The sequence below is a fragment of the Mycobacterium sp. SP-6446 genome, from assembly GCF_001954045.1.
Classification (GTDB): domain Bacteria; phylum Actinomycetota; class Actinomycetes; order Mycobacteriales; family Mycobacteriaceae; genus Mycobacterium.
Genome location: NZ_MBEM01000114.1, coordinates 1 through 45,885, shown reverse-complemented (window position 1 = coordinate 45,885; position 45,885 = coordinate 1). Strand labels below are relative to the sequence as shown.

The 45,885-nt window shown below is 66.5% G+C and carries 30 protein-coding genes and 2 pseudogenes; 13 read left to right on the top strand and 19 right to left on the bottom strand.

Annotation, left to right across the window (positions count from 1 at the left end; all coding sequences use genetic code 11):
- Positions 1–78, top strand: a pseudogene (locus A5736_RS26755) (hypothetical protein); the annotation flags it as partial.
- Positions 79–113: 35 nt separating this feature from the next.
- On the opposite strand, the gene A5736_RS10025 reads toward A5736_RS26755, so the two are convergent.
- The 4 genes from A5736_RS10025 to A5736_RS10010 form a co-directional block, all read right to left on the bottom strand.
- Complete coding sequence (locus A5736_RS10025; protein WP_076245944.1) at positions 114–1,412, bottom strand: hemolysin family protein; 1,299 nt, start codon at positions 1,410–1,412, stop codon at positions 114–116.
- Entirely contained in the window at positions 1,409–1,942 is a 534-nt protein-coding gene (ybeY, locus tag A5736_RS10020; RefSeq protein WP_076064668.1) for an rRNA maturation RNase YbeY, read from the bottom strand. Before ybeY ends, A5736_RS10025 begins: the two co-directional genes overlap by 4 nt.
- Positions 1,943–1,949: 7 nt before the next feature.
- On the bottom strand, positions 1,950–2,996 hold the full coding sequence (locus A5736_RS10015; protein WP_076245942.1) for a PhoH family protein: 1,047 nt from the start codon (positions 2,994–2,996) through the stop codon (positions 1,950–1,952).
- A 106-nt stretch (positions 2,997–3,102) separates the two neighbouring features.
- A complete protein-coding gene (locus A5736_RS10010; RefSeq protein ID WP_371328372.1) occupies positions 3,103–3,717 on the bottom strand; it encodes a TetR/AcrR family transcriptional regulator in 615 nt (204 codons plus the stop codon).
- Between the two features lie 114 nt (positions 3,718–3,831).
- Between A5736_RS10010 and A5736_RS10005 the strand changes: the two genes are divergently transcribed.
- Positions 3,832–4,575 (top strand): maleylpyruvate isomerase family mycothiol-dependent enzyme, encoded by a 744-nt coding sequence (locus tag A5736_RS10005; protein WP_076245938.1) that lies wholly within the window; start codon positions 3,832–3,834, stop codon positions 4,573–4,575.
- A 57-nt stretch (positions 4,576–4,632) separates the two neighbouring features.
- Here the strand turns inward: A5736_RS10005 and A5736_RS10000 are convergent, their stop codons facing one another.
- From A5736_RS10000 to hrcA, 3 genes are read right to left on the bottom strand one after another with little or no spacing between them, the layout of a single operon-like run.
- Entirely contained in the window at positions 4,633–5,394 is a 762-nt protein-coding gene (locus A5736_RS10000; RefSeq protein WP_076245936.1) for a 16S rRNA (uracil(1498)-N(3))-methyltransferase, read from the bottom strand.
- Between the two features lie 23 nt (positions 5,395–5,417).
- Positions 5,418–6,566 carry a molecular chaperone DnaJ gene (gene dnaJ, locus A5736_RS09995; protein ID WP_076124395.1) on the bottom strand — a complete coding sequence of 383 codons (1,149 nt, stop codon included), beginning with the start codon at positions 6,564–6,566 and terminating at the stop codon, positions 5,418–5,420.
- A 58-nt stretch (positions 6,567–6,624) separates the two neighbouring features.
- Complete coding sequence (gene hrcA, locus A5736_RS09990; protein WP_076124397.1) at positions 6,625–7,656, bottom strand: heat-inducible transcriptional repressor HrcA; 1,032 nt, start codon at positions 7,654–7,656, stop codon at positions 6,625–6,627.
- Between the two features lie 153 nt (positions 7,657–7,809).
- Between hrcA and A5736_RS09985 the strand changes: the two genes are divergently transcribed.
- From A5736_RS09985 to A5736_RS09975, 3 genes are all read left to right on the top strand, one after another.
- Entirely contained in the window at positions 7,810–8,124 is a 315-nt protein-coding gene (locus A5736_RS09985) for a type II toxin-antitoxin system VapB family antitoxin (protein WP_076064663.1), read from the top strand.
- Positions 8,125–8,200: 76 nt separating this feature from the next.
- On the top strand, positions 8,201–8,809 hold the full coding sequence (locus tag A5736_RS09980) for a carboxymuconolactone decarboxylase family protein (protein ID WP_076245934.1): 609 nt from the start codon (positions 8,201–8,203) through the stop codon (positions 8,807–8,809).
- The gene (locus tag A5736_RS09975) at positions 8,806–9,690 is read left to right on the top strand and encodes a sigma-70 family RNA polymerase sigma factor (RefSeq protein WP_076245932.1); all 885 of its coding nucleotides are present in this window, start codon (positions 8,806–8,808) and stop codon (positions 9,688–9,690) included. The genes A5736_RS09980 and A5736_RS09975 overlap by 4 nt, the downstream gene beginning before the upstream one ends.
- Here A5736_RS09975 and A5736_RS09970 read toward each other — a convergent pair.
- The 9 genes from A5736_RS09970 to A5736_RS09930 all read right to left on the bottom strand — a co-directional run bounded on the left by A5736_RS09970 (position 9,684) and on the right by A5736_RS09930 (position 32,102).
- Positions 9,684–10,205, bottom strand: coding sequence for a hypothetical protein (locus A5736_RS09970; protein WP_076245930.1), 522 nt, complete (start codon positions 10,203–10,205; stop codon positions 9,684–9,686). The genes A5736_RS09975 and A5736_RS09970 overlap by 7 nt on opposite strands.
- Positions 10,206–10,295: 90 nt before the next feature.
- Entirely contained in the window at positions 10,296–10,838 is a 543-nt protein-coding gene (locus A5736_RS09965; protein WP_076124408.1) for a hypothetical protein, read from the bottom strand.
- A 96-nt stretch (positions 10,839–10,934) separates the two neighbouring features.
- Positions 10,935–12,236, bottom strand: a complete 1,302-nt coding sequence (gene mbtG, locus A5736_RS09960; protein WP_076245929.1) for an NADPH-dependent L-lysine N(6)-monooxygenase MbtG — start codon at positions 12,234–12,236, stop codon at positions 10,935–10,937.
- Positions 12,237–12,255: 19 nt separating this feature from the next.
- Positions 12,256–16,827: a non-ribosomal peptide synthetase gene (locus A5736_RS09955; protein ID WP_076245928.1), complete on the bottom strand. Its 4,572-nt coding sequence runs from the start codon at positions 16,825–16,827 to the stop codon at positions 12,256–12,258.
- The gene (locus tag A5736_RS09950) at positions 16,827–23,417 is read right to left on the bottom strand and encodes a non-ribosomal peptide synthetase (protein WP_076245926.1); all 6,591 of its coding nucleotides are present in this window, start codon (positions 23,415–23,417) and stop codon (positions 16,827–16,829) included. Before A5736_RS09950 ends, A5736_RS09955 begins: the two co-directional genes overlap by 1 nt.
- Positions 23,410–26,523 (bottom strand): mycobactin polyketide synthase MbtD, encoded by a 3,114-nt coding sequence (gene mbtD, locus A5736_RS09945; RefSeq protein ID WP_076245924.1) that lies wholly within the window; start codon positions 26,521–26,523, stop codon positions 23,410–23,412. The genes A5736_RS09950 and mbtD overlap by 8 nt, the downstream gene beginning before the upstream one ends.
- Complete coding sequence (locus A5736_RS09940; RefSeq protein WP_076245946.1) at positions 26,523–27,839, bottom strand: polyketide synthase; 1,317 nt, start codon at positions 27,837–27,839, stop codon at positions 26,523–26,525. Before A5736_RS09940 ends, mbtD begins: the two co-directional genes overlap by 1 nt.
- The gene (locus tag A5736_RS09935) at positions 27,832–28,596 is read right to left on the bottom strand and encodes a thioesterase II family protein (RefSeq protein WP_076245922.1); all 765 of its coding nucleotides are present in this window, start codon (positions 28,594–28,596) and stop codon (positions 27,832–27,834) included. The genes A5736_RS09940 and A5736_RS09935 overlap by 8 nt, the downstream gene beginning before the upstream one ends.
- Positions 28,593–32,102, bottom strand: coding sequence for a non-ribosomal peptide synthetase (locus A5736_RS09930; RefSeq protein ID WP_076245920.1), 3,510 nt, complete (start codon positions 32,100–32,102; stop codon positions 28,593–28,595). The genes A5736_RS09935 and A5736_RS09930 overlap by 4 nt, the downstream gene beginning before the upstream one ends.
- Before the next feature lie 98 nt (positions 32,103–32,200).
- On the opposite strand from A5736_RS09930, the gene A5736_RS09925 reads away from it, so the two are divergent.
- The 4 genes from A5736_RS09925 (at position 32,201) to A5736_RS09910 (ending at position 37,750) form a co-directional block, all read left to right on the top strand.
- Positions 32,201–33,850: a (2,3-dihydroxybenzoyl)adenylate synthase gene (locus A5736_RS09925; protein ID WP_076245918.1), complete on the top strand. Its 1,650-nt coding sequence runs from the start codon at positions 32,201–32,203 to the stop codon at positions 33,848–33,850.
- A 61-nt stretch (positions 33,851–33,911) separates the two neighbouring features.
- A complete protein-coding gene (locus tag A5736_RS09920) occupies positions 33,912–34,337 on the top strand; it encodes a hypothetical protein (protein ID WP_076124428.1) in 426 nt (141 codons plus the stop codon).
- A 186-nt stretch (positions 34,338–34,523) separates the two neighbouring features.
- A complete protein-coding gene (locus A5736_RS09915; protein ID WP_076245916.1) occupies positions 34,524–34,922 on the top strand; it encodes an MmpS family transport accessory protein in 399 nt (132 codons plus the stop codon).
- 47 nt (positions 34,923–34,969) lie between these two features.
- Positions 34,970–37,750 carry an RND family transporter gene (locus A5736_RS09910; protein ID WP_371328373.1) on the top strand — a complete coding sequence of 927 codons (2,781 nt, stop codon included), beginning with the start codon at positions 34,970–34,972 and terminating at the stop codon, positions 37,748–37,750.
- Here A5736_RS09910 and A5736_RS09905 read toward each other — a convergent pair.
- Both A5736_RS09905 and A5736_RS09900 read right to left on the bottom strand, forming a co-directional pair.
- Positions 37,747–39,195, bottom strand: a complete 1,449-nt coding sequence (locus tag A5736_RS09905) for an FAD-binding oxidoreductase (RefSeq protein ID WP_076245912.1) — start codon at positions 39,193–39,195, stop codon at positions 37,747–37,749. The two genes, A5736_RS09910 and A5736_RS09905, sit on opposite strands and share 4 nt — an antisense overlap.
- A gap of 115 nt (positions 39,196–39,310) precedes the next feature.
- Positions 39,311–40,660 carry a salicylate synthase gene (locus tag A5736_RS09900; protein ID WP_076245910.1) on the bottom strand — a complete coding sequence of 450 codons (1,350 nt, stop codon included), beginning with the start codon at positions 40,658–40,660 and terminating at the stop codon, positions 39,311–39,313.
- A 359-nt stretch (positions 40,661–41,019) separates the two neighbouring features.
- Between A5736_RS09900 and A5736_RS09895 the strand changes: the two genes are divergently transcribed.
- Together A5736_RS09895 and A5736_RS09890 are read left to right on the top strand one after the other, a co-directional pair.
- Positions 41,020–42,261 carry a sodium-dependent bicarbonate transport family permease gene (locus tag A5736_RS09895; RefSeq protein ID WP_076245908.1) on the top strand — a complete coding sequence of 414 codons (1,242 nt, stop codon included), beginning with the start codon at positions 41,020–41,022 and terminating at the stop codon, positions 42,259–42,261.
- Positions 42,262–42,490: 229 nt separating this feature from the next.
- A complete protein-coding gene (locus A5736_RS09890) occupies positions 42,491–43,708 on the top strand; it encodes a sodium-dependent bicarbonate transport family permease (RefSeq protein ID WP_076245906.1) in 1,218 nt (405 codons plus the stop codon).
- 3 nt (positions 43,709–43,711) lie between these two features.
- Here A5736_RS09890 and hemW read toward each other — a convergent pair whose 3' ends face one another.
- Positions 43,712–44,884, bottom strand: a complete 1,173-nt coding sequence (gene hemW / locus A5736_RS09885) for a radical SAM family heme chaperone HemW (RefSeq protein WP_076245904.1) — start codon at positions 44,882–44,884, stop codon at positions 43,712–43,714.
- A 167-nt stretch (positions 44,885–45,051) separates the two neighbouring features.
- On the opposite strand from hemW, the gene A5736_RS27200 reads away from it, so the two are divergent.
- Together A5736_RS27200 and A5736_RS09875 are read left to right on the top strand one after the other, a co-directional pair.
- Positions 45,052–45,144 carry an Ms4527A family Cys-rich leader peptide gene (locus A5736_RS27200; RefSeq protein ID WP_371328371.1) on the top strand — a complete coding sequence of 31 codons (93 nt, stop codon included), beginning with the start codon at positions 45,052–45,054 and terminating at the stop codon, positions 45,142–45,144.
- 115 nt (positions 45,145–45,259) lie between these two features.
- Positions 45,260–45,885 (top strand): annotated as a pseudogene (locus tag A5736_RS09875) (nitrite/sulfite reductase); the annotation flags it as partial.

The window sequence follows — 45,885 nt, the reverse complement described above, 5'->3', positions numbered from 1 at the left end:
GGGCTGTGCATCCCGGCCGACGAGGGGATCGGCCCGGGAGACCGCTGGATCGTCGAGCAGATTCGTCCGCCCGCGCCAACACCACCAGCTTCGCATCCTCGTCGTCCAGCCGTTCAGCCATCCAGTTCGCCTTCCTGCTCGACGGGTTCGGCCGGGCTCAGCAGAACGGTGCCGATCCGGACCCGTCCGCGATGATCGGGTCCGCCCTCGGCACGCAGCCGCAGGCCATGTGTGACGACCTCGGCGCCCGGCAGCGGAACCCGGCCCAATTCCAGCGCCAGCAGGCCGCCCACGGTATCGACGTCGAGATCGTCGTCGAATTCCAGATCGTAGAGTTCGCCGACGTCTTCGATCGGCAACCGCGCGGAGACCCGAAACCGCTTGTCCCCCAGGTCTTCTATCGGCGCGGTCTCTTCCTGGTCGTACTCGTCGGCGATCTCCCCGACGATTTCTTCCAGCACGTCTTCGATGCTGACCAAGCCGGCGATGGCGCCGTACTCGTCGACGAGCAGCGCCATGTGGTTGCGGTCGCGCTGCATTTCCCGCAGCAGCGCATCCAGCGGCTTGGAGTCCGGCACGAATACCGCGGGGCGCATCACCTGCGAGACTTTGGTGTCCCGTCCGCCGTCGGCCGACAAGAACGTCTGTTGGACAAGATCTTTCAGGTACACGACGCCGACGATGTCGTCGACGTTCTCACCGATCACCGGTATGCGGGAATGCCCGCTACGGACCGCCAGGTTCGTAGCTTGGCTGGCGAATTTGTCACTTTCGATCCAGATCATTTCGGTCCGCGGCACCATCACCTCACGCGCCGGGGTGTCACCGAGTTCGAAGACCGACTGGATCATCCGGCGTTCGTCGGCGGCCACCACACCGCGCTGCTGGGCGAGGTCGACGACCTCCCGCAGTTCGATCTCGGATGCGAACGGACCGTTGCGCAGCCCGCGGCCCGGGGTCAGCGCGTTACCCAAGACCACCAGCAGCCGGCTGAGCGGCATCAGCAGCCACGAGAGTGCTTGCAGCGGAAGGGCCGTCGCCAACGAAATGGAATACGCGTTCTGGCGGCCGAGGGTGCGCGGACCCACCCCGATGACGACGAAACTGGTCACCACCATGGTGGTAGCCGCTCCGAAAAGCGCCCACTTGATGCCGAAGTTGTCGTAGAGGAATACCACCAGAAGTACGGTCGCGGTGATCTCACAGATGATCCGCAGCAGCACCACCAGATTGATGTAGCGCGGCCGCTCGGACATCACCCTGAAAAGCGCGACCGCGCCTGGCCGCTCGTCGCGCACCAGCTCCTGCACCCGGGCCAGCGATACCGTGCTGATCGCAGCGTCGATCGCGGCGAAAAGGCCCCCCAGCGCGATCAGCGCGATCGCGCCGAACAGCTGAGACAAACCGGTCAATTGTCGAAATACCTTGACTTGTCCAGCAACCGGCGGTCACGCTCCTCCTGGCGGTCCTGCTGGTAGGCCTCGACCTGTTCGGCGACCCACTCTTCGAGTAGCCGCTCCTGCAAGGCGAACATCTCTTTTTCTTCGTCATGTTCGGCGTGGTCGTAGCCGAGTAGGTGCAGCACACCATGGATGGTCAGCAGCGCCAACTCGTGTCCGAGGCTGTGTCCCGCCGCGGCCGCCTGCTCGGCGGCGAACTCCGGGCACAGCACGATGTCGCCCAGCATCGACGGCCCCGGCTCGGGCGCATCGGGCCGGCCGCCGGGCTCGAGCTCGTCCATCGGGAAGCTCATCACGTCGGTCGGACCGGGCAGGTCCATCCAGCGCATGTGCAGGTCGGCCATCGCCGCGGTGTCCAACAGCACCATCGACAGCTCGGCGCTGGGGTTGACGTCCATCTTGGCGATGACGAATCGTGCGACGCTGACCAATTCCGCTTCGGAGACGTCGATGCCCGACTCGTTGGATACCTCGATGCTCATGGCACCATCATCGACGACTGCGGACGCCGGAGGCCCGCCGAGCCGCCCGGTTCAGCCCCGAGCCGGGCTCCTCGTACCTGGCGTAGGCGTCGACGATTTCGGAGACCAGCCGGTGACGCACCACGTCCGCGCTGGTCAACTCGGCGATATGGATGTCGTCGACGCTTTGGAGGATGTCGACCGCCGATCGCAGGCCCGACCTGGCGCCCCCGGGCAGGTCGATTTGCGTCATGTCCCCGGTGACGACGACCTTCGATCCGAAGCCCAGCCGGGTGAGGAACATCTTCATCTGCTCGGCCGTGGTGTTCTGCGCCTCGTCGAGCACGATGAACGCGTCATTAAGGGTGCGACCGCGCATGTACCCGAGCGGCGCGACCTCAATCACCCCGGCGGACATCAGCTTTGGGATCAGCTCGGCGTCCATCATGTCGTAGAGCGCGTCATACAGCGGCCGCAGATACGGATCGATCTTCTCGCTCAGCGTGCCGGGCAAAAAGCCAAGGCGCTCACCGGCTTCCACGGCCGGCCGGGTCAGGATGATCCGGCTGACCTGTTTGGTCTGCAGCGCGTGGACGGCCTTGGCCATCGCAAGATACGTCTTCCCGGTGCCCGCCGGGCCCACCCCGAAGACGATGGTGTTGGCGTCGATGGCGTCGACGTAACGCTTTTGGTTCAGCGTCTTGGGCCGGATCGTTTTGCCGCGGCGCGACAGGATGTCCAGCGTGAGCACTTCGGCCGGTGACGCGTTGCCGGTCCCGACGAGCATGGCGACGCCGTGGCGCACCACCTCCGGCGTCAATGGTTGTCCGCTGGCCACGACCGCAATCAGCTCGGAAATCGCGCGCTCCGCGAGCGCGACATCGGCGGGTTCTCCCGACAGGGTGATGGTGTTGCCACGCACGTGCAGGTCGGCGTTGAGCATCCGTTCCAATGCCCGCAGGTTCTCGTCGGCCGAACCCAACAAGCCCACGACGAGATCGGGCGGAACATCGATGCTGCTGCGAACCTGAGCAGAGGCCGATGCGTCAGCGGCGCTGGTCTCGCGTGGCGTCACGTGGTTTCCGATACCTGCTTCCTCGGCTTGTCAGGGGTTTGCTCAGCTGACTCAGTCTACGCCCGGCGTCCCGGATGGTCAGCTCTCAGAGTCTCGGCGTCCTGCCCTAGCGATCGTCGCTTGCGGCAAGGGCCCGGATCAACCGTTCTATGACGGCGCCGGCTTCCCGGCGCGCTTGAGCAGGATCGCTTGCGCGCGCAACGAAGAGCGTCGCCTCGCGCATGGCGCCCAGCATCGTCAGCGCGGTCGCCTCGATGGGTTGCGGTGGGATGCGGCCGGTCTCGACGGCGTTAGCGAGCAGCGCGCGCATCATCCCGGCGTTGTAGCGATTGCCGATCTCGGTCCACCGCGTCCAACCGAGCACCGCCGGGGCGTCCACCAGCACAATGCGCTGGATTTCGGGATCGGAGCAGGCGTCCAACCAGAATGCGGCGCCCAGGCGCAGGACCTCTACCGGGTCGGTTTCGCCGGCCGCGGCGATCGCTTCACCCATGCGGGCGGCGACTTCGCCCTCGACTTGCTCAAATACGGTCGCGAACAACTCGGTCTTGTCGGCGAAATGGTGATACAGGGCACCGCGCGTAACGCCCGCGGCGCGCACGATCGCCTCCAAAGCCACCTCGGCGAAACCCTGCGCGGCGAACAACGGCCGCGCCGCGGCGACCAGCGCCTCCCGCGTTTCCGCGGAACGCGCGGCGTGAGTTCGGCGGTCGTCATTCAATTCATCTTGCCTTTCATACATACCGTATGTAGGTTCGTACATACGGTATGAATCTTGGTCCCAAAGATAGCAGTTGGATGCGCGAGATCGAGTCAAGGAAAGGAACGCGGTGAGATGAGTTCCGCGATACAAGCCGTCGAGGCGGACCGCACGGCGCTGCTCGCAATTTTCCCGCTGATAACGGACTCGGCCTGGGCGCAGCCCAGCGGCTGTCCGGGGTGGTCGGTGCAGGACGTGGTGTCCCACATGGCATGCAGTTTCTGGCTGGCTGTGGACCCGTCGCGGTTGCCCGATCCCGCAGGCCGGCCCGCGGAGCGCGCTGCAGACCTGTATGTCGAGTCGCGTCGCTCCATGACTACCCAAGAAATCGTGGCCGACTACGAATCGGTCAGCGCGAAGGGCCTCGAGGTCCTCGCCGCGGCGGAGGGCCAGGACTTCGAGGTACCGCTCGGCGACGTCGGAACCTATCCCGCGTCGGTCATTCCAACGGCTTTCGCCTTCGAGCACTACGTGCACATCAGATACGACCTGTTCGAGCCGCACGGCCCGCTGCACGCACAACCCCCCGCCTCCGACGGATTGCGGCTTGAACCAACTCTGGACTGGATCGAGGCATCGTTGCCCCAGCAGAATGCGGCCCTGCTCGAACGCATCGATGACGCGATGGAGATCCACGTCACCGGCGCGTGTAACCGCACGCTTCGCCTCGGCGATGGCGACGTGACGGCTCAGATCACTTCGGACTCAGACGCATTCGTGCAGTGGGTCACCCAACGCGGCACCTGGGAAGCCCTCGGCGTGCAGGCCGAAGGGAGCAAGTCCAACCTGGAACTCGCGCGTCAGCTGAGAGTGTTCTGACCCCGCTATCGCGAGGCTGTAATTTTGCAGGGAAAGTGCGAGTAAGGGCCTGCAAAATTACAGGCTCGCGGGATCGTCCCATCGCCCGGTCAGCACGCCCAGCGCCCCCAGCGCCACCGCGGCCGCGCTCGACGTCCGCAGCACCTGCGGACCGAGTCGGACCGCTAGCGCGCCCGCGTCCGTCAACGCCGCAAGCTCGTCGGGCGCGATACCGCCCTCCGGGCCGACCACAAGCAACACCGAATCAGCCTGTCCCACAACGACATCCGCGAGCCCAGCGGTCGCCGACTCGTGTAACACCAACGCCGTTGCACCGGCCGCCACCTCGTCGCGGATCAGTTGCGTCAAAGCCGCGGTGGACAGTACGCCGTCGACCGCCGGGATGCGCGGCCGACGGGATTGGCGGGCCGCTGATCGGGCGACGGCGCGCCAGCGGCGCAGACCCTTGTCGACCTTCGCGCCTTGCCAGGTGGCCACACACCGAGCCGCCTGCCAGGCCAGGAACGCGTCGGCGCCCGCCTCGGTGGCCAATTCGATCGCCAACTCCGAGCGCTCGGACTTGGGCAAGGCCTGCACCACCGTCACGGTGGGCCGCGCGGGCGCGACGCACCAGCGCTCCTGCACCCGGGCACGCAGCCCTTCGCGCCCGGCGTGCTCGACCACGCAGCGGGCCAGGCCGCCGGCTCCGTCGCCGAGCACCAGCTGCTCGCCGGGACGGATCCGGCGCACGGTGGCGGCGTGAAATCCTTCCTCGCCGTCGACGACGGCCAGCGCCCCGGCGTCGGGCAGTGCGTCGATGTAGAACAGGGTCGCCACCATGTGCGCGGTCTGTGGGACTGTGGCTAGCGCCCGGTGAAGGTCTCGCGGAGCCGGCTGAACAGCCCACCGCCGCTGTGCGTCGAGCGGACTTCGGCCACCTCGCGGCTGCGGCGGTTCTTCAGCTCGCGCAGCAGTTCGCTGTCCTGGTGGTCCAGCCTTGTCGGGACCACCACCTCGATGTGAACGTGCAGATTGCCCCGGGCGCTGGAGCGCAGGTGCGGCATCCCGTGCCCACGCAGCGTGATGACCGAACCCGGTTGTGTGCCAGGCGGAATGGTGATCTCGCTCATGCCGTCGAGGATGGCGTCAACGGTGACTGTGGTGCCCAGCGCCGCGTCGACCATCGGCACCGAGATCGTGCAGTGCAGGTCGTCGCCGTCGCGAACGAAGATGTCATGGGCCTGCTCGTGCACCTCGACATACAGGTCGCCCGCCGGCCCTCCCCCGGGCCCGACCTCCCCTTGGGAGGCGAGCCGCACGCGCATGCCGTCGCCGACGCCGGCGGGGATCTTGACGCTGATTTCCCGACGGGCGCGCACCCGGCCGTCGCCCATGCACTGGTGGCACGGATCGGGGATGACCACGCCGACACCGCGGCAGGTCGGACAGGGCCGTGACGTCACCATCTGGCCCAGCAGCGAACGCTGCACCGTCTGGACTTCTCCGCGGCCGCCGCAGGTGTCGCAGGGAATCGGCGCGGAATCGCCGTTGGTGCCCTTGCCCTGGCAGCGGTCGCACAACACCGCGGTGTCGACGGTGACCTGCTTGGTCACGCCGGTGGCGCACTCCTCGAGGTCCAGCCGCATCCGCAGCAGCGAGTCCGACCCGGGCCGCACCCGGCCGATGGGTCCGCGCGATGTGGCGCCCCCGCTAAAGCCGCCGCCGAAGAAGGCCTCGAAGACATCGCCCAAACCACCGAAACCGCCGCCGAACCCTCCGGCCGAGGCGGCGGCGTTCTCCAGCGGATCCCCACCCAGGTCGACGATCCGGCGTTTCTCCGGGTCGCTGAGCACTTCGTAGGCGACGCTGATCTCCTTGAATTTCGCCTGCGCGGCCTCATCGGGGTTGACGTCGGGATGCAGTTCGCGCGCCAGCTTGCGATACGCGCGCTTGATGTCCGCATCGCTGGCGTTTCTGCTCACGCCGAGCAGCCCGTAGTAGTCGCGTGCCACGCCTGACCTTTCTTACGCCGCGCCTATGCGGCTATCCACAAATTGTTTGGGTGCGCAGTCATCGAGCACCCAGGACCTCACCGATATAGAGAGCAACCGCGGCCACGCTGGCGATAGTTCCCGGATAATCCATCCTGGTGGGTCCCAGCACACCCATCCCGCCATACACCGTGTCGGTGGTGCCGTAGGCGGTGGACACCATCGAGGTGCCCGCCATCTGCTCGACCGCGGTCTCGTGACCGATGCGCACCGTCACCTTGCCGGCTTCCTGCTGCGCCGCCAGCAACCGCAGCACCACCACCTGCTCCTCGAGGGCCTCCAGGATCGACCGCAGCGAACCGCCGAAGTCCGCGGCGTTGCGGGTCAGGTTGGCGGTGCCGCCCATCACCAGACGTTCCTCGGTGTGTTCCACCAGGGACTCCAACAACACGGTCGCCGAACGGCCCACCGCGTCGCCCAAGCCTCCGGAACCCTCGAGATGGCTGGCAAGATCGGCCACCGCCGTCGACGCCGCCGCCAGCCGTTTGCCTTCCAACGCCTGGCCGAGCATTTCACGCAGTTGCGAAAGCTGGTGATCGTCGATCACGTCGCCGAGTTCGACGATTCGCTGATCGACCCGGCCGGAGTCGGTGATGACCACCATCAACAGCCGCGCGGGCGTCAGGGCGATCACCTCGAGGTGGCGCACGGTCGAGGTGGACAGCATCGGGTACTGGACCACGGCCACCTGCCGGGTCAGCTGAGCCAGCAGGCGCACCGCACGGCGCAACACGTCGTCGAGGTCGACGCCGGACTCGAGGAAGCTTTGGATCGCGCGCCGCTCGGCCGACGACAGCGGCTTGACGTCGTCGAGCCGGTCGACGAACTCGCGGTATCCCTTCTCGGTGGGCACCCGTCCGGAGCTGGTGTGGGGCTGGGCGATGTAGCCCTCGGCCTCCAGCACCGCCATGTCGTTGCGGACCGTCGCGCTGGACACGCCCAAGTTATGGCGTTCCACCAATGATTTAGAGCCAATCGGTTCCTTGGTGGCGACGAAGTCGGCGACGATGGCACGCAGCACCTCGAAGCGACGCTCGTCCGCGCTTCCCATCGACGTCCACCTCCTTGATCGCGTCCATTTTACGGTCTCGAGAGGCGCGACCTGCCAAGAGCGGGCCTCGGCGCCAGCCGCCGACGATTTTCCGGCTAGCCTGTCCAACATGCATTCGTCGGGCCGGGGCGACGCGTCGCGGAAGATCCACCAATGATTTTCAAGGGCGTGCGGGACGGTAAGCCCTATCCCGAGCACGGGCTTTCGTACCGGGAGTGGTCCCAGATTCCCCCGCAGCAGATCAGGCTCGACGAGTTGGTCACCACGACCACGGTGCTCGCACTGGACCGGCTGCTGTCGGAGGACTCCACCTTTTATGGCGACCTTTTCCCGCACGCGGTGCGGTGGAAAGGCATCACCTATCTCGAGGACGGCCTGCATCGAGCGGTGCGCGCCGCGCTGCGGAATCGCACCGTGCTGCATGCCCGGGTGTTCGACATGGATTTGCCGCTGAGCCAGCAGACCTAGCCGTTAAGGGGGCCCGGTCACGTTCGAGTGCCGCCAGGTGTCGACCTAGTAAGGACGACATTCAAGGAGGACCGCCATGCCCCGTCTCAAGGGAGTGTCCGACCGCGACGCCGGCCCGGGCGCCAAGATCGCTTTCTTCTTCACCAGACGCAAGCTGGCTCAGATGACCGGCCTGGAAACGGCCGGGATGCTGGAGCCGCTGCGAATGTATGCGCACATCCCGCGGCTGCTCAGCGCCATCGGCAGGCTCGAGATGGCCGAGTCCAAGCTAGATATCCTCAGCCCGCGCGAGCGTGCGCTGGCCGAGCTGAAGGCGGCGACTACTGTGCGCTGCGAGTACTGCATCGACCTCGGTTCGCAGATCGCACGCCAGTGGGGAATCACCGACGAGGAACTACTCGCGATGGCCGATTACCAGAACGCCTCGTGCTTCTCCGACGTCGACAAGCTGATCCTGGAGTATGCGACCGCGATCAGCCGCACCCCGGTCGAGGTCAGCGACGAGCTTTTCGATGCGCTGCGCGCCCACTTCGACACGCCCCAACTCGTCGCGCTCACCCACGTCATCAACCTGGGCAACTTTCGCGCCCGGTTCAACATCGCGCTCGGCATCGGGTCGTCCGGCTTTTCCGGCAACCGGGTCTGCGCCCTGCCCGAGCCGAACCGTGGGGCGGGCCGCGCGTGACCGTCGATGCGTCACTGACCGAGCGTTTCGAGGCGGCCCGACCACAGCTGGGCGCCATCGCATATCGCATGCTGGGCTCGATCGACGACGCCCAGGACGCTGTGCAGGAGGCGTGGCTGCGGCTGCGTCGCAGCGGCGCGGACGGCATCGCCAACCTCGACGCCTGGCTGACCACCGTGGTGGCCCGCGTCTGCCTGAACATGTTGCGCGACCGCCACTCCCGCGGTCGGGAGGAATTGGTCGCCCATCTACCGGACCCGATCGTCGATCCGGTCGGCGAGTCCGATCCCGAACACCGCGCGATGCTGGCCGACGCGGTGGGCCTGGCCCTGTTCGTGGTCCTCGATACGCTGCCGCCGGCGGAGCGGCTGGCGTTCGTGCTACACGACGTCTTCACCGTCCCGTTCGACCAAATCGCACCCATCGTCGACCGGACGCCGGAGGCGACCCGCAAGCTGGCCAGCCGGGCACGCCGGCGCATCGAGCAGGCGGACCCGGTTCCCGACGGCGACCTCACCGCACAACGCGAAGCCGTCGACGCCTTCTTTGCGGCGGGACGTAGCGGCGACTTCGACCGGTTGGTGTCGGTGCTGCATCCCGACGTCGTGCTGCGCGGCGACTTCGGCGCCGGGACGCGCGGCTTCCGGGCCGACGGCGCGGCCTCGGTGGCCAGGCTGGCCCGCAGTTACGCGGGCCCCGAGCGCGAGGCGAGGGCCGCGACCGTCAACGGCGCCGCAGGCGCGGTGATCTTCGTCGGCGGGCGCGCCACGGCGATCATGGGATTCGTGGTGCGCGACGGACGCATCGCGGCCATCGATGTGCTGGCCGACCCGGCGCGCCTCGCCAAACTCGACCTACGCGCGCTGGGCGGCGATCACTGAACGGCCTGCAGCAACTGCATCGCCGACGCCCGTGATAGCACCCAGCCGCCGCCCTGACTGACGAACGAGAGGTTCTGCGTGACCGGCGACGTCAGCTTGGGTCCGGAGACCGCAACGTCCGCGGTGGACGAACCGGACGCCGTCGGCTGGATGTTCGACACGTCGAACGACAGCGGCAGGTCGCCGTTCTTCGCCGCCTTCTGCAGCTTCTTGTCCGCGACGTGCGCTTCGATCCCGCTGATGCCGCCTTCAACCAGATTGCTCTTGCTGGAGAACGGAACATTGGGATCGGCCAGGCTGGTCAGCACGCTGGTCAACTGGTCGGCGGTCGGCACGTTCGCACCCGGAACCGGTGGCGCGGGAGGCGCCGGATCCTGCGGCAGCGGCGCACCGACCGCGGCCAGCCGGACGGAGGCCAGATCGCTTGGCGCCGCGGCGAAAGCGATGGCGATCGCCGCTCCCCCGATGACGGCCACGGTTGCCACGCCGGTGGCAAAGAACTTGACGGTTTTCATCGTCCCCCTTTCATGGGCACGGTTACTTTAGGCCCGCGCATGTGTGTCCAATCTATGCGCTGGCTGTGTAGACGCCCAGAATCGGTGTCGTTAGCCCGTCGCGGTCGACGCCTGAATCAGAGCGAGCGCGGCGTCGTGCTGCAGGACCCAGTTGCCGCCCTGATTGATGAACACGAGGTGCTTGGTGACCGGCCCGGCGAACTTCGGACCCGAGATGGCCACGTCGGCCTGGGCCATGTTCGGGCCGGCGGGCGCAATGTTGGTCACGGCGAACGTCTCCGGAAAGTTCCCGTTCCGGTAGGCCTTCCTCAGGTCGTGGTCGGCGACCATACCCTCGTTTTGAGGGATGCCGTTTTCAACGAAGTTGACCTTGTCCCTGTAGTTGACGCCCGGGTCGGTTACTTGGGTGCACAGCGTGGACAACTGCTCCGGGGTCGGCAGTTGGCCCGGCAACGGCGGCGGGGGCGGCGGGTCTTGCGGCAGGGGCACGCCGACCGCGGCCAGCTGCACCTGATCGGTGCTAGCCGGGACGAATGCGGCCGACGTCACGCCGATGCCGGCGGCGCCGATGGCGGCCACGGCCGCAACGCCTGTGGCGGCGGATTTCAAGGTCGTTGTCAATGTGGTTGTCATGGTCAGGTCCTCCCCCTGAGTTGCACCTGGAATGTGGCGGACGGCCTCACACCGTTCGTCTTGTGTTAGGTGGTGTAATTCTGCCCCCTGTGACCGCTATTTGTGTCTCGACTCGGTCACGTTACGACCAAGCTCGCGTCTCGCCGGGGCGGATTTGGACGGGTTCGTCGTGGATCCCAGCACCCGGTCCGACAGCAGTCCCAGGCAGCTCAGGTTGGGAAATCCGGGCCCCTGGGTGAGTCCGGCAAGGTTCGGCAGGAACAGCTTCGGGGCGACGTCCGCGACGGCCAGGTCGTAGCCGATCGCCTCCTGCAGGCGGTCAGCCGTCAGCGGGCCACCCAGACCCAGCTCGAGCAGGTCGAGCGCGTCCTGGCTGAACAGCGAGCTGAACCAGAGCGGGTCGGCGCCGGATCCGTCGATGACCAGATCGAAACCGTGGACCGTCTCCAGGTTTTCGCTGCCCCGGTTGGTGGACAGCGTCAGCCGGATCTGGCCGTCCCACCCGACCGCGTGGGCGACCCGGCCGCGCAGGTGGTGGATGCGGTCGTCGGCCAACAGCGCTTCCTGGACGTTCGCCGAGAACACTCCGCGGTCGGTGCGCGCCAGCGCGTCGCGGCGTTCGTCCAGCGTCAGCGCGGTCCAGTCGGTGGGATCGGAAAACAGCGAGTTCTCGAAGAATCCCTCGCCGCGGGTAAACAGCGTCACCTGCGGCGAGATGACCGTGATGGTCGAAACCCGGTGCCGGAACAGCTCATTGAGCATCGACGCGGCCGTCTCACCGCCGCCGATCACCGCCACCCGTTCCGCGTTGATCCGGTCGTGGCCGGCGGCGCGGTCCCAGAACTGGGCGATCGAGAGCATCCGCGGATTGCCGGGCAGCAGCGACTTCTCGGCCTGGCCGGGCCCGGTGATCATCAGGGCATCGGCGTGCACGGTGATCTCGTGGGTGTGCAGCGCCCAGCGGTCACCGCTGACGGCCAGCCCGTCGACCTCGCCGTGCACGACGTCCAGGCCCACGTGCTGGGCGACCCACCCCAGATACTGGCTCCACCGGCGATGGGTGGGTGCCGGCCGGCCGCGGTCGATCCATTCGGCGAACGACGCGGTGGCGATCAAATAGGACTGCCAGCTGTAGCGCGTCATCCGCTCGTCGAGTTCGGCGTTGCGGCGCGGCGCCAGCGCCGATCGGTAGGGGAACCCGACGTCCTTTTCCGGGCTGGTGCCCAGCCGATGCGCCCCGTCGGTCCAGCCGCCGCTGGCCTGCCAGTTGGCCCCGACCCCGGTGCGTTCGACCGCGATGACGTCGGGAACGTCGACGCCCATTTCGCGCAGCACGTGGGCCTTGGCGGCGACGGCCACCGCCTTGGCTCCGGCGCCCAGGACCGCAAGGGTGCTCATGTCACGACCTCGTTCTGCATCACAGCGCACCCGCCAGCACCGCAATCGCGTCGCGCCACAGGCGGATTAATTCGGTGGCTTCCTCTTCAGTGGTGAGCAGCTCACTCCAAATCCAGCTGGTCCGTAACCGGGGACCCGCTGCCGTGCCCTCTACCACCGCGACCACATCGAAGGTGTAGCGCAACGGCAAGTCCGGCTCGCTTGCGATCGGAATCGACTCGGTTAGACCATCGTCCGTGAGCGGTGTCCATGGCGCCCCGGGTTGCAGCATGGGGCCGAGGTCCACTCGGCCCAAATAGTTGAACTCCACCTGTGGATGAGGTGCGACGGCCAGGTCAGGGTCGCGCCGCTGATAACGCAGCAGCCCATAGTCCAGCCCGCGGTTCGGCACCGCCGCTACGTGGTCAGCCACCGCACGCAGCAGATCGCGGGCTGAGGCTGGGTCGCGGCGCGCGGTCTCGACGTCGACCGGTCGCTCGGCAACGCCGAGTCGAACCGGGAAGACATTGGTGAACCAGCCCGCAGTCATCGAGGTATCGACCTCGACCCCACCGGCATCATCGCCGGCGACAAGCGCGTCTTCCCGTCCGTGGCTCTCCAACGCCACCAACACTCCAGCGCCGGCCTGTTGGTCGCGGCTTACCCGCCATGACGTCAGCGTCAACGTCAACGCGGTCAACAGGAACTCCCGAACGCCGATGTCCGCGCCGGCGTCAGCCAGCTTGTCGAGCAGCCTGCGCGTCTCGGTCACCTCACTTAATGACCCGCTCACCCGAAGCGATGCCCAGGTGTCGTGCGTCGGATCGGGCAGCCTGGCCCCCAACATCGGGTCTGGCCCAGCCAACTGGGCCAGCCAATAGTCACGCTGGGCGGCGACATCGGTACTGCGCGACCGCTGCTCGAGAAGCCGCGACCACTCTCGATAAGAGGTCCACTCGGCCGGCGGCGCTGGTCCGTCCTCCCGGAGTTGGGCCCATGCACCCGAGAGACCGGCCAGTAGCGCATACCAGGACACGGCGTCGGTGGCCAGGTGATGCACCACGAGCAGCATGCAACCGGTCTCGGGCCCGGGGACGTCACACCACAGCGCCCGCACCATCGCGCCGTTGAAGGGGTCGATGCTATCGATGACGGCGCGGGCGTGGCTGGCGAGCGTCTGGTGGGCGGGTCCGGACACCCGGGTCAGGATCTCTTGCGCCTGTACCGAACCCGGGGGGCGGCTGACCAGCCGGTAGCACCCATCGACAACGTCGAGCCGGGCGCGCAACATGTCGTGGCGGTCCAACAAAGTTTGCAGCACCGCCTCGAGATTTTCGGCGCCGATGCCGGGCGGCAACGCGATGATCAGCATTTGGCTGAACCTGCGAAAGTTCCCGTACTCGTACATCCACGACACGATCGGTGCCGGGACGATCTCGCCGCAACGCTCGGCACGTGGCGGGGCGGCGTCTGCTGGTGCCCCGCCCATATCGATCGCGGCGGCGAGCTCACGGACGGTGGCGCACTCCAGGATTAGTCGGGGCCGCAGCGCCAAGCCCCTCGCCCGCGCCGCCTGCACGACCGACAGCGCCGTGATGCTGTCCAGCCCCAGTTGTAGGAAATCCGCGGTGACGTCGATCCGCGGCAACCCCAGGATCTCCGTAAGCACTTCTGCCAGAGTCGATTCCGTGACCGTTTCGGGCTCGGACTCCACCGCGGCCCCGTCGGCGATATCGGTGTCGGCTAGCGCGGCTTCGTCCAGCTTCCCGTTTGCGGTCAACGGAATTTTGTCGACGGTGACGATGCGCTGCGGAATCATGTAGCGCGGTAGGTGGGTGCTGAGCATGCTCCGCAGCTCGCCCGCCGATGGCCGTTGCCCGGTCGCTTCGGTGGTGGCCACGTAGGCCGTCAGCCGCGGCACGCCCCGACGCTGGCGGACCAGAACACCTGCTTGGCGGACGGCCGGATGCGACTCGAGTACGGCCGCGATCTCGCCGGGCTCGACGCGGTGGCCGCGGATCTTCAGCTGAGCATCGGCGCGTCCGACGTACTGCAGTGAGCCGTCGGGCAACCGACGCACCAGGTCGCCGGTGCGGTACATCCGCTCCCCGGGAGCGGACGGGTCGGCGACAAAGCGCGTAGCGGTCTCTCCAGGTCTGCCCAGATAGCCGCGGGCGAGCTGCGCGCCGCCCAGATACAGCTCGCCGGTCGCTCCAGACGGCATCGCGCGCAGTTCGGAATCCAGTACGTAGCCCCAAGTTTGGAGAGTCGGCCGCCCGATCGAAGGCTGGTCATGCTCGGCGATGGTCGCTACCATCGCCTCGACCGTGGTCTCGGTGGGACCGTAGCAGTTGTACGCCGACATGGCCGTGCGGTTGCACTCGGTGCGGATCCAAGCCCATGCGGCGCCACTGACTGCTTCCCCGCCCAGCGCTAACACGGTCAACGGAACCGTGCTCAGCAAACCGCACGCGCGCAGTTGAGCAAACATCGAAGGGGTGGTGTCGATCATGTCGATGCCGCACTCGGCGATCGTGCGAACCAGCGCCTCGGCGTCGGTCTGGGTGTGCTCGTCGACGACGTGCACGCTATGGCCGTCGAGCAGTGCGACCAACGGCTGCCAGGCGGCATCGAACGCGAACGACCATGCATGGGCGATGCGCAGCCGTCGACCGAGTCGGGCGGCGGCGGGGCGCAGCACACTGTCCAAATGGTCGTCGGCGTACGCACCGAGCGCTGCGTGAGTTCCGATGACGCCCTTGGGTTCTCCCGTAGTCCCGGAGGTGAAGACGGCGTAGGCCGCTTGGGCGGGTGCGGCGTCGACGGGCCGGAAGTCACCACCGTTCTCGCCTTCGCTGTCCTTCATCAGTTGCTCGTCGATGGTGATCGTCGCACCACTTTGGCGCAGAATCGAATCCACTCGTTCCGGGGGCGTACCCGGCTCCATCGGCACACACGTGGCGCCGGCCTTGAGCACGGCGAGCATCGCGATGACATACCGCGGGCCGCGGGGAAGCCGGATCGCGACCGGGGTTTCGATCGCGGCCCCACGAGCGACGAGCATCGCGGCCATTCTGTTGGCCGACGCGTCCAATTCGCGATAGCTCAGCGTGCCGCCCGCCCAGCTGATTGCGCAGCTGTCTGGCATGGCCGCCGCGATCGAGGCGAAGCGAGCGTGGATTCCGCTCGAGCTGGGTGCGGTGAGCGCACCGCCAGACAACGACCGCCGCAATGGTGCCGCCTCGTTGTCGAGCAGCACGCTGACCTCACGCAACGGGCGGTCCCACGACTGCAGCAGTCGCTCGGCGGCCGTCAGTACCCGGCGGCCGAGTGTCGCCGCGGTCGTGACGCCCAGCGCGCCATCGATTACTTCCATCATCAGGACCAGCTCGCCATCGTCTGGGTGGGCGGCGAGTGTGACCGGGAAATGAGACAGGCTCTCCACGGCGGCGGGGCGGAAAGTCACGCCGGCAGCGGTCAATTCGCCGCCGGCAACCAGTCCGTCCAGCGGGAAGTTCTCATAGACCAGCAGGCTGTCGAACATCTCGCCGACACCGCCCAGCGTCCGCAGCTGCGCGTGGCTGAGGAAGCTGTGGTCACGCAGCAGGGCCGCATCGTGTTGGACGGCGCGGCACTGCTCACCGGCGGTGCCGCCCGGGTCGAGCCGCACGCGCAACGGCACGGTGTTGATGAATAGACCGATCATGGTCTCGACTCCGGCCAACTCGGCCGGTCTGCCGGACACGGTGACCCCGAATACCACATCACAGCAATCGGTCAGCCGCGACAACACCAGGGCCCAGGCCATCTGCATCAGGGCACTGATGGTGATACCGCGGGAGCGCGCGGTATCGGCCAGCCACGTTGTCTTTGCCGCGTCCATGCGCAACTCGGTGCGTCGCGGCAGACGCGTCCGGTCCGTACTCGCCTCGACCGAGCCGAAAGCGGCCGAGAGCAGCGTCGGGCCGGGCAGGTCGGCCAGGTGCCGACGCCAGATCTGTTGGCTGGCAGCGTGGTCGCGGCTCGCTAACCAACCGATGTAATCGCGGTACGGCCGCGGGGCCGCGGGCAACGCTTCGAGATCTCCACCGGACCGGTACAAGGTCATCATCTCGTTGACGAATACCGGCAGCGACCATCCGTCGATGACGATGTGGTGGGCGGTGATCACCAAACGCCAGTGGGCGCCCGGCAATTCGATGAGCAGGAAACGCACTGCGGGGGTGCGCTCGAAATCGAACGGCCGACGCCGCTCGTCGGCCTCCAAAGCCTGGACGTCCTCACGCGCCGCCGTGATATGTCGCCAGGGCAGGTCAACCGATGACGGCACGAGCTGCACCGGCCGGGCAATCCCGCGGCTGAAGAAACTCGCCCGAAGATTCGGGTGACGCGCCAACATCTTTGCCGCGCAATCACGTAGCAGTGCGGTATCGAGTGCGCCGGAGATGTCGGCTGCCATCCCCATCACGTACGGATCATCGGCCGGTTCGTCTGCGGTGAATTCGGCCAGCATGGTCAGCGAATACAAGCCCTCCTGCAAAGGGCTCAGGGCCATCACGTCCTCGATGTCGGGCGCAGTGGCGGGCCCAGAGCCGGTATCGGTGGCGGTCATCACGTACCGCCTTGCGATGTCGACCAAAGGCGGGTCACGGCAGCGAGATCGGCAGATGACAACCCCGAGGTACTCATCGGCTCGAAGCGCGTATCGGTTAGCTCGTCTTCCGGCTCGACCATCGCGTCCTCGTCGCGCGCATCGAGCGCGGCGGCCAGAAGCTGCACCGTGGGGTGCTCGAAGACCATCCGCGGGCTGACCGCGAGGCCGGCGGCCCGCGCCCGGGCGGCCAGCTGCACCGAGAGAATGCTGTCACCGCCGAGGGTGAAGAAGTCGTCGAAACGCCCGACCGCCGAGGTCGACAGAAGGTCGGCGAACACCGCGGCCAGCGCGCGTTCGGTCTCGGTGCACGGCGGTTCAATCTGGCCGCTCGTACTGACCGTCGGTTGAGGCAGGCCGGGCCGATTCAACTTGCCTGATTCGGTTTTGGGTAGCTTGTCCAACACGGTCAGAGACGACGGCAGCATGTAGCCAGGCAGCGTCTCAGCGACCGCGGCCCGCACGGAACCCGCGAATGCCGCTTTCCCCGCCTCGTCGGCGATAGGACGTTGCGGCACAACGTATCCGGCTAGTGAAGTGCTCCCGTGCAGATCCCAGCTGCGGGCTGCCGCGGCGGCGACACCGTCAGCTGCCGACAGTGCGGCTTCGACCTCGGCCAATTCGACGCGGAAGCCGCGCACCTGCACCTGGTGGTCTATCCGGCCGGCGAACTCCAGCTGGCCGTCGGCGGTCCACCTGGCCAGATCGCCACTGCGATACAACCTCGCACCGGGCTCAGTGCCAAACGGATTGGCGACAAAACGCGACGCGGTCAGACCGGGCCGCTTCCAGTATCCCCGAGCCAGTTGGTCACCGGCGTAATACAACTCGCCCACGACGCCAACAGGCACCGGGCGCAGGGCATCGTCGAGCAGATACGCCTCGGCTCCCGATACGGGCTTGCCAACGCGCGGAGTCGGTGGGTGCAGCCGCCCTCGCACCACGGCGCCGGAAGTCTCAGTAGAGCCGATGTTGTTCAAGAGTTCGGGGCCATTGCCGTCGCTATCGGCGCAGGCGGCCGCCAGGCGCTCCAGCAACGACGCGCTCACCGGTTCACCGCCGCACACCAGACGGGACAGTGCGCGCAGCGCGTCGGGTCTGCTGTCCACCAGGGCGGAGACCAAGCTGGGTACCGCGGTCACTTGCGCGACCGAATGCCTTCGCATCAATGCCCCCAGCGCTTCGGGATCGCGGTGCTCGGCATCATCGGCGAGGATCATGGTGGCTCCTGCCGCCAGACCGGCCAGCAATTCCATGGGACCCTCGAGGAAGGTGATCGAGGCCTGTGCCAACCGAATGTCCTCGGCTCTTGGCGGGTAAAACTGCAACTGCCAGTTCAGCCGGGCCGCCATTCCACGATGAGTGCCCAGTACCCCCTTCGGCTTGCCAGTAGACCCGGACGTGAACACAAGGTACATCGGGTCATCGGGGTGTGGCAGCAGCTGACGCGACGGTGAGTCCGCACCATCCGAGGTCTCGACTGCGGCACGCACCTGCGGGTCGTCGAGCGAAAGCAGCGTGACCTCAGTTATTTTCGGCATCGTCTCGACCGCGTCGGCGGTGACTATCACGACCCCCGGCTCGACGTCGTCGAGCATGAACTGTTTGCGCGCCAACGGGTAACCGGGATCGATCGGGAAGTAACCGGCGCCGGTTTTCATAATGCCCATGAGCGCAACTACCAGGTCGATACCGCGGCGCATCGACAATCCGACCAACGATCCCGGTCCTACACCGCGCTCCGCCAGGAGCGCCGCCATATTGTCCGAACGACGGTGCAGCGCAGGGTAATCGATCTGTTCATTGCCGCACCGCACCGCAATCCGGTCGGGCCCCAATTGCCTACTACGCTCCAGCAGCTCAGGGATGGTGCGGAGGCGAGCGTGGGCCGGCTCGGCGCCCCGGCTCCAATTACCCAGGATGTGCTGGCCCTCGACCGCGTCGATCAGCTGTACGTCTCGCAAAGTCTGGTCGACATTGCTTGCAAATTCGTTGATGACCTGCGACAGCCAGTCGGCCAATCGCTTGATAGTGGACGTGCGGTAGAGCTCCGTGCGGAAGATGACGTTGCCGGCGTATCCGGTGTCGTCCGAGCCGTCGGAGCCGAAGAAATTGATGCTCAGATCAGCCTGCGCCATATCGAAGGTTGGGGGCAGTACGTTGCACACGGTGTCTTGCGCCGAACCGTCCACAGCCGAGTCCATCACGCGGACAGCGGGCAGCTGATCGCGAACGTGCACGACAACTTGGAACAGCGGATTGCGGGCCAGCGAACGCATCGGGCTAACGCTGTCGACCACGCGGTCAAATGGCAGGTCTTGATGCGCGTAGGCGGCCAGCGCCATTTCGCGAGCCCTGGTCAGCACTTCGCGCAACGTCGGGTTGCCGCTCAAGTCGTTTCGCAGCACCAGGATATTGACGAAAAAGCCGACCAAGTGCTCCAATTCGGCTTCGCTGCGGCCCGCGACCGGAGTACCCAGCGGAATGTCAACGCCACCGCCGGCCTTGTGCAGCACCACCGCAACGGCGGCCTGCAGCAGCATGAACTCGGTGATGCCCAGCTCGCGGCTCAGTGCCGTCAGCTTGTCTCGTGTTGCCGAGTCAATGCGAAATTCGACCGACTCGCCCTCCCCACTGGGCACCGGCGGCCGCGGGAAATCCGGGCGCAGGCCGGTGTCCTCGGGGAGCTCGGCGAGCTGGCGGTCCCAGTACTCTTGTTGTGCGCGTGCGACGGCCGACTCGTCTGCCGATGCATCACCGAGAAAAGCGCGCTGCCACGCCGCGTAGTCCGCGTACTGCACGCGCAGTGGCGCCCACGACGGCGCTTCCCCGGCGCGCCGGGCGCGATAAGCGGCCATCAAATCGGCGAACAACACACCCCCCGACCAGTGGTCGGAGGCAATATGGTGCACCACCAGCGACAACACATGCTCATCGCCGGTACCCAGCACGGCCACGCGAATCGGCCAGTCCCGGTCCAGCTCGAAACAGTGCCGACGCTCGAGGTCAAGCTGCTCCTTCAACCAGGACGCACTGCCCTCGCGGGAACCTTCCCACGCGGCACGGCGCACCGGCAATTCCGCAACTGGGTTGACCACTTGGTATGGCACACCGTCGATTTCAACGTAGGTGGTGCGCAGGATCTCGTGCCGGGTGACAACGTCGCCGACGGCAGAGATCAGCGCGTCAACGTCCAACGGCCCAGTCATTCTCGCCGCAAAGGGAATGTTGTTGACCGGGCCCGGGCCCTCGATCCGGAACGCGAACCAGCTGCGCAGCTGTGAGGCCGACAGCGGCAGCGGCTCATCGTGGGTGGTCGCGATCAGTTTGGGCCGCGACGGCGCGATGTCGCCGGAGCGAAGCTGGTCCACTCGGGCCGCCAGTCGGGTTACCGTCCCCAGTTCGAAAACATCCCGGATACCAAGTTCGACACCACATTCCGCACGAATTGCGGTGATCAGCTTGGTCGCCACCAGCGAATGACCGCCCAGGTCGAAGAATGAGTCGTCGGCACCGACCCGGTCGTGGCCGAGCAGAGTGGAAAATAGGGCGGCTATGCGTCGCTCGGAAGGCGTTGTGGCATCGCGGTATTGGGTTCGCGTTGCGATCTGGGGCTGTGGCAATGCTGCGCGATCGATCTTGCCGTGGGCGGTGATCGGAATCTCGTCGAGCACCACATACGCTGCCGGCGTCATGTATTCCGGTAATGCCGCAGCAACTCGGGCCCGGATCCGTTCGACGTCGACAGTGTCAGCACCACTCGGGGTCACATACCCGACCAGACTCTTGCCCAGCTGTGGCAGCTCAGTGGCCACCACGACCGCCTGCCCGACGCTGGGATCGACCGAGATTGCGGCGGCAACCTCGCCGAGCTCAATACGGAAGCCGCGGATCTTTACCTGTTCGTCAGCGCGGCCGACGAATTCGATATCCCCATCGGCATTTCGGCGCGCCAAATCGCCCGAACGGTACAGCCGCCCGCCCGGGGTGAACGGGTCGGCGATGAAACGCTCGGCCGTCAACCCCGACCGACGATGGTAGCCGTGTGCGACATGGGTTCCACCGATGTAGATTTCGCCGATCACACCGACCGGCACCGGCCGCAGCGCATCGTCGAGCAGATGCACCTGGGTATTGATCTTGGGACGGCCGATTGGCACCACCCGGGTCCCCTGGCTGCCCTCCACGGGATAACTGGTCGCGTTGACGACGGTCTCGGTAGGTCCGTAGAAGTTGTATAGCAACGCGTCGAAGGTGGCGTGAAACTTGTCGGCAATCTCGCCAGGCAGCGCCTCCCCGCCGATGGGCACCCGGCGCAACGTGCGCCACTGATTGACGCCGGGCAGCGATAGGAACAGGCCCAGCAGCGACGGTACGAAATGCATCGAGGTGATGCCCTCGCGGCTTAGCAGATCGGTCAGATATCCGATGTCGCGCAGTCCGTCTGGTCGCGGAATCACCAGCCGCGCACCACAAATCAATGTGCCGAAGATTTCACCCATTGATACGTCGAAGCTGGGCGACGCCACCTGCAGCAGCCGGTCGGTTTCGTCGACGCGATATTCCTCACCGAACCAGACGAAGTACTCGGTGATCGGTGCGTGCGGAACCGGAACACCTTTGGGGAGCCCGGTCGAACCCGACGTGTAGATCAGGTAAGCGGTGTTGTCCGGTCGCAGCGGCCGCACCAACTCGTTGGTCGCCGGGTCGGCGGTAGGGTAGTCCGCCAAACCCGTAACCGGCTCGCGCAGCACCAGTTTGGCGTCCGCATCACCCAAGATGAACGTCAGTCGATCATCCGGATATGTCGGGTCGATCGGAAGGTAGACCGCGCCGGCTTTGACGATGCCCAGCGCAGTGGTGACCAGCTCCGGTGATTTGTCCAGCAAAACCGCGACGCGGTCCTCGGTCCCAATTCCCTGTTCGATCAGCCAGTGCGCCAGCCGGTTTGCCTCCGCATTGATCTCGCGGTAGCTGAACTGGCGGCCCTCGTAGACAACCGCGACGGCGTCAGGAGACAGCGCCGCGCGCTCGGCGACCAATGCGGGCAGCGTCGCCGGTGGGGTCGCGAACGTCTCACCGGCGGATACCCGGCGCAGCCAATCGACGTCGTCGGCGCTCATCAGCGCGCAATCCGACAGCGCGGTGTCCGGGCTGGCCAGCATGCTGTCCAGCAGGATGGTGTAGTGGCCGAGCAGCTGCTCCACCAGCGGCCGATCCAAGACCTCGACCAGGTACTCGGCTTCGACCAGTGCATCGCCGAGCCCGCCGGCCGTACCAGTCAGTTCGATCATCAGACCCAGCGGGAGCTGGTTGAAGTGACCGCGCAGCTCGGCGCGCTCACATTCCACCCCGGGCGGGCAGAAGCCACCGCCGTCGGGCTCGCGTAATCCAAAGCTGACCCGGGTCATTCGCTCGGCGCCATGCCGGCGGTCCGGGTTGAATTCGCGCACCAGCCACTCCAGGTCTGCGCGCGAGTGAGCGAAGGCACCGACCGCGCTGTCGCGGGTCTCGGCGACCAGCTCCCGGAAAGTCTGCTGCGGCTGCGGCCGCATCCGTATCACCACGGTGTTGCCGAAGAAGCCGATCACATCGTCGGTGTCGGGGCCACGATTGAGCACCGGTGCCGCGATGAGGAATTCGGTGGCATGGGTGTAGCGGTGCACCAACGCACCGAACGCCGCCATCAACACCATGTAAGGGGTAGCGCCGACCTCCCGGGCCAGCGCCGTCGCCCGGTCAACCGTGCCCGCAGGCAACCGAGTCGTCACCCGTTGCGAGCGCCAGGTGGTCGGCACAACGGAACCGTTGGAACCGGGAAGTTCAAGCGGCTCAGGCAGGTCCGTGACCAACGAACGCCAGTAGGCTAGGTCTTCCTCTAGGCGTGCACCTACTGGTTCGCAGGGGGCCGGGGCAGACACGGACGTCGCCGCAACAGCACCTGGATTGGTGTAGGCCTGAGTCAGGTCGGTGAAAAACGGCGCCCACGATCCGTCATCCCAGGCGATGTGATGGGCGGTGAGCAACAGGATCAGCTCGTCGGCGGCCACCCGCACCACGGTGATCCGCAGGGGCGCGTCCTTGGCGAGGTCGAATGGGCGGCCAAACTCCCGTTGCGCCAGTACTTCCAGCCGCAGCCGGCGAGCTTGCTCGGGCAGCCCGGACAGGTCATGGTCTGTCCAGCCCGGGCGCAGCTCGTGGTGAATGACTGGTTGCGGGTCGCCACTGCTGTCGGTCTGGTAGGTGGTGCGCAATACGGTGTGCCGCGCCGCGACGGCATCCACCGCGCGTCGCAGCCGACCGACATCAATTGCGCCCGTGACACGATAGGAGACACAGACATTGAGCAGGGCGCTGGCCGGGTCGACCGATTGCACGAACCACATCCGTCGTTGACCATCCGACATTTCCGGATGCTCCTCGGCTGCCACGCCCGCAAGCGTGTTCTCCGCGACAGCCGGCCGGGCCAGGCCACGCTCAGCAATCCGTCGACGCAACAACTCCAACCGCTGTTCGTCGAGCTGAATGTCAGCACCCGTGATGTCAGTCACGCGTAGGTTCCAACCTTTCTGGTGTGTTAAACGCCGAGAGCTGCGCCGTGCCTGCAACGGATGCGCGCTCCGACGTAGGGGGCGCGATCGGCCCGCCGGCCGAACCGGAGCGCAACACCTTGATCAGTTCACCGACCGTGATGCCGCCAAGCATGCGAGCCACCGGAGCCGAGCGGCCCACCGTCCGGCGTAGCCGCTTGCGCAGATCAAGCGCCAGTAGTGAGTCCAGACCGAGGTCAACAAGCGACGCACCGAGGTCAATCGACTCCGAATCGCCCAAGTGCAGCGTCGCGGCCAGCTCGGTGCACACAGTTTCGGCGAGCGGTTTCGAATCAGAGCCGTTGCCACTCGAGGCGCCATCGACGTTCGGCGGCGCGCCGAACGGCATTGGAATTCCCTGGCTCTCGAAAAACACTCGGAGCCGGTCGAAGTCGGCGGTGAAAATCAGTGGATCTTCAGCGTGTCCAGCCATACCGGCATCCAGCGCCGCGTCCGGTTCCATCGCTCGCAGACCGGAGCGCTGCGTGCGGGTGATCTCCCACTCCCCGACGACGCCTGCGCTCTGCCACAGTCCCCATCGAATCGCCGCGCAGTCCCGTCCGCTGGCTCGCATTTGGGCGGCCAATACGTCGAGCATCCGGTTGGATGCCGCGTAGGCGGCATGACCGTGACCACCCCACACCCCGAACACTGACGAACAGGCCAGGATCCGGCTATCGGGCCGCAGTGGCCAGGTATCAGCCAATAACGCCAACCCGGCCACCTTCGCGGCACACACTGCTGCAATGTCCACGCCGGTGAGCTCGGAACGCTGCCGAGTCATGGCGATACCCGCGGTATGAATGACCAACGACGCGCCTGAACCGGCGTATTTGGCGGCGACGGCGGACAGTGCGGCGCGGTCCGTGATGTCGCACCGCGGGGCGTGCACCTCGACGTCGTGGCGACTCGCCAGCTGGTCCAACACGCGTGGGTCCACACCGTTGCGGCTCAACAGGACAACTGTTCGCGCGCCCTGTTCGATGCAGTACCGCGCATACCGCAACCCGATGGCTCCGCTGCCGCCCGTGATCACCACATTCTCTAGCTCGGCGGCATGAACCGGTCGCTTGGCCGCGGAACCGCGGCGCTCGCGGAATGTCCGAACGTAGCACCGCGGCGACATGTCATTGCGTGCCGCGCCGTTGACTCGCGTGCCATCACAAGAGCCGCCAACCCCGTTGTCACGCAACGCCGCTACGGTCGCATCGCCGCGCAGCACGCCGACGACAGCGGCCGCAGTCGCAGCATCGACATTACGCGACGGTAGGTCCAGGTTTCCGAACGTCTGATCCGGAAATTCGAAGCCAACACTGCGGTGCATGGCGGCCAGCGCCGCCTGCGCCGGCCTGACGTCCGGGTCATCGGGACGAACCCGTTCGGCGCCCGCGGTGAGCAACCAGACGGCCCGGCATCGGGATCCGATGAGCATTGCGTAGTCGGGCAGTCCCACGTCGGCCAGGCCCGCGATATCTTCGATCGCGGCCACTACGTCGAGCGTCTCGAGTGCGGGAGCGATCACCGCGATGATTTCCGCCTCGTTGGCAGGCACCACACGGCAGTCACGGTGCGCCATGACGGCCTCGGTCAGCATCCCAGCGGTATCGCCGACGATCGCGATAGCGCTTGGCGGCGTGTTCTGCGTGGGGGGCGCCACGGCGTACTGCCAGTCCTCGACGGCGATAGTGAGATCAGCGGTCGGTTTGGACACATCGTCGGCTAGTGCTTCCGGCGCCACCCATAGGTGAATCGCCCGCATCGGCGCATTCGGGAACCCGCGCAGCGGCGGCCGGATGCCACCGGGGATCGTGTCGACCCAGTGGCAGCCAGGATCAGCGATGGCGACGGCGGCGACGTTCGCCGACAACTGGTCGATGATCGACTCGTCACGATGCCCCGAGCCGACGACCACAGCCGAGTCCTGCTCGACCAGGCCCATGAGCGGATACAGCAGGGACGGGTGCGCGGACAACTCAACGAAGGTGTTGGCTCCGAGCTTCTGGGCGGCCGTTACCGCCTGGTCGAACCGGACAGTGCTGCAGAGGTTTTCATACCAATATTCGCCGAAATTTGTGTCACCGCCGACCTCTGTGCCGAAAGTCGAGCCGACGAACGCCACCGGCCCCTGCTGAAATGCGGAGCCGGGTACCAGCTCGGCCAGCTCGGCACGCAACAATCGCAGAATGCTGGTATGGCCCGGGTAATCCACGGATAGCTGGTGGGCGAACATGCCACGCTGCTGCGCTAGCCGCACCGCACCGACTACGGCGTCGTGGTCGCCGGCCACCACGGTCGACAACGGCCCGTTTACCGCTGAAACTTCTAGCCAGCCCGGTGTTTCGCCGATCACAGACTCGGCCTCGTCGAGGCCCACGCCGAGGACCGCCATCGCGTACCTGCCCGGCAATCGACCCACGATCGCCGCCCGCGCCCCCACCAGGGTCACGGCATCGGGTAACGACAATGATCCGGCCACATAAGCCGCCGCGACCTCACCAAGGCTGTGCCCGATGGTGATATCGGGAAGGACTCCGTGGGATCGCCATTGCCGGGCCAGGCTGACCGCATGGGTGAACTGCGCGCCCTGAATGTGGGTACGCGACCACTGCCCTTCCAGCACTTCCGTGAGGTAGGGCAATGGTGACGGCAGTCCGGCGTCGACGAAGGCTCGAGCGCATCGATCGGCCTCGGCGCGGTACGCCGGCAGTCGCTGGTAGGCGACTGCGCCCATCGATTGCCATTGGTTTCCCTGACCGGGAAACACGAACGCGATAGACGTCGCACCGCCTTTCGAGGACCGGGCGACCAGCGGGTGCTCGTCGCCACGAGCCAGTGCCGAAAGGACGGCGGCGAGTTCGCCGCGGTCTGCCGCCCGCGCTACCACGCGGTGCCGTCGCACCCGCCGCAGACGCAGCAGGGTAGACGCGACCGCCGTCGTCAGATCGTCGTGGTCGCGGACACGGTCCAGATAATCCAGAACCGCCCGGGCATCCTGACCGATGAGCTTTTCGTCATGCGCCGACAGCAACACAGGCACGCGACCGTCGGGCAGAGGGTGCGTGAGCATTACGCGACCTCGGGAAGAGAGACGATCACATGCGCATTTGTGCCGGCAATGCCAAACGCCGAAGTGGCCGCGATCCGTTGCCCACCGATTGCGGGCCACGGCGTCAAAGTCCTTGCGAGACGCAAACCCTGACTTTCCCAGTCGATCTCAGGACTTGCCTCTGCCGCGTGCAATGTGGGCGGCACAGCTCCGTGCTCGGCGGCGACCAGAACCTTGGCTAGCCCCAGTGCGCCGCTGGCTGCCAAGGAGTGGCCCAAGTTGGATTTCACCGAGCCCAGCAGCGCGCCGCCGCCAGGTTCCGTGTCGCCGTATGTTTGCGCCAACGACCGCAACTCGGTGCGGTCGCCGAGTCTGGTACCGGTGCCGTGGCCCTCGACCATCCCAACCGCTTGGGGCCGGATCCCGGCCTGGCTGATGGCACGCCGAAACAGGCGAATCTGCGCTTCTGCGCTCGGGGCGCTCAGTCCGGCGCTGCGGCCGTCCTGGTTGACGGCGCTGGCGCGGACCTCTGCCACTATTTGCCGCCCGGCGCGCAGCGCCGCCGACTTTCGTTGCAGCACAAACATTGCCGCTCCCTCGGCCCAGACTGTTCCACTGGCCTGCGCACTGTAAGGGCGGCAATGCCCGTCATCGGAGAGCGCGTGTTGTTTCGAGAACTCAACGAAGAACCCGGGTGAGCCCAACACGTTGACTCCCCCGGCCAGTGCCAGGTCGCAGTCGCCGTTCTGTACCGAGCGCACGCAGACGTGGAACGCTGCCAGCGCGGACGCGCACGAGGAGTCCACCGTCAGTGCCGGGCCGGTCAGCCCCAGCGTGTAGGCGATCCGGCCGGAGATGACGCTCAGGGCGGTTCCGGCGAGGAGATGACCGCTGTGCGGGGAAAACCTGGCCATCTGGGGCCCGTATCCGGTAGCTGAGGCGCCGACAAAGCAACCCACGTCATGCCCGGACAGGTCGTCAGGATTGATCCCGCTATTTTCCAAGGCGCGCCAAGCCACCCGAAGCGCGACACGTTGCTGAGGGTCCATCGCGACGGCTTCGCGCGGGGATATACCAAAGAATTCCGGATCGAATGTGGTTGCACCGGAGAGGAATCCACCGCAGTCGTGGATCTGCTTGTAGCCGCCACGCCGCGACCCGGCGAACAACTCACGGATCGGCCAGCCACGGTCGGTGGGGAACGGTCCCAAGGCCTCACGGCCATGGGATAGCAGCTCCCAGTAACCCTCGGCGGTATCGATGCCGCCGGGGGCTTCAAGGGCCATGCCGACAATCACCACCGGATCTGTGGCGGAACCGAATGCGTCGTCAGGCATCGGCATTCACCCGCGCGGCGACATCACTGATGTGCTCGTTCAGATAAAAGTGCCCGCCGTCGTACAAGAACAACTCGAACGCACCCGCGGTGTGGTTCTCCCATAGCCGCAACGCGGCGGCATCGACCCGATGGTCATCACGTGCGCCCAGCACGGAGATATCGGCACGAATGCGCACGCCGGGCCCACAGTCGTAGCGATTGACCGCTTGATAGTCGGCCCGCACCGCGGTGGTCAGCAGCTCGGCGAACTCCTCGTCGGCAAGCAGCTCCGGGTCGGTACCGCCGAGATCGGCGATGTCAGCGAGCAGTTCGGTATCGCTGGTTGGGAGATCCGGCATGCCGGCTACGGCGCTCGGTGCCGGACCGGCCGACACCCACAGCCGCCGCACAACGGTGTCGTGGGCTTCGGCGATCCTGGCGAACTCGAAAGCGACGACCGCACCCATGCTGTGGCCAAAAAGCCGCAACGGCGTCACGCCACTCCAGGGTCCGCCGTCGAACAAGCCGCGGGCAAGATCATGGACGGTTCCGGGGGCGGGGTCACGCAGCCGGTCAGCCCGCTGTGGATACTGCACGATGTAGGTATCGCCCCCGCGGGCCAGCGCCGTCGCCAACCCTCGATAGCTTGCGGCGGCAGCGCCGGCATGCGGGAACACCACGGTAGCGCCCACGCGTCGTCCGTCGTCAGGTCCGGGAACCCGCTTGATCCAGGGCGCAAACACTGATGGCACATCTGCCAGATTGCGTAATGTCATTGTGTCGTCTCACTTTTGGTTGCAGCCGACAGAACCGAGTCAGCGTCCATGCGGATGACTTCCAGATACAACTCGGCGACCTGGTCCAGCCGCCCGCTGTCGTGCTCGCGGCTGCCCAACAATGCAGCGAGTGCGGAAACGGTTCGGGTGGCGAAGATGTCGGCGACCATGACGTCCGGGGTGTCCAGCCAGGTGCGAATGCGGGCAACGGCCTGCGTGGCCAACACCGAATCGCCGCCGAGCGCGAAGAAGTCATCGTCAACACCGACGCGTTGACCGGTCGGCGAAGAGAGTAGCTCGGCGACGATTTCGGTGAGCGCCGATTCCAGTGGCGTCGACGGAGCCCGGTAGCCGGCATCGCCCAATCCGGAAACCGCCGCGGCCAGCTCGGCGCCGACGGCGCGTCGGTCGATCTTGCCGCCATCGGTGAAGGGGATGCGCTCGACCACGGAAATGTATGCCGGAATCATGTGTGCGGGAACGAGTTCGACGAGGACCTCACGAATCCGCCGGGCGTCCAGGGCGACGTCGTCGAGGCAGACGTGGGCCGCCAACACCTCGGCGCCGCCCGGCGCGGGAACCAGGGCGGCGACGGCCGCGCGCACCCCGGGCACGCGGCGCAGCGACGCCTCGATCTCGCCGAGCTCCACGCGATAGCCGCTTATCTTGATCCGGTAGTCGGCGCGGCCGACGAACTCGAGGGTGCCGTCCGGCCAGTAGCGGGCCAAATCACCGGTGCGGTACCAGATCCGGCCGTCGCGGAGAACGAAACGTTCCGCGGTGAGTTCGCCGCGGCCGCGGTAACCCCGGGCGATGCCCCGTCCGGATATCCACAGCTCCCCCACGACCCAGTCGGGACAGTCGGCGCCGGCGTCGTTGACGACCCGGCATGCGATATTCGGGAACGGGACGCCGTAGGGCACGGCGGTCCAATCGGCCGGCAGGTCGTCGCTCACCTCGAAAATGGTTGCGTGGACGGCGGTTTCGGTCGCGCCGCCCAGCCCGGCGAAGCGCACGTTCGGTGCCAGGGCCCGCAACCGACGAGCCAGCCCGGGCCGCACCCAGTCGCCGCCGGTGGGCACCACCCGCAGCGACGACAGCCGCTCGTGGCCGACCTCGACGAGCATCTCCAGCCAGCCCGGCAGGAAGTTCAGCACAGTTACGCCGTGGTCGGCGATGAGCCGGGCCCACGCGTCGGGGTCACGTCGCTGTGCTTCGTCGACCACCACGATCGCCCCGCCCGCGCGCAACGTCGCGAAGACGTCCAGCACCGACATGTCGCATTCCAGCGTCGACAGGGCCAGGCACCGATCGGTGGTGCCGATATCGAAGTGGCGAGTGAGGAATTCGACGGTGTTCATCGCGCCGTCGTGCGTCATCTCGACGCCCTTGGGTTGCCCGGTCGAACCCGAGGTGAACAGCACGTAGGCGAGGTCGGCCGGATCGCCGCCCGCGGCCATGACGTCCGGCGGCGCGGCGGATGCGTCGCGCAGCACGTCGGCGATCGTCAACTCCGGCACCGACAACGACAGCGGCTTCCCGCCGCACACCAGGGCCAGACGCACTCCTCCGGTTTCGAGGATGCGCCGTGCGCGGTCGCGGGGTTGGTCGACCCCGATCGGCAGATACACGCCGCCCGCGGCCAGGATCCCCAGCAGCGCCGGCACCTGTTCGGCGGTCTTGGGGCCCATGACCGCGACCGTGTCGCCGGCGCCGATCCCGCTCGCCCGCAACGCCACCGCCACCGCCAGCGCCTGATCGCGCAACCGCGCGTAGCTGAGGTCGCCGGAGCTGGCGAACACCGCGGGCGCGTCCGGCCGCAGCCCGGCCTGCCGGAAAAACCCGTGGTGCAACGCCTCACCGCTGGGCGCGGCGGCCCGGCCGTTGACCGCGTCACGCACCGCGCGCTGCGCGGCCGGCAGCGCCGCGGGGCCGGGCGCATCCCAGGCATCGTCGGCCGCGGCCAGCCGGAGCAGCTCGTCGACGTGGTGGGCGAACATCGCGTCGATGACGCCGGGTGCGAAGACGCCGTCGCGCACATCCCAGTTCACCAGTACCCCGCCGTCGAACTCGGTGACCTGCGCGTCGAGCAGCACCTGCGGGCCCTGCGAGATGATCCATCCCGGGCGGCCGAATTGCCCGGTGACATCGGCGCTGAACAATTCACCGAGCCCCAGCGCGCTGGTGAACACCACCGGCGCCAACACCTGCGTGCCGCGGTGGCGGCTCAGGTCGCGCAACACCGACAGCCCGGGGTAATCGGAATGGGCGGCGGCCAGCCGCATGGCGTCCTGCACCGCTCGCGCCCGGGCCGCGGGGGTCCCCGCGCCGGTCAGGTCCACGTCGAGCAGCAGGGACGAGGTGAAGTCGCCGACCAGCAGGTCGACGTCGGGGTGCAGCGCCTGCCTGGCGAACAAGGGGACGTTCAGCAGGAACCGTTGCGAGGCGGACCACCGCGCCAGCGCATTGGCGAACGCCGCGGCCAGCGCCATCGCCGGCGTGATGCCGCGTGCCCGGGCGCGGGCGAACAGCGCGTCGCGGGTCGCCGGGTCCAGCCAGTGCCAACGACGGGTGCTCCGGCGTGACTCGCGGCCCCCGCTCGAGGGCAGCGCCGGCGGGTCGGGCAGCCGCGGGATGCGCTGCGCCCACCACTCGCGGTCGGCGTCGCGGGCGGGTTGCGGGCGCGTCTCCTCCCGCGCGACGGCCTGGCGGTATTCCCGGTAGCTGTAACCCAATTCGGGTAGATCGCGGCCGAGATAGAGGGCGGCCAGGTCCGACATCAGGGTGCGGTAGCTCATCGCGTCGGCGGCCTGCATGTCCAGGTCGACGTGCAGCCGCGAACGCTCACCTGGCAGCAGCGTCAACGCCAGTTCGAACACCGCCCCGTCGAGCTGCTGGTGTGATTTGGCGTCGCGGATCTCGGCCAGGCGCCGCTCGACGAGATCACCGTCGAGGTGGCGCAGGTCCTCGACGGTGACGGGGAAGTCTGGGCATTCCGAGGTCGAGGCGATGCGCTGGGTGCCGTCGGATCCGAACCGCACGCGCAGCATCGGGTGACGACGCGCCAGCCGGGTGGCCGCCGCGCGGAGCCGGTCAGGGTCGGTAGCGCCGCCGTCGAACTCGACGTAGAGGTGCCCGGCCACCCCGCCGAACGGCTGGTTGTCCTGGCGGCCGACCCACATCGCGTGCTGCATCGGGGCGAGCGGAAACGGCTCGTCGGAAGCGCCGTCATGGGGGGCGGGCGGGTCGGCTAGCGTGTCAATGGTTGGCGGCGAGCCGGCCGTCACCAACTCCGACCACGCCTCGATGGTCGGTGTCGCGGCCAGCGTGGCGAAATCTATTCCGATGCCGTGGCGGCGCCAGCGACCGGCCAGCGTCATCATCCGGATCGAGTCGAGGCCCTGGCCGATAAGGTTGCTCCCAGGCTGAACCGTGTCGGCGGGGACGCCGAGCAGCTCGGCCACCTCCGCGCGGATGTCCTCCGAGCACGCCGGGGCACGTACCACGAACCCTCCTCGGAATTAGCAAAGGCTGCCCTAATTTCTTTGGGTACCCTATCCTCGATCACCGGGTCGCCGCCACTAGCCCCCCATTGAGGAGTCCGATGCCCGCACACACCGCACAGCCGGCGGCAACAGGCCTGGAGGGATTCGTGCCGTTCCCCGCCGATCGGGCCGCCGCGTACCGGGCGGCCGGGTATTGGACGGGCCGGACCGTGGATGCGATCCTCGCCGACGCGGCGCGGCGCTGGCCCGACCGGATCGCCGTGCTCGATGCAGTGCCGGGTGAGCAACTCAGCTACGCCGAACTCGACGAGCGGGCCGACCGTGCTGCGGCGGGGCTGCGCGGTCTGGGCATCGGACGGGGCGACCGGGTGTTGCTGCAGCTGCCGAACGGTTGCCAATTCGCGGTTGCGTTGTTCGGGCTGTTGCGCGCGCGGGCGATCCCGGTGATGTGTCTGCCCGGTCATCGGGCCGCCGAGTTGGGACACTTTGCCGCTGTCGGTCAAGCCAGCGCGCTGTTAATTGCCGACGCCGCAAACGGTTTCGACTATCGGGCGATGGCACGCCAGCTCGCCGAGGATCACCCCACGCTCCAGCACGTCGTCGTCGACGGCGACCCCGGCTCGTTCGTTTCGTGGCGGCGGCTGTGCGAGTCGGCGGCGGCTCCGGATACCGAAGCGCCGGTGGATCCGGAATCGCCTGCCCTGCTACTGGTTTCCGGCGGAACCACCGGCCTGCCCAAGCTCATTCCCCGCACGCACAACGACTACGTGTTCAACGCGACCGCGAGCGCCGACGTCTGCGGGCTCACCGCCGACGACGTCTGTCTGGTGGTGCTTTCCGCGGGCCACAACTTCCCGCTGGCCTGTCCTGGGCTACTCGGTGCGATGACGGTGGGCGCCACCACCGTGTTCGGCACCGACCCCAGCCCGGAGGCGGCCTTCGCCGCCATCGACCGGCACGGCGTCACCGTCACCGCCCTGGTGCCTGCGCTGGCCAAACTGTGGGCACAGGCCTGCGACTGGGAACCGCTGACACCGAAGTCGTTGCGGCTCTTGCAGGTTGGCGGTGCCAAACTGGAACCCGAGGACGCCCAACGGGTGCGCGCGACGCTGACCCCGGGCGTCCAGCAGGTGTTCGGGATGGCGGAAGGATTGCTCAATTTCACCCGTCCCGGCGATCAGCCGGAATTGCTCGACGGCACCCAGGGCCGGCCATTGTGCGCGGCTGACGAACTGCGCATCGTCGACGGCGCGGGCGAGCCGGTGGCGCCCGGCGAAGAGGGCGAGCTGCTGGTGCGCGGCCCCTATACGTTCAACGGTTACTTCCGTGCCGAGCGCGACAACGAACGCTGCTTCGATCCCGACGGGTTCTTCCGCAGCGGCGACCTGGTCCGCCGCCGGGAAGACGGCTACCTGGTGGTCACCGGGCGGGTGAAGGACGTGATCTGCCGCGGCGGTGAGACCATTGCGGCCGCGGACCTCGAAGAGCAGCTGCTAAGCCACCCCGCGATCTTCTCTGCCGCGGCCGTCGCGCTGCCCGACCCCTACCTTGGCGAAAAGATTTGCGTCGCCGTCGTTTTCACCGGCGAACCCCTCAGCCTGGCGCAACTGAACACTTATCTCGACCGACGCGGTGTGGCCGCGCACGCCCGGCCCGACATGTTGGTCGCGATGCCCTCGCTGCCCACCACACCCATCGGCAAGGTCGACAAAAAGGCGATCGCCCGACAGGTCGGCGCCGTGGGCTGACGCCAAGCGCCGGCCGCGTGCGCGATGCTAAGTTCGACGGCAGGCGCGAAGGAGCCGAACAATGGGTGAAGCTTTATGGGGTTTTCTGACGGTACTCGCCCTCGTGCTGGCGCTGGTGTTCGCGGCGGTTGCTTTCGTCTTCACAATGCAGTTGCGCAACCGACCGCCTACCGCGATAGGCGAAGAAATAGGCAGCGCCAGGGCGGTCACGCAAAAGGTGCGCAAACGCGAACCGCTGTCACCCGATGAGTTGGACTATGCGCGGCAAATCATCGCCGCTCGCAGCTCGTTGATGGCGTTGTGCATCCCCGGCGCTCTATTCATGGTGGGCTGCTTTTATGTGTTCGGCAGCCTTTACCACCTGCATGGGGCGACGCCCTCCGAGCGGACATTTCTCGGGGTTTTCCCCATGCTGGCCGGGACGAACCTCACGGTTCAGGTTCTCAGAAGCGCAAGGCTGAAAAGGCACCTGCGCAAGGCGTACTGAGGCGTTCCGGCGCAGTGCCGATCGTCTGGGCGCGGTCCCATTTCCCGTTAGGCACATGACCGTCTACTATCTGCATGGGCATGAAGGCGGGGGCGGGATGCGCAGACGAGATCCGGAACCGAAGTTCGGAGAGGTGATCGAGTGAGCCCTCGTTCGGTCGGCAGGACCGTCTTGGCACGCGTCTGGATGCCATTGGTGGCGGTCATTGCTATCGGCGTGGGCGCGGTGGCCATGGTGAAGGTGCACCAGTTCTCTAATCCCCCGCCCGTCATCACCGTCAATGAGCCGGCAGCGCCTCCGGAGTTCAGTATCAAACGGCTCACGTACGAGTTGTTCGGCTCCGTCGGCGATGGCGGGATGCTCGTCTGGGTGGACATCAACGGACATCCACACCAGGTCGATCTCACGACCTTGCCGTGGTCGCATACGGAGTCGACCACACTCACGGTGGTGTCCGGCAGCATCTCGGCGCAGGTTCATGGTGGTCAAGTCGGCTGCCGGTTACGGGTAAATGGCGTGGTCCGCGCTGAACAATCCGATGCTCATCAGGACGCACACGTCTATTGCCTGGTGAAATCCGCATGAGCGACCACCAGGCGCAGCCTCGGGCGAAGCGCCCCTTGGCCCCCAGGATGGTCCGCATCTTCGCGATACCGATCATCGCCTTCTGGGGCCTGCTCGCCGTGTCGACGAACACCTTCATGCCGCAGGTCGAGAGGGTTGCGGAAGAGCTCGCGGGGCCACTGGTCCCGCACTACGCGCCGTCACAGCGCGCGCTGCTAAGCATCGGCGCGAAGTTCCACGAGTCGAATTCGACCAGCCTGGCCATGATCGTGCTCGAAGCCAACCGGCCATTGGGCGACGCGGATCATCGGTACTACGACGATCTGATGCGCCGGTTCAAGCAAGACCCCAAGCATGTGCAGTACGCCATGGATCTGTGGGGGAAGCCGATCACCGCGGCAGGGGCCCAGAGCCTCGACGGCAAGTGCGCATACGTGCTGTTGCGTCTCGCGGGCGATATCGGCCAGATGCAAGCGAATGAGTCCGTTGCCGCCGTTCGGGATATCGTCGCCAAGGACGCGCCGCCGCCCGGGCTCAGGGTCTATGTCAGCGGCGCGGCCCCGCTCGCCAAAGACACTGTGGCTATTGCGAATTCGAGCCTGAACAACATCACGATCGTGACGGTCTTACTCATCACCGCGATGTTGCTGCTGGTGTACCGCTCCATCGTCAGCCTGTTTGTGCCGTTGGCCGGAGTTCTGTTCGAGATGCTGGTCGCGAAGGGGGTTATCGCCACCCTTGGGCATCTCGGGTACATCGAGCTCTCGTCATTCGCCGTGAACATCGTCGTCGCGCTGACGCTGGGAGCGGGGACGGACTACGGCATCTTCTTGATGGGGCGCTACCACGAGGCCCGACACGACGGCGAAAGCAGGGAGGAGGCGTTTTACACCGCGTACAAGAGCGTCACACCCGTCATCCTCGGCTCGGGGCTGACGATCGCGGGGGCGTGTTATTGCCTGACTTTCGCGCGACTCAACTATTTCCACACCATGGGGCCGGCCGTCGCGATCAGCATGCTGTTTACCATCGCGGCAGCGCTGACGCTGGGCCCGGCCTTCTTGACGGTGGGCAGTCTTTTCGGGCTCTTCGACCCAAGGAGCAAGGCCAAGGCGCATCTGTATCGGCGGTTCGGGACGAGCGTGGTCCGGTGGCCGGTGCCGATCCTCTTCGCCAGCGCCGCCGCCGTTCTGCTTGGGGCGATCTTCGTGCCGACGTACCGGCAGAATTACGACGACCGCCAGTACCAGCCGCACAACTCCCCGGCTAACCTCGGTTTCCAGGCCGCCGACCGGCACTTCCCGAAGAGCAAGCTGTTCTCCGAGATGCTGATGATCGAGTCAGATCACGACATGCGGAACTCGGGTGACTTCATCTCACTAGACCGCGCGGCCAAGGCCCTCGAACGCCTTCCCGGCGTCGCGATGGTGCAAAGCATCACCAGGCCCATGGGCCGAGCTTTGGAACATGCCACCATTCCCTACCTGTTCACTACACAAGGCAGCGGGAGCGGTCAACAGCTTCCGTTCACCAAGCAGCAAAACGCCAATACCAACGAGCAGGCACAGATTACGCAGCACACGGTCGCGGTCCTGCGCAAAGAGATCGGCTTCTTCCAAACGATGTCGGATGAGATGCACAAGACGGTCATCACCATGGAGGACATGCAACAGGTCACCGATGAGTTGAGGTCGAACCTGGCCAACCTCGAAGACTTCTTCCGGCCGATGCGCAGCTATTTCTATTGGGAGAAGCACTGTTTCGACATTCCCATCTGCTACGCATTCAGGTCGCTGTTCGAATCGGTCGACGGCCTAGACAAAATGGCCGACGACATCAAGGACGCCGTAAATTCTCTCGAGGTCATCGACAAGACCTTGCCGCAAATCATCACGCAGCTGAAGCTCACGGCCGACGACTCGGAGGCGTTAGCCTCGCTATTGGTCAGCACCTACGGCCAGTCTTCTCTGCAGTCCACCCAGACCGACCAGACGTTCGAAGACCAGATCAATGTGGGGCTCGACTTCGACCAGTCACGCAGCGACGACTTCTTTTACATCCCGCACGAGGCCTTCGACAACGAGGACGTCAAAACCGGTATGCAGCTGCTGATGTCGCCCGACGGCAAGGCGGCCCGGCTGATCATCACCCATGTGGGCGATGCCAACGGCCCCGAAGGCGTGCGGCACGTAGAACAGTTCCCCACGGCGATAACGGTGGCGCTCAAAGAGACTTCGCTGGCCGGCTCGAAGGTTTATATCGGCGGTTCGGGATCAACCAACAAGGACATCAAGCAGTACGCGGCGTCCGATCTGCTGATCGTGGCGATCGCGGCCTTCGTGCTGATCTTCTTGATCATGTTGTTCCTCACCAGAAGCCTGATGGCGGCCGTTGTCATCCCCGGCACGGTGGCCTTCTCCTACGCCGGGGCGTTCGGGCTCTCCATCCTCGTGTGGCAGCACCTGATCGGCCTGCCGCTGCACTGGTTGGTATTGCCGCTGACGTTCATCATCCTGGTGGCGGTGGGTTCGGACTACAACCTGCTGCTGATCCTTCGTGTCAAAGAGGAGCTGCACGCCGGAATCCACACCGGCCTGATCCGCGCGCTCGGAAGCACCGGCGGCGTAGTGACTTCCGCCGGTTTGGTGTTCGCGTTCACCATGCTGGCAATGCTCACCAGCGATCTGCGCACCGTCGGCCAGGTGGGTTCGACCGTCTGCATCGGCCTGCTCCTCGACACGCTGATCGTGCGTTCGTTCATCGTGCCGTGCATCCTGCGGATCCTCGGGCCGTGGTTCTGGTGGCCAACCCTGGTGCGGTCGCGCCCATTACCCCAGCGAGCGGGCTAGAAGTTCAGCCCGGAGAACATGATTCGGCTGGGGTCGTACTTCTGCCGTACGGCGGTCAGCCGGGCCAGGTTCGGGCCGAAATACCGCGACGGCGGCTGGTTGGCCTCGATGTAGTTCACGTAGCCGCCCACCGAATACTGTTGTACCGCTTGGTGTGCCGTGCTGAGCCAGCTGGTCGCGGCGGTCGGGTCACCGGTCTCGACGTACCACTGCACCAGGGCGGACTGCTGGCGCCACGGATATGCCGTGGCGTCCGGTGCCACGCTGGCGAGGGCACCATCGAGCGCGTGCATGATGGCGAGCATGCGGCCCGCGCCGCGCGGAAAAGCATTGACGGCCGAGGCGATCCCCTGGGCGACCGCGGCGTTGACGGTCGGAAAGACATCGGATCCGCCGACGTACCCCAGCGGCGACGGGTTGAGGTTCCCGACGGCGAGATAGTTCACCAGGTCCATGTAGTTGAACGTGTGGCTCTCGGTGCCGGACGGTTGTATTCCCACCGCTCGGGTGATGGCCGCGGCGGTGCCGTTTCCCGATCCGGCCGGGCAGGTGGCCAGGATCCGGCAATGCGTGCCCATCGGGTCGACGGTGGCGTCGGCCAGTGCCCAGCGGTTCCGGTCGGCGGTGCGCAGCCAATTCTGCCAACCGACTAGCACCTGGGCGAACGACTGCGGCGGGAAGTTGAGGTTGACGGCGTCGACGTCCTTGGTCGGGAATGTCGCGAAGGTCAGCGCGGTCGTCACGCCGAAGTTGCCGCCACCGCCGCCGCGTAGCGCCCAGAACAGATCGGGGTTGCTGCCGGCGGACGCGGTGACCGCCTGGCCGCTGGGCAGCACCACGGATGCCGACGTCAACTGGTCGCACAGCAGGCCCGCGTGCCGGGACTGGGCGCCCATTCCGCCGCCCAGGGCGTGCCCCGCGGCCCCGACCGAGGGGCAGGTACCCGTCGGGACGCCGCGGCCGGCCGCGGCCAGGGTCCGGTGCATCGTGTACAGACTGGTCGCCGGCGTCACAGTGACCTGCCCGGTGGAGGCGTCGTAGTTGGCGTCCCCGGGCAGCTGTCGCAGGTCGAGCACCATGGCGCCATTCGCGGTGGACGCCCCGATATAGGAGTGCCCACCGCTGCGCGGGGCGACCTTGAGGTTGTTGGCGGCGGCGAAGGCCATCGCCTTTTGCACGTCGGCCGCCGATTTCGGGGTGACGATCGCCGCTGGCGTATAGCCGTTGTAGTTGGTGTTGAAAACCTGCTTGGCCGAGCCGAATTGGGGACTGCCCGGTAGCAATACCTCCCCGCCGAGGGCGTTCGACAGACCGTCCCAGCCGGTGGCGTTCGGAGCGGCGGTGGCGCGCACCCAGCCGATGCGGCCCGATCCGAGCACCGCGCCGGCGGCCAATGCCCCGGCGGCGCCCCGCAGGAACGCCTGCCGCGAGATTTCACGCGCCATCGTCGGGCTCCCGCGATTGCGTCATGTTCGGCATTCTCGACCACGAAAACCGCGGTGCCTCGCGACGTGACGTGGGGTGACACAAACGTGCCCCAACCGTTACTCGGCTGGACCGCTAGCGACGCGCAACCAAATACGGTGCCAGCGTTGAGAGCTTCTCGCAGGTCTCCTCGAATTCGCGTTCGGGGTCCGACGCCGCGATGATGCCCGCGCCCGCCCTCAGCCACGTCGCACCGTCGCGCTCGTAGGCCGCCCGCAGCGTCAGCGCGGCGTCCAGCCCGCCATCCGCTGAAATCATCACCACCGCACCGGAATACAGGCCACGCGGGTGATCGTCGAGGCGCAGGATGGCGTCGACACCCGCCGCCTTCGGGATGCCCGAGGCGGTGACCGCCGGAAAGAGCGCTTCCAGCGCGTCCATCCGGTCGCGCGAGGGGTCCAGCCGGGCGCTGATCGTCGAGCCGAGATGTTGCACGCTGCCCCGCTCCCGCACGGTCATGAAATCGGTGACCACCGGTGTGCCCGGCACGGCGACCTCGGTGATCTCGTGCAGCGAGCTGCGCACCGAAATCGCATGCTCGACAATCTCTTTCGAATTCGATTCGAGATCGTCACGAGCCTCGCGATCCCGGGCGGGACCGCGACCGAGCGCGCGGGTTCCGGCCAGGGGTTCGGTCACCACCTCGCCTTCGTGGACGGCGGCGACAAGTTCGGGGCTGTAGCCGACGGCGCGAATTCCGCCCAGGCGCAACAAAAACGACCGCACCGGGGTGTTGTGCCGGCGGCCCAGCCGATACGTGGCCGGGAAGTCCACCGCGAAAGGCACTTCAACGCAACGAGACAGGATCACCTTGTGGTAGTTGCCCGCGCCGATCTCGCCGACGGCCGTCGCCACGCGATCGCGGTAGCCGGACGGGTCGGCGGTCACGCCGACTTCGCGGGCGTCGCCCGCGCGCGGAACACCGGCTTCGAGTAGGCCGAGCACCGCCTCGCGGTGAGATGTGCCCGCGTTGAAAAGCTGAACCGTCTCCGAGGTCACCACAATGCGGGTGCGTGGCCAAAACAATCGGGCCAGCGGGGTTCGCGGTGACAGCCGCTGCTGCAGCCCGAAGCGGTAGACGCCGAATTCAAACGCGATCCAGCCGAACACCTGGTCGGTTTCCAGCAACAACCGATCGACGGTCTCACCCAGGACCGGGCCCGGCCGACCGGACCACTGTTGCCGCTGAACCGCGCCGTCGCGGACGACGCGCAGTTCGTCGCTGTCCAGTTCGACCATGGCCTGCACACCGCTGGCCAGCACCCATTGACCACCGTGCTCGTAGAGCAGGTACTCCTCGCCCAACCGCTCGGGCAGCACCGCAGCCAGCTCCGCCGCCAGGTCGGCGGGGTCGATATGGGCGGGGAGCGGAATCGGTGGTGACGTGGTACCGGCGGAACTCGGCGAAACGCTGACGTCGGTCACGGTTAGTAAATGTAGCCTAACCTATGTAAGCGCGCGCAACCCCCGGCCGCGCGGCGTCGGTGCCGCCCCTCCCCCGGCGTGTCCGGGCGACACCAACGCCACACAGTGAATCCCCAGAAAAGTCACAGCGGATTCACGTCGAGCGTCGCTTACACCGGCCCACCAGCGGCGCTGTGACCACGAACTTTGGCGGAATCAGCCATTTGGATACGCCTGTGTTAAACCCTGACGCTTCGCGCTGTGTCCGAGTGGCGGACGCCCACCGGCGGGGTTAAATTCTTGCACGGTCTTGGGAATTCTTGGTGGCCCGGTTGCGGACGGTGCTTCCCCTGATCGTCGCTTAAACAAGAGAGGCACCAATGCTGCAAGAGTTCTGGCACAACTTCACGCACAACCTGTTCAAGCCGCTCCTGCTGTTCTTCTACTTCGGCTTCCTGATCCCGATCCTCAAGGTGCGGTTCGAATTCCCGTACGTGATCTACCAGGGCCTGACGATGTACCTGCTGCTGGCCATCGGCTGGCACGGAGGCGAAGAACTCGCCAAGATCAATGCCTCCAGCGTCGGGGTCATCGTGGGATTCATGGTGCTGGGCTTCGTGCTGAACTTCGTGATCGGCGGCATCGCCTACTTGCTGCTGAATTGGCTGACATCCCTGAGAAGCGTCGACCGCGCAACGGTGGCCGGCTACTACGGGTCGGACTCCGCGGGAACGTTTGCCACTTGCGTGGCAGTCCTGACCGCCGTTGGCATCGCCTTCAACGCCTACATGCCCGTCATGTTGGCCGTCATGGAGGTGCCCGGCTGCTTGGTCGCCCTGTACCTGGTGGCGCGCTTGCGACACCGGGGGTTGGACTCGGCGGGCTACATGCCCAACGAGGCCGGATACACGCCGGCCGTCAAGGTCGGAGTCGGTCCCGGCACGCCGGCGCGGCCGCCACAGGGCGCGAGCCTTGAGTCCGAGGACGAGCGCGCCCTCGAGCAGGAGCTGGAGCTTTCGCTGGAGAAGATGGAGCATCCGGAGTGGGAGCCCGAGCGGAGCGCGACGACTGTGCAGGCCAAGGCGCCCCTGTTCTCCCGCGAGCTCTTCCAGGAAGTCTTCCTCAACCCTGGGCTGGTCCTGCTGTTCGGCGGCATCGTCATCGGCCTCATCAGCGGGTTGCAGGGGCAGAAGGTCGTCGCGGACGACGACAAGTTCTTCGTGTTGGCATTTCAGGGCGTGCTGTGTCTGTTCCTGCTGGAGATGGGCATGACGGCGTCGCGCAAGTTGAAGGACCTGCGAAGCGCGGGCTTCGGTTTCATCTTCTACGGCCTGCTGGCACCGAATCTCTTTGCGACGCTGGGGATTTTCGCCGCCTACACCTACGCCTACCTGACCCACACCGACTTCAAGACCGGGACCTACGTGCTCTTCGCGGTGCTGTGCGGTGCGGCGTCCTACATCGCCGTACCGGCGGTCCAGCGGCTGGCGATCCCGGAAGCAAGCCCGACGTTGCCGCTGGCCGCCTCGCTCGGTCTGACGTTCTCCTACAACGTCACCATCGGGATCCCGCTGTACATCGAGATCGTCCGGATCGTCGGGCACTGGTTCCCGGGCACGTAACGGACAAAATCGGCGCGGCCGCAGCGGGATTCGGCCGTCGCGATGGCCGCGGTGCCGACGAGGCAATGCCCTGCGCTTCCTCCGCGATGCGAGCGTGTTAATTGTTCGTAAAGAGGGCTTCACTAAGTTGACTCCGCTGCGGTGAGTCCTCAAGGTTTTAGTGAGTCCTCGGACGCCGCGCGTCAGTTGCCGCTCCCGACTCGGCCGGGCCAGCTCACCAGGAGGCGCGATGGTTCAGGAGTTGTGGCTGAACTTCACCCACAATCTCTTCAAGCCGCTGCTGCTGTTCTTCTACTTCGGCTTCCTGATCCCAATCCTCAAGGTACGGTTCGAGTTTCCCTACGCGATCTATCAAGGCCTCACCATGTACCTGCTGGTGGCGATCGGCTGGCAGGGCGGTGAAGAACTCGCCAAAGTCAAACCCGCCGACATCGACAACATCGCCGGCTTCGTGGCGGTGGGCATCGCGTCGAATTTCGTGATCGGCGCGCTGACCTATTTCGTGCTGAGGTACCTGACCCGGCTGCGGCGGATCGACAGGGCGACGGTCGCCGGTTACTACGGATCCGATTCGGCGGGAACGTTCGCCACGTGCGTGGCCGTCCTCGCGGGCCTCGGCATGGCCTTCGACGCCTACATGCCCGTCATGTTGGCCTTCATGGAGATTCCCGGCTGCCTGGTGGCGCTGTACCTGGTAGCTCGGATGCGGCACAGGGGGATGGACGAGGCGGGGTTCATGCCGGACGAGGTCGGATACGCGGCCCCCGCGCGGGTCGGGCCGGGCGCGGCCACCCAGCGAGTCGGCAGCCTCACCGACGACGCCGAGCGCGGCATCGAGGAGGAGCTGGAGTTCGCCCTGGAAAAGCGGGCGCACCCCGAGTGGTACGCGGCACCGGAGCGCATGAAGGCTCCGCTGTTCTCGCGCGAAATCCTGCAGGAGGTGTTCCTCAATCCCGGCCTGATTCTGCTCGTCGGCGGCATCGCGATCGGCTTCATCAGTGCACTGCAGGGACAGAAGGTCGTTCACGACCAGAACGAGCTCTTCGTCGCGGCGTTCCAGGGAGTGCTCTGCCTGTTCCTGCTCGAGATGGGCATGTCGGCGTCGCGCAAGTTGCGGGATCTCAGGCTCGCCGGCAGCGGGTTCATCTTCTTCGGCTTGCTGGCGCCGAATTTGTTTGCCGCGCTTGGCATCCTGGCCGCCCACGCCTACTCCTACCTCACCGACACCCACTTCCAGCCGGGCACCTACGTGCTGTTCGCGGTGCTGTGCGGCAGCGCGTCCTACATCACGCTCCCGGCGGTGCAGCACCTGGGCATCCCCGAGGCCAGCCCTACCTTGCCGCTGGCCGCCTCGTTGGGTTTGACGTTTTCCTACACCGTCACAATCGGGATTCCGCTGTACATCGAGATGGTTCGCGTTGTCGGGCACTGGTTCCCGGCTACCTGAGCACTACCCCAGCAGCGTCCGCACGACCGCGTCGGCAAGCAGCCGCCCGCGCGCCGTGAGGACCAGGCGCTCGCCCTCGGGCTCCAACAACCCGTCGGCGACGACGGCTTGCGCACGTTCGCGTTCGGTGGAGTCCAGCCGGTCCAGCGGAAGTCCTTGGCGCAGGCGAGTTTTCAGGAGCACGTCTTCGGTGTGCAGGGCGTCGGGCCCGAGCTGCTCGAAGCCCGCGACCGGCACCGCGGCGCGCGTCAGCATCTCGGCATAAGTGTTGGGGTGCTTGACATTCCACCATCGCGTCGCGCCGACGTATCCGTGCGCGCCGGGGCCCGCCCCCCACCATTCGCCGCCGTCCCAGTAGCCGAGGTTGTGCCGGCACTCGCCGCCGGGCCGCGACCAGTTGGACACCTCATACCAGGCCATCCCGGCCGCCGACAGCTTGGCGTCGACCAGCTCGTAGCGATGCGCCAGCACATCGTCGTCGGGGGCGTCGAGCTCGCCGCGCCGGACCCGCCGGGCAAGCGCGGTGCCCTCCTCGACGAGCAGGGCATAGGCCGACACGTGATCGACGCCCGCCTCGAGGGCCGCGTCGACCGAACGCATCAGGTCGTCGTCGGTTTCCCCGGGGGTTCCATAGATCAGGTCGAGGTTGACGTGTTCGAAGCCCGCGGCCATCGCCTCGCCGGCCGCGGCGGCCGCGCGCCCGGGCGAGTGCACGCGATCGAGGGTCGCCAACACCCGTGGGGCCACCGACTGCATGCCCAGCGACACGCGCGTGTATCCGGCCGCGCGGATGGCATCGAAGAATTCCGGCCACGTCGACTCGGGGTTGGCCTCGGTGGTCACCTCGGCATCGGGTGCCAGTACGAACTGGTCGCGCACCATGCCCAGCAGCGCGGCCAGGCGTTCGCCGCCCAGCAGCGACGGCGTCCCGCCCCCGACGAACACCGTGTTCACCGTCGGTGCGTCCAGCCGCGCCGCCGCGAGTTCGAGCTCCGCGCGCAGCGCCTCCAGCCAGGCGTCGGGGTTGACGCCACCCAACTCCGCGGGCGTGTAGGTGTTGAAGTCGCAGTAACCGCAGCGAGTGATGCAGAACGGGACATGCACATACAGCCCGAACGGCCGCCCACGCGTCGCCTGCATGTCGGGCAGGTCGGCCGATGCGTCGGGAAGTGCCATGCCAAATGATCCCACGGCGGGCGGGATCGGCCGGATGCCCGATTCCTCCCAGGGAATACTCCGCTTTCGCAACCCGTTCGCCCAGGATGGATCGCTAGTTTTAATCACCGTGAGGAGAAATTTCACCTGGTTGCGAAGCTCGTCGGTATTCATGGCAGAATGGGCGCGTGACCGTCGCCAACCGCAGCCTGCGTATCGCCCTCGTGGCGCGGCGGCATATCGACCTCAAGCGCGTCTGTAGCTGTTGCTGTCTGCCTTGACGTCGTAGACCCAGCCCACCTGTACCTCCAGCTGGCCCCCGGATCTGCGCAGCCCGGAGATACCGGTTTCCTGCGCGCTGATGGCTGACAACGTTCGCGAAGGAGAACCCCCCGAATGACCACCGCACGTCCCGCAAAGCCCCGTAGCGAGGGCCAGTGGGCGCTGGGTGATCGCGAGCCGCTGAACCCCAACGAAGAAATGAAGCAGGCCGGCGCCCCCCTCGAGGTCCGCGAGCGCATCGAGAATATCTATGCCAAGGGCGGATTCGACAGCATCGACAAAAGTGACCTGCGGGGTCGTTTCCGCTGGTGGGGCCTGTACACGCAGCGCGAGCAGGGTTACGACGGCACGTTCACCGGCGACGACAATGCCGAGTTGCTCGAAGCCCAGTACTTCATGATGCGGGTGCGCTGCGACGGCGGCGCGCTGTCGAGCGCCGCTCTGCGCACGGTGGGCCAGATCTCGACCGAGTTCGGCAGGGACACCGCCGACATCTCCGACCGCCAGAACGTGCAGATCCACTGGGTCGAGGTGGAGAACGTCCCGGAAATCTGGCGCCGGCTCGCCGATGTCGGCTTGCAGACCGCCGAGGCGTGCGGTGACTGCCCGCGCGTGATTCTGGGCTCGCCGCTGGCCGGCGAGTCACTCGACGAGGTGCTAGATCCCACCTGGGCGATCGACGAGATCGTGCGCCGCTACATCGGCCAGCCCGACTTCGCCGACCTGCCGCGCAAGTACAA

Coding starts and splice junctions, on each gene's coding strand:
- mbtG (WP_076245929.1), bottom strand. CDS start 12,236: ATGAGCACCCTTGCGGTCCTGGGCGCCGGAGCCAAGGCGGTGGCCGTC.
- A5736_RS09895 (WP_076245908.1), top strand. CDS start 41,020: ATGCTGCAAGAGTTCTGGCACAACTTCACGCACAACCTGTTCAAGCCG.
- A5736_RS09985 (WP_076064663.1), top strand. CDS start 7,810: ATGATTTTCAAGGGCGTGCGGGACGGTAAGCCCTATCCCGAGCACGGG.
- hrcA (WP_076124397.1), bottom strand. CDS start 7,656: ATGGGAAGCGCGGACGAGCGTCGCTTCGAGGTGCTGCGTGCCATCGTC.
- A5736_RS09980 (WP_076245934.1), top strand. CDS start 8,201: ATGCCCCGTCTCAAGGGAGTGTCCGACCGCGACGCCGGCCCGGGCGCC.
- A5736_RS09905 (WP_076245912.1), bottom strand. CDS start 39,195: ATGGCGCGTGAAATCTCGCGGCAGGCGTTCCTGCGGGGCGCCGCCGGG.
- A5736_RS10005 (WP_076245938.1), top strand. CDS start 3,832: ATGAGTTCCGCGATACAAGCCGTCGAGGCGGACCGCACGGCGCTGCTC.
- mbtD (WP_076245924.1), bottom strand. CDS start 26,523: ATGCTCACGCACCCTCTGCCCGACGGTCGCGTGCCTGTGTTGCTGTCG.
- hemW (WP_076245904.1), bottom strand. CDS start 44,884: ATGGCACTTCCCGACGCATCGGCCGACCTGCCCGACATGCAGGCGACG.
- A5736_RS09935 (WP_076245922.1), bottom strand. CDS start 28,596: ATGACATTACGCAATCTGGCAGATGTGCCATCAGTGTTTGCGCCCTGG.
- A5736_RS09970 (WP_076245930.1), bottom strand. CDS start 10,205: ATGAAAACCGTCAAGTTCTTTGCCACCGGCGTGGCAACCGTGGCCGTC.
- A5736_RS09915 (WP_076245916.1), top strand. CDS start 34,524: ATGCCATTGGTGGCGGTCATTGCTATCGGCGTGGGCGCGGTGGCCATG.
- A5736_RS09890 (WP_076245906.1), top strand. CDS start 42,491: ATGGTTCAGGAGTTGTGGCTGAACTTCACCCACAATCTCTTCAAGCCG.
- A5736_RS09925 (WP_076245918.1), top strand. CDS start 32,201: ATGCCCGCACACACCGCACAGCCGGCGGCAACAGGCCTGGAGGGATTC.
- A5736_RS09920 (WP_076124428.1), top strand. CDS start 33,912: ATGGGTGAAGCTTTATGGGGTTTTCTGACGGTACTCGCCCTCGTGCTG.
- ybeY (WP_076064668.1), bottom strand. CDS start 1,942: ATGAGCATCGAGGTATCCAACGAGTCGGGCATCGACGTCTCCGAAGCG.
- A5736_RS09965 (WP_076124408.1), bottom strand. CDS start 10,838: ATGACAACCACATTGACAACGACCTTGAAATCCGCCGCCACAGGCGTT.
- A5736_RS10000 (WP_076245936.1), bottom strand. CDS start 5,394: ATGGTGGCGACCCTGTTCTACATCGACGCACTGCCCGACGCCGGGGCG.
- A5736_RS09940 (WP_076245946.1), bottom strand. CDS start 27,839: ATGCCTGACGACGCATTCGGTTCCGCCACAGATCCGGTGGTGATTGTC.
- A5736_RS09955 (WP_076245928.1), bottom strand. CDS start 16,827: ATGACCGCCACCGATACCGGCTCTGGGCCCGCCACTGCGCCCGACATC.
- A5736_RS09910 (WP_371328373.1), top strand. CDS start 34,970: ATGGTCCGCATCTTCGCGATACCGATCATCGCCTTCTGGGGCCTGCTC.